The following is a 56,512-nucleotide window of genomic DNA, read 5'->3' on the forward strand; positions in this document are numbered from 1 at the left end:
CACGATGATGTCCACCCATTCGGTGGCCCATTCGGGAATCAGAAGTTTGAGTCGGTTCATGGCGGGAGCGGAGCGTGCCACGGGCGCTGAAGGGGCCCGTGCGGGGAGATGCGCTGATTATCGGCGACGACGGAGCGGGGTTCAGGCCAGCGGCAGCTGTCTTTGCTGGGCGCGGCAGGCCTCGTCATGCCAATCGACCAGGGCCTGGATGTCCATGCCCATGCGGGCCTGGCCCAGTTGCGCGATGAACTGGCAGGCGCTGTACTGCGCCGCTTGCTTGTCGTAGGCATGCGTCCAGTCCGCCCGGGCTGCCATTTGGCTGGGCGCCACCGGCCAGCGCCGCACCTGCGGGCTGGGGCCGGACAGGCCCATGCGCCAGGGCTTGCCGGTCACGCGGGCGCGAAAGCACTGCTGCTGCAGGCAGAGGCGCTGGTAGATCGGATCGACCTGCAAGGCGGAGAACAGCGCCTGCACCGCGCTGTCAGCCGGGCGCATGGCCTGGTGGGTGACGATGATGCGCAGCCCCTTGGGCGTGCTGTAAACGCGTAGACCCCAGTCGGGGTGCTGCTGGCTGAAGGCGGTGACCCGCTCCAGCGCCAACTGCCGGGGATCGGCGCTGCCGGCCTGTTTTTGGCGCAGGTTCAGCCAGCGCCGCAGCCATAGCACCAGGACCACGATTCCGCCCGCCAGCACCGCCATCGCAGGCAGCACGCCGCCCTGCGCAAAGATGACCAGGCCTGCAGCCAGCGCAATGACCGCCGCGACCAGCAGCGCTGTCGCACTGGGGGGCTTTGGCTTTGGCGGGAAGTCCATGTCGGCGATGGCGACATCAGGCGTGTTGAGGCAGTGCGCGCCGTAGCTGTTGCGCGTCATCACCGTCTGGCCGCGCTGGCCCAGAATCTCTTCCCGGATGGGGGTCTGGCCGTTCAGCCCATATTCACCGAGCCGCTCCATGCGCTGAAAGCTGGCATCGAGGTTGCGCAGCTGCGGGGCGCTGAGCACCTGGTCGAGTGCAGCCTGGGCGCGCTGCTGGGCATGGGCTTGTGCGGCATCAGGGCTTTGGTCGGACCAGCCCCAGCGTTGAACGGTGGCGCCATGGCGCGGGCTGGTTTCATGGCGCAGGCGTGCTTGCGCCCAGTAACGGGGTATCTGCATGCAGGCCAGTATATCGGTGGCGGCCGGCCATGAAAAAGCGGCACAGGCTCTGGGCAGAACCTGTGCCGCTGGGCGCTGCTGCCAGGCCCTCGGCCTGCCGGGCGCTTTATTGCTCCCGGCGCAGCGCGGGGAACAGGATGATGTCGCGGATGCTGGCGCTGTCGGTCAGCAGCATCATGAAGCGGTCGATACCGATGCCGCAGCCGCCGGTGGGGGGCATGCCGTACTCGAGCGCGCGCACAAAGTCGTGGTCGTAGTACATGGCTTCGTCATCGCCGCCATCCTTGGCAGCCACCTGGGCGTTGAAGCGCGCGGCCTGGTCTTCGGCATCGTTCAGCTCGGAGAAGCCGTTGCCGAATTCGCGGCCGGTGATGTAGAGCTCAAAGCGCTCGGTCACTTCGGGGCGGTCATCGTTGGCGCGGGCCAGCGGGCTGATCTCGGTCGGGTGCTCCATGATGAAGGTGGGGTTCCAGAGCTTGTCTTCGACCACTTCCTCGAAGTACAGCACCTGCAGGCTGGCCAGGGTGCGGCCCGCCAGCTTGTCCTTCTCTTCCTTCATGCCCAGCTTCTTCAGGGCATTGGTGAGCCATTCGCGGTTGCCCACGTTCTCGCCAGCATCGGTGTACTTGACGATGGCTTCGGTGATGGTCAGGCGCTCGAAAGGCTTGGTCAGGTCCACCGGCTTGCCGCCATAGGTCAGCTCCAAGGTGCCCACGGCCTTCATCGCGGCGTCGCGGATCAGCGCTTCGGTGTAGTCCATCAGGTCGCGGTAGTTCCAGTAGGCCGCGTAGAACTCCATCATCGTGAACTCAGGGTTGTGGCGTACCGACACCCCTTCGTTGCGGAAGTTGCGGTTGATCTCGAACACGCGCTCGAAGCCACCGACGATCAGGCGCTTGAGGTAGAGCTCAGGGGCGATGCGCAGGTACATCTCCTGGTCCAGCGCATTGTGGTGGGTGATGAAGGGCTTGGCATTGGCACCGCCGGGGATGGGGTGCAGCATGGGGGTCTCGACTTCGAGGAAGCCGTGCTCGACCATGAACTCACGGATGCCGGACACCGCCTTGGAGCGGGCCACAAAGCGCTTGCGTGCCTCTTCGTCGGTCATCAGATCGACATAGCGCTGGCGCACCTTCTGCTCCAGATCGGCCATGCCGTGGAACTTGTCGGGCATGGGGCGCAAGCTCTTGGTGAGCATGCGGATCTTGGTCACCTTGATCGACAGCTCGCCGGTCTTGGTCTTCATCAGCTGGCCTTCTGCACCGATGATGTCGCCCAGATCCCATTTCTTGAAATCGGCGTACAGCTCTTCGCCCACCGCATCGCGGGTGACGTAGAGCTGGATACGGCCGGTGGCATCCTGCACGGTGGCAAAGCTGGCCTTGCCCATCACGCGCTTGAGCATCATGCGGCCGCCAACGCTGACCGTCAGTGCGGCAGCGTCCAGGTCGGCGGCGTCCTTCTCGGCATGGGCCGCAATCAGGTCAGCTGCGCGGTCGGCGGGCTTGAAGTCGTTGGGGAAAGCCACACCTTTGCCTTGGCGCTGTGCTTCGCGCAGGGCTTTGAGTTTTTCGCGGCGCTCGGCAATCAGTTGGTTTTCGTCGTGCGCAACCGGCGCGGTCTCGGGAGTGGTGTGGTTTTCAGACATGAAGAGGCCAGCATTGCGCTGGTAAACGGCCAAAACCTGTCATTTTAAGATTTTTAGCGTGCCCTGTGCCGGCAAAAGCCGTAGTGTCCGACTGCTGCACCGCTTTTCGTCCCTGGCGCACTGGGGGATTTGCTGGCGCCGGCCTCGGTCGCGGCTCTAGAATATGAGCTTCAAGCCCTTTGTCATTGGCCTGCCAGCTTCATTTTTAATAGCAAATTCGCATTCTCGGGATGGCTCCCGACTGGAAACACCGATGCTTTTTCAAATCCTGTCCCTGCTGCTCAATATCGCAGGTGGTCTGCTGACCGGCGCCTGCCTGCTGCGCTGGTACATGCAGTACCAGCGCGTCTCCTTCAACAATCCGCTGGGGCAGTTGGTGCTGGCGCTGACCAGCTGGATGGTGCTGCCGCTGCGCAAAGTCACCAAGGGCCTGCCCGGCGGCGACTGGGCCAGCATCCTGGGCGCCTGGCTGGTGCAGGTGGTCCAGTTTGTGCTGCTCTGGCTGGTCTCAGGCGGCCTGGCATCGCTGCTGTCGGTGCTGGTGGTGGCCACCATTGGCGTGGCCAATATCGCCATCTCCACGATGGTGGTGGTGACTCTGGTGCATGCGGTGCTGTCCTGGCTGTCCTCGGGCAATGCGGTGATGAATGCCGTGTTCTACCAGCTCACCGCCCCGCTGCTGCGCCCTCTGCGCAAGATCATTCCGCTGATGGGTGGCGTGGATCTGTCGCCCATCGTGCTGCTGGTGGGCTTGCAGATCATCTCCATCATGCTGGCCCACCTGCAATCCCGGCTGCTGATGGCCGTGTGATGCAGCCCTTGTGGGGCGCAAGCCCGGACGTGAAAAAACCGCCATAGGCGGTTTTTTTGTGGGGGTAGCGATCCTCAACAGGCCGCTGGGTGCGGGGCCGATCAGGCCACGGCGTCAGCGGGCAGGCGCTGCAGCATGGCCAGGCTGCTGGCAATGCGGTCGCGCAGCTCGCGGCGGTCGACAATCATGTCCACGCCACCCTTTTGTTGCAGGAACTCGGCGCGCTGGAAACCCTCTGGCAGCTTCACACGCACGGTGTTCTCGATCACGCGCGGGCCGGCAAAGCCAATCAGCGCCTTGGGTTCGGCCATGACGATATCGCCCATGAAGGCAAAACCGGCAGACACGCCACCCATGGTCGGATCGGTCAGCACGCTGATGTAGGGCAGGCCCTTCTTGGCAAAGCGGGTCAGCGCGGCATTGGTCTTGGCCATCTGCATCAGGCTGAGCAGGCCTTCCTGCATGCGCGCGCCACCGGTGGCGGTGAAGCACACAAACGGCACCTTTTGCTCGATGGCGGTTTCGACGCCGCGCACAAAGCGCTCGCCGACGACCGAGCCCATCGAGCCGCCCATGAATTCAAACTCGAAGCAGGCGACCACCAGGTTGACGCTCTTGACCGAGCCGCCCATGACCACCAGGGCATCGGTCTCGCCGGTGTTCTCCAGCGCTTCCTTGAGGCGTTCGGGGTACTTGCGGCTGTCCTTGAACTTCAGCGCATCGACGGGCAGCACTTCCTGGCCAATCTCGTAGCGGCCTTCGGCGTCGAGGAACTGGTTCAGGCGCGCGCGCGCCGACATGCGGTGGTGGTGGCTGCACTTGGGGCAGACATTGAAGTTGTGCTCCAGGTCGGCCTTGTACAGCACGGCTTCGCATGCAGGGCACTTGATCCACAGACCTTCGGGCATCTGGCGACGCTCGGCCGGGTCGGTGTGCTGGATCTTGGCGGGTAACAGTTTCTCTAGCCAGGACATGGTTGTTTTCCTTTGCTCTCGCACTCATGGGGCTGTGCACTGCACAGCCCAGGAGGCGCATTATGCGTCAAGCGCCTTGCGGATGCCACGCAAAAAATCGGAGACCAGCGCCACGACTTTCTCGTGCGGCTGGTTTTCGATCAGCTGGATGATGCGGGTGCCGATCACCACGGCATCGGCCACCTTGCCGATGGCCTGGGCCGTCTGCGCATCGCGAATGCCAAAGCCTACGCCCACAGGGATGTGCACATGCTGGCGGATCAGCGGCAGCATCGCTTCGACGGCGCCGGTATCGAGCGTGCCCGCACCGGTGACGCCCTTGAGCGAGACGTAGTACACATAGCCACTGGCGACGCGTGCGACTTGCTGCATGCGCTCTTGCGTGGAGGTGGGCGCCAGCAGGAAGATCAGGTCCATGCCGTGCGCACGCAGATCGGCCGCAAAGGCTTCGCATTCTTCGGGCGGGTAGTCTACCACCAGCAGGCCATCGACTCCGGCGGCAGCGGCATCGCGCACAAAGGCGCCTTTACCGTGCACCTGGTCATAGCGCTCGACCGGGTTGGCGTAGCCCATCAGCACCACGGGGGTGGTGTTGTCCTTCACGCGGAACTCGGCCACCATGGCCAGCACCTGCTTCATGCCGATGCCCAGCGACAGCGCCTTCTCTCCGGCCTTCTGGATGACGATGCCGTCGGCCATCGGGTCCGAGAAGGGCACGCCCAGCTCAATCACATTGGCGCCCGCATCGACCATGCCGTGCATCAGCGCAGGCGTGATGTCGGCAAATGGAAAACCGGCGGTGACATAGGGGATCAAGGCCTTGCGGCCGGCCAGCTTCAGCTGGTCAAAAGTAGCGGCGATACGGCTCATTTGGTGTAGCTTCCCTTGACGGCCACGCCGCGGCTGGAGGGTTGGGCATAAAAGTCGACGCCCGAGAGATCGGCCACGGTGCCAATGTCCTTGTCGCCCCGGCCCGACAGGCTCACGAGGATGGACTGGTCCTGGCGCATGGTCTTGGCCAGCTTCATCGCATAGGCCACAGCATGGCTGGATTCCAGCGCCGGGATGATGCCCTCGGTATGGCAGAGGTAGTGGAAGGCCTCGAGCGCCTCCTGGTCGGTGATGCCGACATACTGGGCGCGGCCGATTTCCTGCAACCAGGCGTGTTCCGGGCCCACGCCGGGGTAGTCCAGACCGGCGCTGATCGAATGGGTTTCGGTGATCTGGCCGTTGTCGTCTTGCAGGATGTAGGTGCGGTTGCCATGCAGCACACCCGAGGAGCCGCGCTGCAGAGAGGCCGAGTGCTTGCCGCTGTCCAGGCCTTCGCCGGCCGCTTCCACGCCGATCAGGCGCGTGTTCTCATAGGGGATATAGGGGTAGAAGATACCCATGGCATTGCTGCCGCCGCCCACGCAGGCCACCACCGCATCGGGCTGCTCGGCGGCCATGTTCTGCTCCTTGAACAGCGCAGGCATCTGGTCCAGGCACTCGTTGCCGATCACGCTCTGGAAATCGCGCACCATCATCGGGTAGGGGTGGGGGCCGGCTACGGTGCCGATGATGTAGAAGGTGTTGTCCACATTGGCCACCCAGTCGCGCATGGCTTCGTTGAGTGCGTCCTTCAAGGTCTTGCTGCCCGACTCGACCGGCACCACGGTGGCGCCCAGCAGCTTCATGCGGTAGACGTTCGGGCTTTGGCGGCGCACGTCTTCGCTGCCCATGTAGACCACGCATTCGAGGCCATAGCGGGCGCAGATGGTGGCCGTCGCCACGCCATGCTGGCCGGCGCCGGTCTCGGCAATGATGCGCGGTTTGCCCATGCGCTTGGCGAGCATGGCCTGGCCGATCACATTGTTGATCTTGTGGGCGCCGGTGTGGTTGAGGTCCTCGCGCTTGAGGTAGATCTGCGCGCCACCCATCTCGCGCGACATGCGCGCAGCGTGGTAGACGGGCGAGGGGCGGCCGACATAGTGGGCCAGCTCGTACTGGAATTCGCGCAGGAACTCCGGATCGTTCTGGTACTTGTCATAGGCCTCGCGCAGCTCGACCAAGGCGTGGGTCAGGGTTTCGCTGGCAAAGCTGCCGCCATAGGGGCCGAAATGGCCCGCGGTATCGGGTTGCTGGTATTCAAACATGGAAGGGATTCTTGGCAAGTAGTGTGTCAGCGGCACGCACGGCCGCGACAAACTGTTGGATTTTTTCGGCGTCCTTGGTGCCTTTGATGGCCTTGCCATCGGCACCGGTCATCTCAACGCCGGAGCTCACATCCACCGCGAGCGAGAAGCAGCGCGGTCTGACTTGCACAATGCCATCGGTCACGTTTGCAGGCGTGAGTCCACCAGACAAAACGAGATGAGAGGCTACGTTTGTTGGAAGCAGTGACCAATTGAATGCTTTGCCGCCACCGCCGAACCCCTCGACATGGGCGTCGAGCAGGATGGCCTTGGCGTGTGAATATCGATGCGCATATTCTACGAGGTCGAACTGCACCGCAGCGTCGCCAAGGGGTATGCGTGCGGCGCGCAAAAAGCTGCGCTCGCCGCCGCCGGTCGATGCCAGGCATTGCTCGGGGGTCTCGTCACCATGGAACTGGGCAATGGCGCCGGGCACCTTGCCGCAGGCGGCCATGACCTTGGCAGGCGGTTCATTGACAAACAGCAGCACCGGCGTCACAAAGGCCGGCAGGCGGCGGGCCAGTTCGGCGGCGCGCTCGACGGTGACGGCACGGGGGCTGGCGGGATAGAGCACAAAGCCGATGGCATCGGCCCCGGCGGCCACGGCTGCATCCACATCCTGTTCGCGGGTCAGGCCACAGATCTTGATGCGGGCGCGGCCCGCGCTTGCTTGCATGGTGGTCAATGGAGCTCCTTGTTCAGGCAAACCAGTCAAAGGAAATGGCCTCGGTGGGCAGGCCCCAGTGTGCATCGTACTGGGGTCCCAGAAAGTACAGGCCGTCGGGCGAAAAGGTGGGGGCGGCGGTCTCGCGGCTGCGCGCTTCGAGCACCTCCAGCATCCATTCCGGCGGCTTGGTGCCCTGGCCAATCACGACCAGGCAGCCCATGATGTTGCGGATCATGTGGTGCAGAAAGGCGCTGCCCTGGAAGTCAAAGCGCCAGTAGCACGAAGGCACGCCATCGCGCGAGGCGCTGGGGCGCTGGGTGCTGCGGCCGATATTGATCGCATACAGGGTCTTGACCGGCGACTTGGCCTGGCAGCCGGCGGCACGAAACGAGGAGAAATCGTGCTCGCCCAGCAGGTACTGCACGGCGCGCTCCATGGCTTGCAGGTCGAGCGGCTGGAACACCCAGCCGACCCGGCCGGCCTCGACGCTGGGGCGCACCGGTGACTGCAGCAAGGCATAGCCATAGCGGCGCGACGTGGCGCAGGCGCGGCTGTGGAAGGCCTCAGGCACGGATCGCGCCCACTGGACGGCGATGTCCTTGGGCAAAAAGGTATTGGTGCCACGCACCCAGGAAGCCTCGGCACGCTCGACGGGGGCGTCGAAATGCACCACCTGCATGAGGCCGTGCACACCGGCATCGGTGCGGCCAGCGCAGAGGGTGGAGATGGGGGTGGCGGCAAAGCGGCTCAGCGCCGCTTCAAGATGGTCTTGGACAGTGTTCCCACTCGGCTGGCTTTGCCAGCCCTGGTAGGCCTGTCCGTTATAGGTGATGCCCAGGGCGATTCGCATGGCGCCATCATAAAGCGGCTAGCCGACCCGGCCATGAAAAAGCCCCGCAGAGCGGGGCTTGTGTGCGAAGTGCATGCTGATCAGCGGCTTTGGTCCAGCAGGCGCTGGGCCTGGGCCTTGACCGTGGCGCTGGACGACTCGGCCATGACCTCTTCGGCCAGCGAGCGGGCGCCTTCCTTGTCGCCGATGGCCAGGAATTCCTGGGCCAAGGTCAGCTTGGTGGCCAGCGGATCGCTGTCATCGATTTCCAGACCGGCGATGTCATCGGCCAGGGTGACCGGATGCGTGTGGTCTGGCTCGCCGCTGCTGGGCAGGTCCAGCGACAGCGAGGTCATGTCGAAGTCCATCGTCGGCATGCTCTTGTCGCCGATAGGCATCTGGGCCGTGCTTTGGCTGTCGAAGTCGCTCAGCTGGAAGTCCAGCGAACCGGGTTGGGTCTCCAGGCTCTGGGCAGCGCTGTGGCTGGCGCTGGGCGACAGCTCCGACGGAATGCTCAGCGCTTCGGCCAGTTGGCGGTCAAAGTCTTCCATCGACAACGCAGGCTTGCCGGCGGCAGGGGTCAGCGCTTCGAAGGCCAGGCCCGCATCAACAGCCGGCGCGGGCGGCGCAGCCACGGGTGCGGCGGGCGCTGCCGATGCCTGGAACTGCGAGGCCGCATCCGGGGTTTCGGTCAGCTGGCTGCTCATCGCGAAATCCAGACCCGTGGAGGGGCTGAAAGCGCTGGCAGGGCTGGAGTCAGCGATGGTCGTCGGTGGCAGCGTGTTCTCGAACGGAATCGGTTCGGCGCGCGCAGCCGCGGCGGCAGCGGCCAGCGCGGCAGGCGTGGCGATCTCGGTGGCAGAAGGCACCGCCGCGGTGTTGTTCTGGTAGATCGGGTTGGCGGCGTCCAGCTCCTGGCCCAGCGCAGCAATGCGCAGCCAGTCAGGGCCCGTGCCACCAGTCAGCTGGCGGGCATCCTTGGCGATGCTCTCCAGCGCCAGGCGGTCCTTGCGCTTGGCGTAGATCTCGGCCAGCTTGGCATGCAGTGCGCTGCGGGTCGGGCTGGTGCGCAGTGCTTCCTTGAGGATTTCCTCGGCCTGCAGGTCACGGCCATAGGCCAGGTAGACGTCGGCTTCGGCCACGGGGTCCACATCGCCGGCATCGAGCTGGCTGGGGGTGTAGGCCAGCGAGGAGTTGCCGGTGGTCATCGCGCTCACCGAGGTGTCGATGTGCTGACCACCGCTGGCGCCAAAGAACGAATCCTGGGCCAGGCTGCTCTCGAGCACCGAGTCGGTCGCGGCGTCCACGCCTTCCTTGCGCTTTTTGTTGCGGTACCAGAGGCCGCCCAGCAGTGCCAGGATGGCCAGGCCGCCAGCCACTGGCATCAGCGGATTGGCAAGCAACTCATCGACGAAGCTGGGCTCTTCAACAGGCGCAGGTGCTGGAGCGGGTTTTGGCTTGGGAGCGGGGGCAGGTGCCGGGGTTGGAGCGGGTGCTGCTGCAGGCGCAGCGGCGTCGGCGCTACCTGCAGCAGGTGCGGTCGCTGGGGCTGGCGCCGTTGCCGCTGGCGTGGCGGGCGTTGCTGGCGCAGACGCAGTAGCAGCAGGTGCCGGAGCCGCTGGGGTTGCGGCAGGGGCAGGGGCCGCAGGCGTGTTGCCGGTGGCTGGCACGGTTGCGGTACCAGCGGGCTTGCCGTCAGCGGAAGCTGCGGGAGCCGCAGCGGATGCACCAGCGGCGGCCGAGCCTGCAGCGGCTTGCTTGAGCTTGTTCAGCTCTTCGATGTTCTTGTTCAGTTCGGAGCTGCGTTCCTGGGTCGCATTGGCCTGCTGGGCGCTGGCGACGCTGGCTTCTGCGGTCTTCGTGCCCTTGGCGGCTTCCTTGCTCAGCTTGAGCTGGTCAGGGGCCACGCTCTGCGGCTTTTTGTCATCGACCGAGGCTTCCACCTTGCCGCTGGCAGCACGGGTGTCGGTGGCGACCTGGGCAGGTGCTGCCTTGGCGGCGAGCTGGCTGCGATAGCTGTTGAAGTCGCGGCTTTGTGCGGCGACCATCTGGCGCGCCTGGCGTGGTGATACTGCGCGGGCCTGCTCTGCCGACGGCATGGTCAGGGTAACGCCGGCCTTCATGCGGTTGACGTTGCCACCGACAAAGGCGTGCGGGTTGCTCTGCACCACCGCGACGAGCATCTGGTCCAGCGAGATATCGGCAGGCTTGTTTTGCGCCGCGATGCGGCCCAAGGTGTCACCGCGCTGGGTGCGCACGGTGTCGCCACCGGAGTTGTTGCTGGCGGTGGCCGGAATATTGGCGCGTGCTGCGGGCGCAGGGCGTGGTGCAGCAGCACTGCGGCTGGCGGGGGCGGGTGCCGGCGTGGCCGATGCCAGCGGCTCTTCGATCACGCGCACAGGCGGTGCGGGTGGGCGTGCTGCGGGGGCAGCGGCGCTGAGCTGCGGCGCCACGGTGACGGCCGGTTCTGGCTTGCGCAGGTTGGGCGGGTCGAACAGCATGGTGTAGCTGCGCACGACCTGGCCGGAGTTCCAGTTGGCGTCGATCACATAGTCGACAAAGGGATCGTTGACCGGGCGCTGCGTGGTCAGCACGATCACAGCCGTGCCATTGGCGCGGCGCTGCAGCTGGGCGCGCACGCCGCTGACGGTGCCGGAGTAGTCCATGCCCTGGGTGCGGAACACGGCAGAGGAGGCCGTCTTGACCTGCAAGGTGTCGGCCTCGGCGTCGGTGATCTGCGGAACTTCGATCTCCGCGCGCAGGGGCTCGCCCAGCGCGGATTTCACATTGATCTTGCCCAGCGCGAGCGCCGATGCTTCCCCTGTGTACAGGCCAAAGGCTGCCATGGCGGCGGCAAGCGCAGTGATTTTCCAGCGATGCATAGTGCTATTTGATTGAATAGTAGAAGCGTGCGGGGTTGTTTTTGTACCCATGAGAAAGCCCTCCCCCTAAGACGCGAAATCGGTAATTATCAGTAAAAAGAACCTTAACAGTAATGTGTTGGAGTGACAAGTTAAGGAATGGGCATCTCTTTTGATAGGGTGCTTGGGCTCACTCCGGTCGGTCTGATTGTTGTTCCGGAGCAACTTTTCAGAGGGCGGGTGCCGGGTAGGCCCCGGCCTGGAACGTTAGCAAAAGCATCATGAAAAACACCTTCCGGCTGCGGGCGGCAGGGGCGGAAGGTGTGGTGGTTTGGCCGCTTATGCAACGGCCGGCATCAGGCAGCCAGCAGGATGCGCAGCATGCGGCGCAGCGGTTCGGCAGCGCCCCAGAGCAGCTGGTCACCGATAACGAAGGCCGACACATACTCGGGGCCCATGTTCAGCTTGCGCACGCGGCCCACGGCCACTTCCAGGCCGCCGGTCACGGCAGCGGGGGTCAGTTCCTTGACGGTCAGGGCGCGCTCGTTGGGCACCCACTTGACCCAGTCGTTGCCGCCCTTGATCAGCGCTTCGATCTCGGCCAGCGGCAGGTCCTTGTTCAGCTTCAGGGTCAGCGCCAGGCTGTGGCAACGCATCGCGCCAATGCGCACGCACAGGCCATCAACCGGGATGGTGGCATCGGTGCCCAGGATCTTGTTGACCTCGGCCTGGCCCTTCCACTCTTCCTTGGACTGGCCGTTGTCCAGTTGGGCATCGATCCAGGGGATCAGGCCGCCAGCCAGGGGAGCACCGAAGAACTCGGTGGGCACATCGCTGCGGATGGTCTGGGCAACCTTGCGGTCGATTTCCAGAATGGCCGAAGCGGGCGTGGCCAGCTCGTCGGCCACAGCGGCGTGCACCACGCCCATGCCCTTGAGCAGTTCGCGCATGTGGTTGGCACCGCCACCGGAGGCGGCCTGGTAGGTCATCGACGAGACCCAGTCCACCAGACCGGCGTTGAACAGGCCCGACAGGCCCATCAGCAAGATGGAGTTGGTGCAGTTGCCGCCAATCCAGTTCTTGCCGCCAGCGGCCAGCTCGCGCTGGATCAGTGCGTCATTGACGGGGTCCAGCACGATGACGGCATCGTCTTGCATGCGCAGCGAAGAGGCGGCATCGATCCAGTGGCCGTTCCAGCCGGCAGCGCGGATCTTGGGGAAGACTTCCTTGGTGTAGTCGCCGCCTTGGCAGGTGATGATGATGTCGCACTTGGACAGCTCGGCGATGTCATTCGCATCCTTGAGCTGGGTGTGCACGGCGGCCATCGCAGGGGCCTTGCCACCGGCGTTGGAGGTCGAGAAAAACACCGGCTCGATCAGCGCGAAGTCACCCTCGGCCTGCATGCGGTCCATCAACACCGAGCCGACCATGCCGCGCCAGCCCACCAAACCTACCAATTGCTTGCTCATAAAACGCCCTTGTCTACCTAAACGAAAGGAAATGCCACGGGGGCTGAGGGCCTGGCTCGTCGGCCAGTTGGAGGCGCACGACGAACCAGGCTGGATCAGCCGGTAATCTTCGTGGTGGTTGTGAATGTGTATGCGCGCGCAGCCATACCCGCCTCAATGGGGGTGGTGGTGTTCGGCCAAGAAATAGGGCAGTGCGCAGACATAGGGAGCTATTCTAGCGCCAAATTTTAAAACCTGTGCAAGAAATTTTATAAGTTTCGAGTGCTGGCGCATCGAAGCGCATGCATATATGACGTTAAAAAATATTTTTCGACCATTTATGGTTTTTTAATTCGTCGGAATGACTAAAGTCGAAAGCGCGCCGTGCTTCTGTCGTCGTTTTGGTGTTGAAACGGGGTGGCTGCTTGCGCGATACCAACGCTTCGTTGTTCTGCAGGCGCAAAAAAGCGACCCGCAGGTCGCTCTTGGATAGGCATTGAGAAGACGGCTGCTTACAGCGCGGCCACCACGGCGTCGCCCATCTGCTGGGTGCCGACCTTGGTCGTGCCTTCGCTGTAGATATCAGGCGTGCGCAGGCCCTGGGCCAGCACCTTTTGCACAGCGGCTTCGATCTTCTGGGCAGCGGCTTCCTGGCCCAGGCTGAAGCGCAGCATCATGGCAGCCGACAGGATGGTGGCCAGCGGGTTGGCGACGCCCTTGCCGGCGATGTCCGGTGCCGAGCCGTGGCTGGGTTCGTACAGGCCTTGCTTCTTGTCGTTGAGGCTGGCCGAAGGCAGCATGCCGATCGAGCCGGTCAGCATCGAGGCTTCGTCGCTCAGGATGTCGCCGAACATATTGCCGGTGACGACCACGTCGAAACGCTTGGGTTCCTTGACCAGCTGCATCGCCGCGTTGTCCACATACATGTGGTCCAGCTGCACATCGGGGTACTGCTTGCCCACTTCGGTCATCACGTCCTTCCAGAGTTGGAAGGTTTCCAGCACATTGGCCTTGTCCACGCTGGTCACGCGCTTGCTGCGCTTTTGCGCGGCTTGGAAGGCCACATGGCCGATGCGCTCGATCTCGGGGCGGGTGTAGCGCATCGTGTCGAAGGCTTCTTCGGCGCCGGGGAAGTGGCCGTCCGGTGCGCTGCGGCGACCGCGTGGCTGGCCGAAGTAGATGTCGCCGGTCAGCTCGCGGATGATCAGGATGTCGAGGCCGGACACCAGCTCAGGCTTGAGGCTGGAGGCGTGGGTCAGTTCCTTGTAGCAGATCGCGGGGCGGAAGTTGGCAAACAGGCCCAGTGCCTTGCGCAGGCCCAGAATTGCCTGCTCGGGGCGCAGTGCGCGTTCCAGCGTGTCGTACTTCCAGTCGCCCACAGCGCCAAACAGGATGGCGTCCGATGCCTTGGCCAGCTCCAGCGTGGCAGGTGGCAGCGGGTGGCCGGAGGCCTCATAGGCGGCGCCACCGACGGGTGCGCTTTGCAGGTGCAGGTCCAGCTTCAGGGCGTCGAGCACCTTCACGGCTTCTGCAACGATTTCTGGACCAATGCCGTCTCCGGGCAATACAGCGATTTTCATGGTTTTTTCTCAGTCAGGATGGCAGGGCCGCGCCCGATGGGGCGCAGCAGGGATGGCGGTGAACCGGTTCTCGTGGCGCTCAGGCCTTGGCTTGCACCAGGCTGTGTGCCAGCCAGGGCTTGGTGGCCAGGCGGTTGGCTTCATAGGCCTGGATCTTGTCCTTGTGGCGCAGGGTCAGGCCAATGTCGTCAAAGCCGTTGAGCAGGCAGTACTTGCGGAAGGCGATCACATCGAAGGGGATGCTTTCGCCGCCGGGACGCAGGATGACCTGCTGGTCCAGGTCGATGGTCAGGCTGTAGCCGGGGTTGACCGCGACTTCGTTGAACAGCATGTCGATCGTGGCCTCGGGCAGCACGATGGGCAGCAGGCCGTTCTTGAAGCAGTTGTTGAAGAAGATGTCGGCAAAGCTGGGGGCCAGGATGGCGCGGAAGCCGAACTGGTCCAGCGCCCAGGGCGCGTGCTCGCGGCTGGAGCCGCAGCCAAAGTTCTTGCGGGCGATCAGAATGCTGGCACCCTGGAAGCGCTGCTGGTTCAGTACGAAGTCCGGGTTGGGCTTGCGGGCGGACTCGGGCACGCCCGGCTGGCCGGGCTGGTCCAGGTAGCGCCATTCGTCAAAGGCGTTGACGCCAAAGCCGGTCTTCTTGATCGACTTCAGGAACTGCTTGGGGATGATGGCGTCGGTGTCGACGTTCTCGCGGTCCATGGGCGCCACGAGGCCGGTGTGGATGGTGAATTTCTGCATTTCAAGCCTTTGGGCTGCCCGCCGTCATTGGATGAGTGCGGGCAGCGGTATATGTGATGGTTTAGCGTGCTGCGCGAGAGATGGCGTTGCCCGCTCCCTGCACATCCTGGCCAATGCCGTGGACGGTGTTGCAGCCCGACAGCAGCGCGGCGAGCGCGATGGTAATGAAGGCAAAACGGGTTTTCATCGCATAGCTCCTGGGGTCATGCAAAACGGCGGATATCCACAAAGTGGCCGTGCACGGCAGCGGCGGCCGCCATCGCGGGGCTCACCAGGTGGGTTCGGCCACCGGCGCCCTGGCGGCCTTCAAAGTTGCGGTTGCTGGTCGATGCGCAGCGCTCGCCGGGCTCCAGGCGGTCGGCGTTCATCGCCAGGCACATCGAGCAACCGGGCTCGCGCCACTCAAAACCGGCGGCGGTGAAGATCTGGTCCAGGCCTTCGGCCTCGGCCTGGGCCTTGACCAGACCCGAGCCGGGCACCACCATGGCCAGCTTCACATTCTTGGCCACTTTCTGGCCCAGCTTCTTGACCACGGCAGCGGCTTCGCGCATGTCTTCGATGCGGCTGTTGGTGCAGCTGCCGATGAAGACCTTGTCGACGAAGATGTCGTTGATCGGCTTGCCTGGCTCCAGGTTCATATAGGTCAGCGCACGCTCGATGGCGCCGCGCTTGTTCGGGTCCTTTTCCTTGTCCGGATCGGGCACGGTCGCATCGACACCCAGCACCATCTCGGGGCTGGTGCCCCAGGTGACCTGGGGCACGATGTCTTCGGCGCGCAGGGTGACCACGGTGTCGAACTTGGCATCGACGTCGGAGTGCAAGGTCTTCCAGTAGTTGACGGCCTGGTCCCATTCCACGCCGGTGGGGGCCAGTGGGCGGCCCTTGACGTAGTCGATGGTCTTGCTGTCCACGGCCACGAGACCGGCGCGCGCGCCAGCTTCAATCGCCATGTTGCAGACTGTCATGCGGCCTTCGATGGACAGATCACGGATGGCGGAGCCGGCGAACTCGATGGTGTAGCCGGTGCCGCCTGCGGTGCCGATGCGGCCGATGATGGCCAGCACGATGTCCTTGGCGGTCACGCCGGGGGCGACCTTGCCGTCCACCTTGATCAGCATGTTCTTGGCCTTCTTGGCCAACAGGGTCTGGGTGGCCATCACGTGCTCGACCTCGGAGGTGCCGATGCCGTGGGCCAGCGCGCCAAAGGCACCATGGGTGCTGGTGTGGCTGTCGCCGCAGACCACGGTCATGCCTGGCAGGGTCGCGCCTTGCTCGGGGCCCATCACGTGGACGATGCCCTGGCCCTTGTCCATGAAGGGGAAGAAGGCGGCGGCGCCGAATTCGCCGATGTTGTCGTTCAAGGTGACGATCTGCTCTTTGCTGATCGGGTCCTCGATGCCGTCATAGCCGCGCTCCCAGCCGGTGGTGGGCGTGTTGTGGTCGGCGGTGGCGACCACGGAGCTGACGCGCCAGAGCTTGCGGCCTGCCATGCGCAGACCTTCGAAGGCCTGGGGGCTGGTGACTTCGTGCACCAGATGGCGGTCGATATACAGCACGGCAGTGCCATCCTCTTCGGTGTGGATGGTGTGCTCGTCAAAAATCTTGTCGTAGAGGGTGCGTCCGGTCATCGTGGTTCTCTTTGGGTCAAGGGTCTCATCAAGGGGCTAAATACGGAATATCAAAGATGGGCAAAGGTCTGCAGGTGCGCGGCCAGGTCGGCGTCTTGCTGGTCTGCGGCCTGGGCCTCATCGGCGGGCCGGGGGCTCAGGTGCTCGACCAGCAGGCGGGCGGTCACCGGCAGCGCCTCAAAATCGCGGGCCATCAGGCGCAGCTCGCGGTGCGCCCAGGCGTCGGCCAGGCGGATGCCGCGCAGGTTGCCCACGCCGTGCATCAGCGCAAAGGCGCGGTCCGGCAGCAGGCCAATGCCCAGGCCGTTGTCGATCATGCGGCACATGGCATCGAGGCTGGTGACCTGGATGCGCTGGCGCAGCGGCCGGCGCAGCTGGGCTGATGCGGTGCGCATGGCCTGGCTGATGCTGCTGCCCGATTGCAGGCCGACGATGTCCCATTCCAGTGCTTCTTCAAAGCTGATCGTGTTGCGCTGGGCCAGCGCATGGTCCAGCGGCACAACCAGCATCAGGTGGTCGCTGCGGTAGGGTCGCGACTGCAGATCAAGCTCGGCGGTGTTGGCGACGGCATCGGGGTTGCAGATGCCCAGGTCGGCCGTGCCTTCGTGCACGGCCTGGATCACCTGCGCACTGAGGTGCTCCTGCAGGTCGATCTTGATCTGGCTGTGCGCGCGGGCAAAGCTGCCCAGGTCCTCGGGCAGAAACTGCACGATCGCCGAAATATTGGCATGGATGCGCACATGGCCGCGCACGCCATCGGCGTACTCGCTGAGCTCGCCCTGCATGCGCTCCAGCCCGAACAGCACATTGCGGGCATGGTGCAGCAGGCTCTCGCCTGCCGGCGTCAGGGTGACGCCCCGGCTGTGGCGGTAGAGCAGCTGGGTGTCGACGGCCGTTTCCAGGTCGGACAGGCGCTTGCTGACGGCCGAGGCCGCGATGAACTCCCGCTCTGCCGCGCGGCCAATGCTGCCCAGCTCGCACACCGCCACAAACAGCTGGAGCGAGGTCAGGTCGATGCGGCGCGCAAAACTGCGCTCTGAGCTTTTCATGGCGGGGAGGTATCGTATTTTTAGAAATCAGCAGCTATTTTATCTATAAATAGCGTATCTGGTATCGCAGATGACGATGGCTGATGTGTCATTTGCATGAAAACGTAGCGGGGCGCTCGGGCAAGGAGGGTTCGCCCGTCAGCGCTGAATATGTTCGTTTTTGTAAAGCATTGACCCCATTCGTTGGGCTCAGAGCGATTGAGCAGACATCGCAAGCAGCGATGCTCTAGAAACGGAATCACCCATGTCTTCTTGCTCCCCTTCCTTTGGTTTGTTCGGCGCGCGTCCTGTTGGCCTGGCAGCCATTGCCATCGCGGTGGCCGCTTTGCTGGCCGGCTGCTCGCCAGATGCAGGGCAGAGCGCGCCGCCCGCGGAAGCGCAGCTAGCCACCCCGGCCGCACCCGCGCCGGTAGCGCCGATGGCGGCGCGCTCCATGGCCAAGATGGCGACCAAGGAGATGGCGCCGGCCGCCGATATGGCCATGGGGCAGGGCGGTGCGGCCGCACCCAGCGAGCGCTTTTTGGCGATCAGCCACCGCATCCAGGTGGAGACGCCGGCGGCCGATCTGGCAGCGCTGTGGGAAGAGGTCAAGGCGCGCTGCGAGCGGCTGGACTGCTATGTCGAAGGCTCGCAGCTGCGGCGCGAGACCCCGCAGTCGGCCGCCGAGGCCATGCTGGCGATGCGGGTCAGCCCCCAGGATTTTGCTGAACTGACCTCGTCGCTCGGCGCTGGCGCCCGGGTGCTCAACCACCAGACCACGACCGAGGACAAGACCTATGAGGTGGTGGATGTGGAGGCGCAGATCAAGAACCGTACCGAATACCGTGACAGCCTGCGTGCGCTGATGCTGGAGAAGAATGTCAAACGCAGTCTGCAGGACCTGATGGCCATCCGCGACACGCTCTCCCAGGTGCAGGCCGAGATCGATGCGGCCAACACCCACCGCGCGCTGCTGCAGCGCGATACCGCCAAGCAGTTTGTGCAGATGCGGTTCCAGCCCAAGCGCGCCATCGTCAGCGGCACCTACAGCCCCTGGCAGCAAACCTGGCAGCGCAGCTGGGATGGCCTGACACGCAGCGTGCAGTCGCTGATTCTGACCGCCGCGCAATCGCTGCCCTGGTTGCTGGCGCTGGCCCTGGTGGTGCTGCTGCCGTTGCGATTTGCGATCAAGCGCTGGATGCGCCGCAGCGCGGCTCGGGGGCAAGTAACCCACAAGGCAGACGCCCAAAGCTGAGAAGCGCAGCGGCCATGAAAAAAGCACCAGCGAGGCTGGTGCTTGGCAGAGGAGGCGCCGCATCGGATGGATGCGGCGTTTCTTTCTATCAGGTGAACAGGTTCTTCAGGCGGTCGGCCCAGGACTGGTTGTTGGGTGTGTGCTTGGCACCGCCCTTTTTCAGCGATTCATCGAGCTCCTTGAGCAGCTTGCGCTGGTGCTCGGTGAGCTTGACGGGTGTCTCGACAACGATGTGCACATACAAGTCGCCCGGGTAGCTGGCGCGCACGCCCTTGATGCCCTTGCCGCGCAGGCGGAACTGCTTGCCGGTCTGGGTGCCTTCGGGGATGTCGATCGCGGCCTTGCCACTCAGGGTGGGCACTTCGATTTCGCCGCCCAGTGCTGCCGTGACCATGCTGACGGGCACTTCGCAGTGCAGGTCATCGCCATCGCGCTCGAACACCTCGTGCTTGCGAACGCGGATCTCGATATACAGGTCGCCGGGCGGGCCGCCATTCTGGCCGGGTTCGCCGTCGCCGGTGGAGCGGATGCGCATGCCGTCGTCGATACCGGCGGGGATGCTCACTTCCAAGGTCTTTTGCGACTTGGTGCGGCCCTGGCCGTGGCAGCTGGTGCAGGGCTCGGGGATGATCTTGCCGGTGCCGCGGCAGTGCGGGCAGGTTTGCTGCACCGCGAAAAAGCCCTGGCGCATCTGCACCTGGCCGCTGCCGTGGCAGGTGCTGCAGGTCTTGACCTGGGTGCCGGGCTTGGCGCCGCTGCCGTGGCAGGTGTCGCACTCGTCCCAGGACGGAATCTTGATCTGGGCGTTCTTGCCCGCTGCCGCCTCTTCGAGGCTGATGTCCATCGCGTAGGACAGGTCGTTGCCCCGGTAGACCTGGGGGCCACCGCCGCCGCGACGGCCACCGCCAAACATCTCGCCAAAGATGTCGCCAAACGATTCGGCAAAACCACCAAAGCCCTCGCCGCCCATGCCCGAGCGCATGTTGGGATCGACCCCGGCGTGGCCGTACTGGTCGTAGGCGCCCCGCTTTTGGCTGTCGGAGAGCATTTCGTAGGCTTCTTTGCACTCCTTGAACTTCTCTTCCGCTTCCTTGGCCTTGTCGCCCTGGTTGCGGTCGGGGTGGTACTTCATGGCCATCTTGCGGTAGGCCGTCTTGATTTCGACTTCCGTGGCGGATTTGCTCACGCCGAGGACTTCGTAGTAATCGCGTTTGGACATGGTGTTCTTGAATTCTGTGGGTAATTAACCAGCGGCGTTCTGGTACGCCCGGGCATGGGTGCCCACAAAGCTGCGGCCGGGATTGTCGCCGTCAATCCATTGCTGCGGTGGAAATAGCTCAAACAAACCCACCTTGAACAGCGTGGGAATCGCCATCTTCAGCTCTTCTTCAACGGCACCGCGCTCACCGGCATTGTAGAGAGCGATGTTGTAGAGCATGGTGGCCACGGTGCCGGTCTGCACCCGGCTGCCGTCCTTGAGCGTGACGGCGGGCAGGTCTGCCGCGCCGTCGGTGCTCTTCTGGTTGACACGGCTGAGCTCTGCAACATGCAGTGCGTCGGTCGCAGGTGCTGTGGTAGATGTCATCGTGTACCTTTGGATGCTGGGTTGGAATGGGAGAGAGGGCCTGGGCTGAACCGATCTGCGTGGGCTGCGCTACAGAAGAAAAAGCGATTCTGTAGAAAAGCCATGCCGGAGTGCGGCAATGCGAACTCCGGCATGGGTGCTTGGTAGCAGTCGGCTCCAGGCCCGTCGGAAGGGGATTAGTCCTTCTTCACTTCCTTGACTTCGGCATCGACGACATTGTCATCGGCTGCCGCAGCGCCGGCCGCGCCAGCTGCTGCACCGGCGGCTCCTGCCTGTGCGGCCTGGGCGTCGGCATACACCTTCTCGCCCAGCTTCTGGCTGGCGGTCATCAAGGCCGTGGTCTTGGCTTCGATGGCGTCCTTGTCTTCGGTCTTCAGTGCTTCTTCCAGCTCTTGAACCGCCGTGTCGATGGCCGACTTCTCAGCGGCATCGAGCTTGTCGCCATGCTCGCCCAGGCTCTTCTTGACGCTGTGTACAGCGGCTTCGCCTTGGTTGCGGGCCTGCACCAGCTCCAGCTTCTTCTTGTCGTCGGCGGCGTTCAGCTCGGCGTCCTTGACCATCTTCTGGATCTCGTCCTCGGACAGACCGGAACTGGCCTTGATGGTGATCTTGTTTTCCTTGCCGGTGCCCTTGTCCTTGGCAGAGACGTTCAAGATACCGTTGGCGTCGATGTCGAAAGCCACCTCGATCTGCGGCGTGCCACGGGGTGCGGCTGGAATGCCTTCCAGGTTGAACTCACCCAGCAGCTTGTTGGCGCTGGCGATTTCACGCTCACCCTGGAACACCTTGATGGTCACGGCAGGCTGGTTGTCCTCGGCGGTCGAGTAGGTCTGCGCGAACTTGGTCGGGATCGTGGTGTTCTTCGTGATCATCTTGGTCATCACGCCGCCCAGGGTTTCAATACCCAGGGACAGAGGCGTCACGTCCAGCAGCAGCACGTCGGAGCGGTCACCGCCCAGCACCTGGCCTTGCACGGCAGCGCCCACGGCCACGGCTTCATCAGGGTTCACATCCTTGCGGGGATCCTTGCCGAAGAATTCCTTGACCTTCTCTTGCACCTTGGGCATACGGCTCATGCCGCCGACCAGGATCACGTCGTCGATGTCGGACACAGCGATGCCAGCGTCCTTGATCGCGGTGCGGCAAGGGGCGATGGTGCGCTCGATCAGCTCGTCCACCAGGCTTTCGAGCTTGGCGCGGGTGAGCTTGATGTTCAGGTGCTTGGGACCCGAAGCGTCAGCGGTGATGTAGGGCAGGTTGATGTCGGTGGCAGCCGAGCTGGACAGCTCGATCTTGGCCTTTTCAGCCGCTTCCTTCAGGCGTTGCAGAGCCAGCACGTCCTTGGACAGGTCCACGCCTTGCTCTTTCTTGAACTCGGTGATGATGTATTCGATCACGCGTTGGTCGAAGTCTTCACCGCCCAGGAAGGTGTCGCCATTGGTCGACAGCACTTCGAACTGCTTTTCACCGTCCACATCGGCAATTTCGATGATGGACACGTCAAAGGTACCGCCGCCCAGGTCATACACGGCGATCTTGCGGTCACCCTTGCCGCCCTTGTCCAGGCCGAAGGCCAGGGCTGCAGCGGTAGGCTCGTTGATGATGCGCTTGACTTCCAGGCCGGCGATACGGCCAGCGTCCTTGGTGGCCTGGCGCTGTGCGTCGTTGAAGTACGCAGGCACGGTGATCACGGCCTCGGTGACGGGCTCGCCCAGGAAGTCCTCGGCGGTCTTCTTCATCTTGCGCAGCACTTCTGCGGAGATCTGTGGTGGGGCCAGCTTCTGGTCACGCACTTGCACCCACGCGTCGCCGTTGTCGGCCTTGACGATCTGGAAAGGCATCAGGTCGATGTCCTTTTGCACTTCCTTCTCGTCGAACTTGCGGCCGATCAGGCGCTTGGCAGCGTAGATCGTGTTCTTGGGGTTGGTGACAGCCTGGCGCTTGGCAGAAGCGCCCACCAGGATTTCGCCGTCTTCCTGGTATGCAACGATCGATGGCGTGGTGCGTGCACCTTCGCTGTTTTCGATCACGCGGGTGGTGTTGCCTTCCATCACGGCCACGCAGCTGTTGGTCGTGCCCAAATCAATACCGATAATCTTTCCCATTTCTCTACTCCTGTATTCTTGAGGCGGCGTTGCGCCCTAATTGACTGTTATTTGTGGCTTTTTTGCCGTTGTTCAAGTGCGCAACGCAAAAAAGCCGGGAGGTGCGTTTACTTGGGTGCAGCAACGGTCACCAGTGCAGGGCGCAGTACGCGCTCGGCAATGGCATAACCCTTTTGCAGCACGGCCACCACGGTGTTGGGGTCCTGCGCCGCAGGCACGGCGGAGATCGCCTGGTGGTGGTGGGGATCGAACTTGTCGCCGGCAGCCGGGTTGATCGCGATCACCTTGTTGCGCTCCAGCGCGGAGACGAGCTGGCGCAGGGTGGCGTCCGAGCCTTCGCGCAGTTGCTCGGGGCTGGCGTTCTGGATCGCCAGAGCGGCATCGAGGCTGTCGATCACCGGCAGCAGGCTTTCGGCAAAGCTTTCGACACCGAACTTGCGGGCCTTGGCCACTTCATCATCGGCGCGGCGGCGGGCGTTTTCAACTTCTGCCTTGGCGCGCAGGTACTGGTCGGCCAGCTCGGCGTTCTTGGCCTTCAACTCCGCCAGCTCTGCTTCCAGTTGCGACTGGTTGGCAGCGGCAGCGGCTTCCAGCTCTTCGGCGGACATGGGGTTTTGGCCTTCGGGGTGGAGGTTGTCTGACATTGTGCTGTTCGTATTTCGTTAACAAAAAGGACTCTTGTGGCCGCACCTGGGGGCATTTCCTTGCTTTTCAAGGGGCTTATTTGGCTTTTCGGCCCGCTGGCGATACGCGCCGAGGAGGCTGCAGCGGCCCGTGTTTATAAACCATGTTTGACGGCTTTTGAATTGGTTTGTATAATCTCGGGTTTCCCTTGCCACACCGTGGTGCATTCTTTGCAAAAAGAGGCATTGGCGGGTGGCGCAATCCACAAGGAGTTTGCATGCGTCACTATGAGATCGTGCTGCTGATCCACCCCGATCAGAGCGAACAAGTTCCAGCTATGCTGGAGCGTTACAAAGGCATGATTACCGCCGGCGGCGGTAAGATCCACCGCGTTGAAGACTGGGGCCGCCGTCAACTGGCCTACATGATCAACAAGCTGGCCAAGGCCCACTATCTGTGCCTGAATATCGAAGCCGACCAGGCTGTGATGGCTGAACTTGAACACGCATTCAAGTTCAACGACGCTGTGCTGCGCCAACTGACTGTGCAGAAGAAGAAGGCTGACACTGCTCCTTCCGCCATGATGAAGACCGTGGAACGCGAAGAAGCGCGCAAGGCCAACCAGGCTGAGCACGCCGCTGCAGAGCGTTAATCACACAGGAGGTGGAGAACCGCGTACTTGTCACCGCCGTCATCGCTGAAATCAAGATTTTGCGATACACGCCGGCTGGGCTACCTGCTGTAGATGTTGTGCTGGAGCACCGCTCCACCCAGAACGAAGCAGCGCAACCCCGACAAGTCAATGCCGTGCTCAAGGCGATTGCCTTTGGTGCACTGGCGGAGCGAATCGCTCGGCAGGCTGTAGGAAGCACCTGGACATTCCAGGGTTTTCTGGCCACACCGCGCAACAGCAAATCGCTGGTTCTGCACATCCAGGATATTCAACAAGATACTTATTGAGAGGTCCGAAAATGGCCACGTTCAAGAAATTCAACAAAGACAAGCGCCCAAAGCGCAACACCCAGTCGCTGCTGTTCAAGCGCAAGCGTTTCTGCCGCTTCACCGTGGCTGGCGTCGAAGAAATCGACTACAAGGATGTCGACACCCTGCGTGACTTCGTTGCTGAAAACGGCAAGATCATCCCAGCACGTCTGACCGGCACCCGTGCCATCTACCAACGTCAGTTGAACACTGCCATCAAGCGCGCTCGCTTCCTGGCCATGGTTCCTTACTCTGACCAACACAAGATCTAAGGAGCACGAACATGCAAATCATTCTGCTCGACAAGGTCGTGAACCTGGGCAACCTGGGTGAAATCGTGAAGGTCAAGGACGGTTACGCACGTAACTTCCTGATCCCTTCGGGCCGCGCACGCCGCGCTACCGAAGCTGCCAAGGCTGAATTCGAAGCCAAGCGCGCTGAGCTGGAAAAGGCTGCTGCTGAAAAGCTGGCTGCTGCTCAAGCCCAAGGCGAGAAGCTGTCCGGCCAGACCGTGAAGCTGACGCAAAAGGCAGGTGTGGATGGCCGTCTGTTCGGCTCCGTCACCAACCACGACATCGCTGATGAACTGGGCAAGATGGGCTTCCAAGTGGCCAAGTCGCAAGTGCGTCTGCCTAACGGTCCTATCAAGACCGTGAGCGAGACCGCTGTGGAAGTGGCTCTGCACACCGACGTGGTGGTGGAAGTGAACGTGTCCGTCTACGGCGAACACGTGTAATTTCTCACGCTTTGCGTTGGAAGCCGCCTTCGGGCGGCTTTTTCGTTTCTGGCCCTCAGCGTTCCCGGGATGCGGGTTTTGTTGGTCGCCGTCAGCCTGGCGCTGCATCTGCGCTATTCTTGTGGATTGCTGGTTGCCAAGCCGGCGTTTGCTAATTTGGATACCCCATGTCTGAGACTTTCCCCCCACTCGATGACGCCGCCTTCATCACCCCCGATAAGCAGGTGGCACAGCTGCGCATACCGCCGCATTCGATCGAATCGGAGTCCAGTGTGCTCGGTGGCCTGTTGCTGGACAACAATGCCTGGGACCGGGTGGGCGATGTGCTGGCCGAAGACAACTTCTACCGCCATGAGCACAAGCTGATCTTTGCGGCCATGGCCAGCATGATCAATGCCGGCAAGCCCGCCGATGTGATCACGGTCTATGAGCACCTGCAAAGCATCGGCAAGGCCGAAGAGGTGGGCGGTCTGGCCTACCTGAACCAGCTGGCCCAGTATGTGCCCAGCGCCACCAATATCCGCCGCTACGGCGAGATCGTGCGCGAGCGCTCGATTCTGCGCAAGCTGGTCACCGCCAGTGACGAGATCGCCACCAATGCCTTCAACCAGCAGGGCAAGACGGTGGACCGCATTCTGGACGAGGCCGAGCAGAAGATCTTTGCGATTGGCGAAGAAGGCTCGCGCATGAAGCAGGGCTTCCAGTCGCTGGACAACCTGGTCGTGGACTTGCTCGACCGGGTGCAGGAGATGGCGGACAACCCGGTCGATGTGACCGGCGTGCCCACCGGCTTTGCCGACCTGGACCGCATGACCAGCGGCCTGCAGGCCGGTGACCTGGTGGTGTTGGCCGCCCGTCCTTCGATGGGCAAGACCTCGTTCGCGGTGAACATTGCCGAGCATGTGGCGCTCAACGAAGGCCTGCCGGTAGCCATCTTCTCGATGGAAATGGGCGCCGCCCAATTGGCGGTGCGTATCGTCGGTTCGATTGGCCGGGTGAACCAGGGCAATCTGCGCACCGGCAAGCTGACCGATGAGGAATGGCCGCGCCTGTCCGAGGCGATCGAGCGGCTGCGCACGGTCTCGCTGCACATCGACGAGACCCCGGGCCTGACGCCATCGGAGCTGCGCGCCAACTCGCGCCGCCTGGCCCGCCAGTGCGGCAAGCTGGGCCTGATCGTGGTCGACTACCTGCAGCTGATGAGTGGTTCCGGCTCGGCCGCCAGCTCGGACAACCGGGCGACCGAACTGGGCGAAATCTCGCGGGGTTTGAAGATGCTGGCCAAGGAGCTGCAATGCCCCGTGATTGCGCTGTCGCAGCTCAACCGCTCGGTGGAGCAGCGTACCGACAAGCGCCCGATGATGTCCGACTTGCGGGAATCGGGCGCCATTGAGCAGGATGCGGACATCATCATGTTCATCTACCGCGACGACTACTACAACAAAGAGAGCAACGAGCCCAATGTGGCCGAGGTCATCATTGGCAAGCAGCGTAACGGCCCAACTGGCACCGTCAAGCTGTTCTTCCAGAAGAACCAGACCCGCTTTGAGAACCTGGCGGTGGGCGGCGACGACTACTGATGCCCGCCAGGGCCGAGTGGGCTGGCGCAGTGCTCAGTCCTGCTGGCCCTGGCTTTGCTGGATCACCCACTGCTCAAAGGCCTGCAGCGCCGGCGAGGGCTCGCGGTAGGTGGGGTAGCTGAACCAGTAGCTCTGCGTGCCCGGCAAGGTCTGGCTATGGGCGGGGATCACCTGGCCCGCATCCAGCGCCGGTTGCACCAGCACCTCGGGCACCAGACCCACGCCCAGACCGGCGGCGGCTGCCATGATGACCATGGAGAACAGCTCATAGCGCGGCCCGCGCGAGGCCTGCACCGAGTAATCCCAGCCCAGGCCGTTGTACCAATCGCGCCAGGCGGCGGGGCGGCTCTCCAGGCCGATGTGTACCAGCTGCTCCCAGTCCTCCTGCGTGGCCAGCGCATGCTGCGCCGCAAAGGCGGGGCTGCAGACGGGGATGCAGGCGCCATCGCGGGCAATGCGCTGGCCCTGGGTCTTGGACCAAAGGCCGTCGCCCGAGTAGATGGCGCCGTCAAAGCCGCTTTCCTCAAACGCAAAAGGCTCGGAGCGCACCGACAGGTGGACATGGATATCCGGATGCTGCTGCGCAAAGGTCGGCAGCCGGGGCACCAGCCACTGCGTGGCAAAGCTGGAGACCACAGCCAGGTGGATGGCATAGCCCTGGGCGCGGCTGTTGGCGATCTCTTGCGTGTCGCGCTCCAAACCGTTGAGGTGCACGCGCACGCGCTGCGCATATCGTTTACCCGCATCCGTCAGCATCACGCGGCGTTTGTGGCGCACAAAAAGCGGCACCCCCAGCCGGTCCTCCAGCGCTGCGACATGGCGGCTGACGGCACTGGCGGTCAACGCTAACTCATTGGCAGCGCGGGAGAAATTGCCGTGCCGGGCCGAGGCTTCAAAAGCCATCAACAGGCCGATATTGGGAATCGCGTTGCGCATGGTTGGAGACTTTGTTCAAAAAACGCACTATGTCTCACCATTTTCTCATTTTGTTGTTCCTGATAGTTCACATAGTATTTTTAAGTTCGGCGCTTCCCCCGCAGACGGCCGCATGCCCCGATGTGCAGCCCTGTCACAGGCGGGGTGTACCAAGTGCCGTGTCTGCGTCTGTGCCTGCTGCGCCTTAAGCTGCAGGGCAGCGCCCCCATCATGGTCCGGGCCCGCCGAGAGGACCGGACAGTTTCTGTTGTGATAGTGAATAGGAAAGACGAGCGATGACGCAATCCACCCAACGTTTGAACGATATCCTGAAGGCGCTTGCGCTCGATCTGAAGCCGCTGGCAGGCCAGGACATCACCAGCCGCTCGCCCGCCGACGGCGGCACCCTGGCCGTGTTGAAGGCCCACAGCGCGCAGCAGGCGCAAGACGCCATTGCCGCCGCCCACCAGGCCTATCTGCAGTGGCGCACCGTGCCCGCACCGGTGCGTGGCGAACTGGTGCGCCGCTTTGGCCAAACCCTGCGCCAGCACAAGGCCGCGCTGGGCGCGCTGGTGTCGATCGAAGCGGGCAAGATCACCTCCGAAGGCCTGGGCGAAGTCCAGGAAATGATCGATATCTGCGACTTTGCCGTTGGCCTGTCGCGCCAGCTCCATGGCCTGACGATTGCCAGCGAGCGCCCCGGCCACCGCATGATGGAAACCTGGCACCCGATGGGTGTGGTGGGCATCATCTCGGCCTTCAACTTCCCGGTGGCCGTCTGGTGCTGGAACAGCGCGCTGGCACTGGTCTGCGGCGACTCGGTGGTCTGGAAGCCTTCCGAGAAGACCCCGCTGACCGCCGTGGCCTGCCAGCACCTGCTGGAGCAGACCATTGCCGCCTTCAACCAGGAGCAGCCTGGTGCCGTGCCGGCCGGCCTGGCCCAGCTGCTGATTGGCGCCCGCGAAGTGGGCGAAGTGCTGGTGGACAGCCCACTGGTGCCCGTGGTCAGCGCCACCGGTTCAACCCGCATGGGCCGCCAGGTCGGCGTCAAGGTGGCCGAGCGCTTTGGCCGTTCCATCCTGGAGCTGGGTGGCAACAACGCGATGATCGTCACGCCATCGGCTGACCTGGAGCTGGCCGCCCGCGCCATCACCTTTGCCGCCGTGGGTACGGCTGGCCAGCGTTGCACCACCTTGCGCCGCCTGATCGTGCACAAATCGGTGGCCGACCAGCTGGTGGCTCGCCTGGAAAAGATCTACGGCAGCGTCACCGTGGGTGACCCGCTGACCGACGGCACCCTCGTGGGTCCGCTGATCGACAAGGCCTCGTTCGACGGCATGCAGGCCGCGCTGGCCCAGGCCAAGGAAGAGGGCGGCACCGTCATCGGCGGCCAGCGTGAGCGCGAAGACCTGGGCCAGGACGCCTACTATGTGCGCCCCGCGCTGGTGAAGATGCCTGCGCAGACCAAGGTGATGGAACACGAAACCTTTGCGCCCATCCTCTACATCGTCACCTACGAAGGCAGCGCTGAGGACGCGATTGCGGTGCAGAACGCCGTGCCGCAAGGCCTGTCGTCTGCCATCTTCACCAGCGACCTGCGCGATGCAGAGCGCTTCATGTCGCCGGCCGGCAGCGACTGCGGCATTGCCAACGTGAATATCGGCACCTCGGGTGCGGAAATCGGTGGCGCCTTCGGCGGCGAGAAGGAAACCGGCGGTGGCCGCGAATCCGGCTCGGACGCCTGGAAGGGCTATATGCGCCGTGCCACCAACACCATCAACTACAGTGGCGCGCTGCCACTGGCGCAAGGCGTACGCTTTGACGTGTGATGAGCGGGCAGCCGCAGGCTGGCGCCGTGGGCATGCTGCCCACTGCCCGGGCTTGCAGGGCTCCCAACCGGGGCGGCCGCTGCGCCGCCGGGTATGTGCTGCCAGCGCAGGCCACTGATATGCCTGTGCCCTGTGCGGCCTCCCACCCAGACAGGGGCTTGGTGCTCCTGTCTCCCACTACGCCAGCATCCGCCAAGGGCTGGCCTGCCACCGTTGCAGGCCGGCCCTTGTTGCATCCGATGCTGCCGTTTTTTGTGGCGCTGCGCAGCCATTTGCTGCGCTGGCGCAATGTGTAGCCAGGCCAGATGCGGTCCAATCCCCCGCTTTTGGCGCATCGATGACAAGACAAAGGAGACAAGACATGGCAGACAAGCAACAAGCACGCACCGGTGGCCAGCTGGTGGTGGACCAGCTGCTGATCCACGGCGTGCAGCAGATTTTCACGGTGCCGGGCGAGAGCTTTCTGGCCGTCCTCGATGCGCTCTATGACGCGCCTATCGAAACGACGATCTGCCGCCAGGAGGGCGGCGCCGCGATGATGGCCGAAGCCCAGGGCAAGCTCACCGGCCAGCCCGGGATCTGCATGGTCACCCGAGGGCCTGGTGCGACCAATGCCTCGGCCGGCTTGCATATCGCGATGCAGGACTCGACCCCGATGATCCTCTTCGTCGGCCAGATCGAGCGCTCGGCGCGTGGCCGCGAAGCCTTCCAGGAGCTGGACTACCGCGCCGTGTTTGGCAGCATGGTCAAGTGGGCGACCGAGATCGATGATGCAGCGCGCATTCCCGAGACCATTGCCCGCGCCTTTGCGGTGGCCACCAGCGGCCGCCCCGGCCCGGTGGTAATTGCGCTGCCCGAAGACATGCTGCGCGATGCCGTCAGCGTGCCCGATGCCCGCCGCTACCAGCCCGCGCCCGCGCACGCCGCCGATGCCGATGTGGCTGCCGTGGTGGCCCAGCTGGCCGCTGCGCAAAATCCCATCATCATTGCCGGCGGCTCGCGTTGGAGTGCGCAGGCCCATGCGGATATCGCCGCCTTTGCCGCCGCCCATGCGGTGCCGGTGGCCTGCTCCTTCCGCCGCCAGATGGTCTTCCCCGCCCACCACGCCAACTATGCCGGCGATGTGGGTCTGGGCGTCAATCCCAAGCTGATCGAGCGCGTCAAGAAGGCCGATCTGGTGCTGCTGCTCGGCGGGCGCATGTCCGAGGTGCCATCGCAGGGCTACAGCCTGCTGGGTATTCCGGCCAGCAGCGGCCAGCGGCTCATCCATGTGCACCCGGATCCGGACGAGCTGGGCCGGGTCTACCAGGCCGACCAGGCGATTGTGGCGGCGCCCGACTCCTTCTGTGCGGCCCTGGCCCGCCAGCCTGCCGCCGCGCCACGCGCCGAGCGCCAGGCGCTGGTGCAGCAGGCCCATGCCGACTACCTGGCCTGGAGCAACCCCGCCCCGATCCAGGTGCCTGGCGCACTGCAGATGGGCCAGCTGATGGCCCATGTGCGCGAGGTGTTGCCGGCCGATACGGTCTGGTGCAATGGCGCTGGCAACTTTGCCACCTGGGTGCACCGCTTCTGGCCGTTCACGCACTATGGCAGCCAGCTAGCTCCCACCAGCGGCAGCATGGGCTATGGTCTGCCGGCCGCCGTGGGCGCCAAGCGCCTGGACAAGCAGCGCAGCGTCGTCTGCATTGCCGGCGATGGCGACTTTCTGATGCATGGCCAGGAGTTTGCGACCGCCGTGCAGTACCAGCTGCCCGTCATCGTGCTGCTGATCGACAACGGCATGTACGGCACCATCCGCATGCACCAGGAGCGCGACTACCCCAACCGGGTCAGCGCCACCGAGCTGCGCAACCCCGACTTTGTGGCCTACGCCAAAGCCTTTGGCGGCAATGCGGCCCTGGTCGAGAAGACCGAAGACTTTGGGCCTGCGCTGGCTGCCATGCGCAGCTGGGCGGAACAGCACCAGCTGCCGGTGATCCTGCACTGCAAGCTCGATCCGCAGGCGATCACGCCGGCGCGCAGCCTGGACCAGATCCGAGGCACCGGCGTTTAATCAGCGGCTGAAGGCACAAAAAAAGGCACCGAGCAAAAACTCGGTGCCTTTTTGTTAGGCTTTTGGCCCGGGCGTTGGGGGAGACTGTGCAGCCCCCGTCGCAACCTAACGCTGCTTACAGCACATCGCTGGCAAAGTCGGCCAGGCGCGAGCGCTCACCGCGTGCCAAGGTGATGTGGCCGCTGTGTGGCCAGCCCTTGAAGCGGTCCACCACATAGGTGAGACCCGAGGAGCCTTCGGTCAGGTAGGGCGTGTCGATCTGGGCCAGGTTGCCCATGCAGATGATCTTGGTGCCGGGGCCGGCACGGGTGATCAGGGTCTTCATCTGCTTGGGCGTCAGGTTCTGCGCCTCGTCGATGATCACGTACTTGTTCAGGAAGGTGCGACCGCGCATGAAGTTCATGCTCTTGATCTTGATGCGGCTGCGGATCAGGTCATTGGTGGCAGAGCGCCCCCATTCGCCGGGATTGCCGCCGTCGCCCTTGGCCAGGAACTCCAGGTTGTCGTCCAGCGCGCCCATCCAGGGGCCCATCTTCTCTTCTTCGGTGCCTGGCAGAAAGCCGATGTCCTCGCCCACGCTGACGGTGGCGCGGGTCATGATGATCTCGGTGTAGCGGCGCTCGTCCAGCACCTGGTTCAGACCGGCGGCCAAGGCCATCAAGGTCTTGCCGGTGCCAGCGGTACCTGCCAGCGTGACAAAGTCCACATCCGGGTCCATCAGCAGGTTCATCGCGAAGTTCTGCTCACGGTTGCGCGTGGTCACGCCCCACACATTGTTCTTCTGGTGGCCGTAGTCCTTCAAGGTCTCCAGCACGGCGGTCTTGTCGCGGATCTCGATCACGCGGGCAAACAGGCTGTTTTCGCCAGGGGCTTCGTAGTAGACGAACTGGTTGATGTGCAGCTGCTGGGTGATGGCGCCGCTGATGCGGTAGCAGGTGGAGGCGCCCGATTGCCAGCTCTCGACCTTCTTGCCGACCTTGGCCCAGAAATCCAGCGGCAGCTGCAGCATGCCGGTGTAGAGCAGGTCGCCGTCTTCCAAGGTCTTGTCGTTCTGGTAGTCCTCTGCCTCCAGGCCCAGCGCACGCGCCTTGACGCGCATGTTGATGTCCTTGGAGACCAGCACCACAGGGCGGTCCGGGTGGCGCTGGCGCAGGGCCTCGACCACACCCAGAATCTGGTTGTCGGCCTTGCCCTGGGGCAGGCTCTCGGGCAGCTGGTAGTGCAGCGGCTCGGTCTGGAAGAACAGGCAGCCGCTGGCGCCCTTCTGGCCGGTGGCATCCAGGCGAATGCCCTGGGCCAGATGGGCCTCCTGGCTGGCGACCAGCGCATCAAGCGTGCGGCTGGCCTGGCGGCCGTTGCGGGCCACTTCGGTCATGCCCTTCTTGTGGCCGTCGAGCTCTTCGAGCACGATCATCGGCAGGTAGATGTCGTGCTCTTCAAAGCGGAACAGGCTGCTGGGGTCGTGCAGCAGCACATTGGTGTCCAGCACAAAGAGCTTGGCCTTGTCGCTGCGCGGCTTGGCGGCCTTGGCAGGCTTGCTGGCCAGCACCGGGCTGGCTTCGGCCACGGCAGGGCTTCGCGCTGGTTGCGCAGGCTTAGCGGCTGCTGGCGCCTTGGCGCTTGCGGCCACAGGCGCAGGGGCTTGCACCGGGGTAGGGGCGGCCGCCACTTTCTTGCTGCGGCTGCTGGCCTTGGGCGCAGCAGCGGCTGTTGCACGGCGCGGCGCAGGGCTTGCAGCCACGGCGACAGGCGCGGTGTCCAGGTCTAAAACATCATCGTCTTGTTCATCGCGCGCAGTGGTGGCGGATGCACGGGATTTGGCGTTGGTCTTGGCGGAAAAGTCACCAGCGGAAAGCTGGCTGCCACGGCGGGTAGGTGCGGGAGGCAAGGGCATGGAGCTCGGGGCCTTTATCTAAACACTCGCCAAATGGGCGAACTCACTCCAGACGCCTGCCATCCCTGATGCAAAAAAGGCCATCTCGCAAGCAAGACAGCCTTTTTCATGGGGAATGACAGAACAATCCGGACTCACATACATATGGAGCCCATTATGCACATTCTGGGCGCCCCGAAACCAGCAATCTCAGTCATGGATCGCCGTGTCGGCCCAGAAAGACGGAAACAGCAACGGCGCGCATCCGCAGATGGCGCGCCGCCGCACAGTTGCTGCCTGGCGCAGCTGTGTTTAGGCAGCCTTCTTTTGCGCAGCCTTCATCGACTTGACGGCCTTGAGCACTTCTTCGACGTGGCCCAGCACCTTCAGGCCGCGCCATTCTTGCACCAAGATGCCATCAGGGCCGACCAGGAAGGTCGAGCGCTCGATGCCCTTGACCTTCTTGCCGTACATGATCTTGTTCTTGACGACGCCGAACATGTGGCACAGCTTTTCTTCGGTATCAGCGATCAGCTCGAAGGGAAGTTCGAGCTTTTCCTTGAAGTCGTCGTGCGACTTCATGTTGTCGCGCGACACGCCGAAGACGGCTGCACCGGCCTTGACGAAATCCGCGTACTTGTCGCGGAATTGCATGGCTTCGGTGGTACAACCGGGGGTGTTATCCTTGGGGTAGAAGTACAGCACCAGAATTTGCCCCTGATGCGACGAATTGGAGACCTTCAGGCCTCCCGTCGCTTGTGCATCAAATTCTGGCAAGGGTTTGTTGACAACAACAGCCATAGCTCTCTATTTTCTCCGGAGTAATCGCAAAAAGGCCGCAGGAATCAAAGTATTCATCTAGTTGTTATTCAGGCCCGCGGCCGCAAGAGAGTATTTTAACCCGAATCGAAATATTTATCGAGCCCCGCTGATAAACACAGGCTATCGATTGTGGTTATAGCGCAGGAGCTTCTACCAGGGCGGCCAGTAACACCTTGCGTCCTTCACCCGCCAATACGTTGTAGGTACGGCATGCAGCGGGTGTATCCATGGTCTCGAAGCCGATACGTTTTGCAATCAGCGGAGCCAGCCAGGTCGGCGAAGGAAAACGTAACCGATTGCCACTGCCGAAAATGATCGTTTCCACATCGGCCTCGGCCAGTTGGGCGAAAAGGGCGGGTCCCAGGTCTTCGAAGCGGGCGCAATCCCAGGGCTGCAGGCTGCCGTTGGAGCTGACCACCAGGCTGTGCGAGTAGGTCTGCTTGTCCACCGCCAGCCAGCCCGGGCCATAGCCTGTGATGGTCAAGGTGTCGGATTTATCGGGCTGGAACTTCATGGCGCGGACTTTCGGCAAACGGGGCAAAGACAGGGCAGGGCCCGGTGCCACAGGCACAGGGAGCCACTACAGAGCGATCAACGCAAGGATCTGTGGTCAAATTATAGTTTTCACCTAGTTGGGTTGTGGGTTCGAGGTATTGGCGTGGTCGCCAGCCGGCTGCAATCCCGTGTTTTCAGAGGTAGTGGTTTCTGTCATGAAGACGATTCAAAAATCCGCCAAGCTGGCCAATGTGTGTTACGACATTCGAGGGCCGATCATGGACGCGGCGAAGCGGATGGAGGACGAAGGACAGAAGATCACCAAGCTCAACATCGGCAACCTGGCGGTGTTTGGCTTCGATGCCCCTGAAGAGGTGCAGCAGGACATGATCCGCAACCTGCCCAACTCGGCAGGCTACTCCGACAGCAAGGGCATCTTTGCCGCGCGCAAGGCGGTGATGCACGAAACCCAGCGCCTGGGCATTAAGGGTGTGGGTCTGGACGATATCTACCTGGGCAATGGAGCCTCCGAGCTGATCAGCCTGGCCACCAATGCGCTGCTCGACACCGGCGACGAAATGCTGCTGCCGGCCCCCGATTACCCGCTGTGGACGGCAGCCACCAGCCTGTCGGGCGGCACGCCGGTGCACTATATGTGCGACGAAGAAAACGGCTGGATGCCCAACCTGGCCGATATCCGCGCCAAGATCACGCCCCGCACCAAGGGCATCGTCGTCATCAACCCCAACAACCCCACCGGCGCGCTGTATTCCGACGCACTGTTGCGCGACATCGTGCAGATCGCGCGTGAGCATGGCCTGGTCATCTTTGCCGATGAGGTCTATGACAAGGTGCTGTACGAAGATGCCAAGCACACGCCAATGGCCTTGTTGTCGCAGGATGTGCTGACCATCACCTTCAATTCGCTCTCCAAGGCCTACCGCAGCTGCGGCTACCGCGCCGGCTGGATGGTGATTTCCGGCGACAAGACCGGCGCTGCCGACTATATCGAGGGCCTGAACATGCTCTCGAACATGCGCCTCTGCGCCAATGTGCCCGGCCAATGGGCCGTGCAGACCGCGCTGGGCGGTCACCAGAGCATTGACGAGCTGGTGCAAGAAGGCGGCCGCCTGCGCAAGCAGCGCGACCTGGCCTGGGAGCTGATCAACGCCATCCCCGGCGTCAGCTGCGTCAAGCCGCAAGGCGCGCTCTACATGTTCCCCAAGCTCGACCCTGCGATCTACCCGATCGAGGACGACCAGGAATTCTTCCTGCAGGTGCTCAAGGAGACCCGCGTGATGCTGGTCCAGGGCACCGGCTTCAACTGGCCACGGCCTGACCACTTCCGCATTGTGTTCCTGCCCCATGAGGCGGACCTGCGCGAAGCGATCAACCGCCTGGCCGCCTTCCTGGCCAAGTACCGCCTTCGCCACGGAACCGAGCAGCTTGCGCAGGCCCATAAGGCCGATATCAAGCTGGTCAAGACCAAGGCAGAAAAATCCGCTGCCTGAGTCGCCGCTTTTCCTATCTGACAACGACAGGCGTCCAGCAGGGCGCCTTGTTGGTTATTCAACGTATCCAAGAGACTTTATGAAACCGATCCAAGTAGGCTTGTTGGGCATCGGCACCGTCGGTAGCGGTGTCTTCAACGTGTTGCAACGTAACCATGACGAAATTCGCCGCCGCGCTGGCCGCGATATTGCCGTGACCATGGTGGCCGATCTGGACGAGACCCGTGCGCGCGCCGTGGTGGGTGACCAGGCGGCCGTGGTCAAGGATGCCCGCGAAGTGATCGCCAATCCCGACATCGATGTGGTGATCGAGCTGATCGGCGGCTACGGCGTGGCCAAGACCCTGGTGCTGGAGGCGATTGCCGCCGGCAAGCATGTGGTGACGGCCAACAAGGCCCTGCTGGCCGTGCACGGCTCGGAGATCTTCAAGGCTGCCGCCGACAAGGGCGTGATGGTGGCCTACGAAGCGGCCGTGGCCGGTGGCATCCCGATCATCAAGGCGCTGCGCGAAGGCCTGACCGCCAACCAGATCCAGTGGATTGCCGGCATCATCAATGGCACCACCAACTTCATCCTGTCCGAGATGCGTGACAAGGGCCTGGACTTTGACGTGGTGCTGAAAGAAGCCCAACGCCTGGGCTACGCCGAAGCTGACCCGACCTTCGACATCGAAGGTGTGGACGCCGCCCACAAGGCCACCTTGATGAGCGCCATCGCCTTTGGCGTGCCGGTGCAGTTCGACAAGGCCTATGTGGAAGGCATCACCAAGCTGTCGTCCATCGATATCCGCTACGCCGAGCAGCTGGGCTACCGCATCAAGCTGCTGGGCATCACCAAGCGCACCGACAAGGGCATTGAGCTGCGGGTGCACCCCTCGCTGGTGCCCGCCAAGCGCCTGATCGCCAATGTGGAAGGCGCGATGAATGCCGTGGTGGTGCATGGCGATGCCGTGGGCACGACCTTGTACTACGGCAAGGGCGCAGGCTCGGAGCCCACCGCCTCGGCCGTGATCGCCGACCTGGTCGACATCGCCCGCCTGGAAGGCGCCGATGTGGCCCACCGCGTGCCGCCGCTGGCCTTCCAGAGCAGCACCTTGCGTGAAGCGGGCCAGGAACTGCCCGTGCTGCCGATGGCCGACATCACCACCAGCTACTACCTGCGCATGCGCGTGGCCGATGAAGCAGGTGTGCTGGCCAAGGTCACCGGCCTGCTCGCCGGCGCCGGTATCAGCATCGATGCGGTGCTGCAGCGCGAAGCCGACGAAATCGGCGGCGAGGGCTCGACCCAGACCGACCTGATCATCCTGACGCACGAAACGCGCGAAGGCGATATGGACAAGGCACTGGCCGAGATCCAGGGCCTGCCCACCGTGCTGGCACCGATCACCCGCATCCGCAAGGAAGAGCTGAACTAAACAGCTGCTGCGACCACCGCGTCGCAACACCGGGCGCCTGCCGCCCACGAACCGCCTGTGGCCCATCCGGCCCTGGCGGTTTTTTTTTCTTTGGGGTCCAACAGCCGCTATAGCGCCCGCATCATTCTGTTACTTGTCGGTATTTGTTCACTTCATTATTTTTATAAATAATGGCCGCTCACAAACGCAGCGCCCCCGGGCTGGTTCCGGGCGCGCTGCTGATCGATAACAAAGACGGGGAGTTGCACTATGTCGGAAACCGACAAGAAATGGATGACGCTGGCCAAGCGCTGGGGGGTGTTGTTTGGGATTCCGCTGCTGATGCTGGCCATCGGCATCTGGCAGTGGTCGCGGGCTGATACGCCAGTGACTGATGTGAGCGCGCAGATCGCAGAGTATCAGCAGGTGGTGCACCAGCTCGAAGCGATCGAGGCCGAAAAGCCCGGGCGCCGTGCAACGGTTCGGGACAGCGAGGGCAAGGAATACCCGGTCTGGAAGGTCAAAAACGAGTACCTGATGGCCATCAAGGACCTGCAAACCCAGGGTATGAATGTCACTACCCGTAACTTGCAGCCAGTGCTGGCGGGCTGCACCATCGCCTTCAGCGTGCTGGCGCTGCTCTGGTCGGCGCTGGGTGTGGTGTACCAGCGCGGCATGGGGGCCAAGGCCATGCAGTCGCGGGAGCAGCTGCTCGCCACCTTCCAGAAGGGTCGCAAGCTCTTGCCGACCTACATGGTGGTCATGGTGCTGCTGCTGTTTGGTGCGGCCATCCCTCTGCTGGTCTACGAGATGATGCCCATCCTGCGCCACCGCAACTACAGCAAGGGCGACATGAAGCTGATGTTCATCCTTGGCGGCCTGGCGCTGTTCTTGTTGTACTCGGGCTGCAAGGTGCTGATCGATGTCTGGAAGGCATCGCGCAAGCCGCTGGAGAACGAGCCCATCGAGGTGATGGGCCAGACCGTCAGCCGCCAGCAGGCGCCTGAACTCTGGGCCTTTGTCGACCGCGTGGCCGGCAAGACCGGCGCCGGCATGCCCGATGCGCTGGTGGTGGGCCTGAACGAAGGCTTTTTTGTGACCGAGCACCCGGTGCAGCTGTCCAACGGCGCCTTGCTGCCCCAGGGCCGCGTGCTCTACCTGCCCTTGCCCTACATGGCCTTTCTCAATGCCGGCGAAGTCGCCGCCGTGATCGGCCACGAACTGGGCCACTTCATCGGCGAAGACACGCTCTACAGCCAGCGCTTCTCGCCCATCTACAGCGCCACCATCCACCATCTGGTGGCCATCAGTGGCGGCGAGCGGCATGAGGAGTCCTGGATGGACATCCTGCGCCGCCCAGCCACCTTGTTTGGCGAGATGTTTCTGGACAGCTTCCACGAAGCAGTGCGCTACTGGAGCCGCAAGCGCGAACTGGCCGCCGATGCGGTGGGCGCGCAGGTGGTGAGCCCGCAGGCCGTCGCCTCGTCCTTGCTGCGCATCAGCGCGCTGGCGCCGCATGTGGATGAGGCCCTGCAGGCCAACTGGGACCGGGGCGAGACGGTCGAAGGCGGTGTGCTGGGCCATGTGCGCCAGCTGGTGGCCGCCAAGGGCATGACCGACCCGAGCGAGCACCTGGACAAGCGCCAGGCCCACCCCACCGACACCCACCCCGAGCTGGCCGAGCGCCTGGCTGCGCTGGGTGTGCCCGTCAGCCCCGAGTTGCTGGCCCGCGCCATGGATGCCCAGGGCAGCCAGCTGCTGCAGGAGTTTGGCCTGGAGCAGGGCGCTCCTGCCGCCAGCAGCCGCACCCTGGCCGGGTCGGTCGCACCGGCCCCGGTTGCCGATTTGAATGCGGCCTTGCAAAACGAGCTCAGCAGCGCAGCAGCGGCCAACCGCAGCGCGAAGCTGGTGGAGTTGCGCGAGATCGCGGCGCTGGCCACACCAGAGACGGTGATCCATGAGCGCTCGGTCTTCATGATGGCCTTGTTCGGCTTTCTGGCCCTGGCCTGCTTTGGCGGGGCGGTGGCCTTGTTCATGGCGGGCCTGCATGTGGCGGTCGGTGCAGGTGTGCTGGCCGGTGGTCTGGTCTGCCTGTGGGTGGCGCGGCTGTTCTGGCGCGATGGCCAGAGCCCGGCCATGGTGCTGCAGCCTGCGGGTGTGCGCCTCTTCAACGCGCAGGAACTGTTGCCCTGGTCGGCAATCGATGATTTCGAGTTCAACCAGGCCAACCACATGCTCACCGTCATCATGGCCCTGGAGCCCGGTGTGCAGCCGCCCGCCATGGGTGTGGGCAAGCGCCGCGCCCAGTTCCAGAAGAAAAAGCAGCGCGTGGTGGTGATGCTCAAGGGCGTCAAGAAGATGAAGAACCAGGCCTTTGCCGAGCTGGTGGTGAACCAGTGGCGCGCCTACTATGCCCGCCAGGAACTGGCGCGCATGGGTGAGCAGGCCTGACCGCCGTTTCTCAACTCCGCCAAGCCTCGGACCTGGTCCGGGGCTTTTTTATGCCTGCGGCGGCCATCGGTGTCGAAGCCTGGCCGCTGCTGCCAGCTGCTGTGCCCCACATTCCTGCGCAAGCTGTGCCAGTACTGGCGACTGCAGGATAATAGGTAGTTGCTCCTTGCCCGTGAGCGGGCTGTGTCCACTTATTTCGCACCCTCCATGCTGTATCTCTCCACGCGCGGCCATGCCGAACAAAAACGTTTTTGCGACATTTTGCTCGAGGGCCTGGCGCCCGATGGCGGTCTGTACATGCCGGTGCAGTACCCGCAGATTGACGATGCCAAGCTGACAGAACTGCGCGAGACGCTGCAGAACCAGGGCTATGCCGCGCTGGCGTTCGAGATCCTGTCGCTGTACATCGACGACATCCCCGCAGAGGACCTGCGCGCGCTGTGCAACAAGACCTATACCGAAGCGGTGTTCGGCACGGCGGCGATTGTGCCGGTGCGCCAGCTCGAAGGCCAGCTGATGATCGAGGCGCTCTCCAATGGCCCGACCTTGGCCTTCAAGGACATGGCCATGCAGCTGCTGGGCAACCTGTTCGAGTACGAACTGGCGCGCCGTGGCGAAGAGCTCAATATTCTGGGTGCCACCAGTGGCGACACCGGCAGCGCGGCGGAATACGCGATGCGTGGCAAAAAGGGCGTGCGCGTATTCATGACCAGCCCGCATGGCCGCATGAGCCCCTTCCAGCAGGCACAGATGTTCAGCCTGCAGGACGAGAACATCCACAACATCGCCATCGAAGGCGTGTTTGACGACTGCCAGGACATCGTCAAGGCGGTCAGCAATGACCACGCCTTCAAGGCGCAGTACAAGATCGGTACCGTCAACTCCATCAACTGGGCGCGCTTGCTGGCCCAGGTGGTCTACTACTTTGCCGGCTACCTGCAGGCCACCAGCCAGAACAGCGAGAAGGTGAGCTTCACGGTGCCAAGCGGCAACTTTGGCAATGTCTGCGCCGGCCATGTGGCACGCCAGATGGGCCTGCCGATTGCCAAGCTGGTGGTGGCCACCAACGAGAACGACGTGCTGGACGAATTCTTCCGCACCGGTGTCTACCAGGTGCGTGGCGCTGCCCACACCTTCGAGACCTCCAGCCCGTCGATGGACATCTCCAAGGCCAGCAACTTCGAGCGCTTTGTGTTCGACCTGGTGGGCCGCGATGGCGCGCGCCTGCAGCAGCTGTTCTCGCAAGGCGTGGCCAAAGAGGGCCGCTTTGACCTGCAGGCCGATCCGGCCTTCAAGGATGCGGCAGGCCGCTATGGCTTTGTCAGCGGCAAGAGCAGCCATGCCGACCGCCTGGCCACCATCCAGGACACCTACCAGCGCCTGGGCCAGATGATTGACACCCACACCGCCGATGGCGTGAAGGTGGCGCGCGAGCACCTGGGTGCCGAGCCGATGATCGTGCTGGAAACCGCCTTGCCGATCAAGTTTGCCGCCACTATCGAAGAGGCCCTGGGCCGCCTGCCAGAGCGCCCGGCCAAGTTTGACGGCATCGAAGACCTGCCCAAGCGCGTGGTCGTGATGCCTGCTGATGTGGACCAGGTCAAGACCTATATCAAGGACCACTGCCGCTGAACCGGCTAAGCTGCCGCCATCGCCTCGTGCCTGGATGCCGAGGCCGGCAGTGGATTCATCAAGGAGGCGGGTATGCAGGTGGTGTGTTTTGCAGGCTATTCCGGCAGTGGCAAGACGACCTTGATCGAGCAGGTCATCCCGGTGCTGATCGCGCAGGGCCAGCAGGTGTCGGTCATCAAGCATGCCCACCACCGCTTTGACATCGACACCCCCGGCAAGGACACCTGGCGCCACCGCCAGGCCGGCGCCTACGAGGTGCTGGCCGCCTCCGACCAGCGCGTGGTGCTGATGCGCGAGCTGCCCCAGACGCAGGAGCCCGATGTGCATGCGCTGATCGCCCAGCTCGACAGCCAGGTGGACTGGGTGCTGGTGGAAGGCTTCAAGGACTGCGACCTGCCCAAGCTGGAGGTGCTGGCCAATGCGCCAGAGGCCAACGGCAAGGCGCCGCTCTATCCGCAGGATGCGGCCGTGCAGGCGGTGGTGCTGTCGCCCGCCCGCCAGCTGCTGCCCGCCACGGCCTTGCCGCAGCTGCCCCGCGATACCCCTGCCGACGTGGCCCAGTGGCTGCTGGCGCACAGCGCCCGCTTTGCCTATACCCCGCCCTGTGTATTTGCGATCGATACCGCCGGCTGAGCGGGCCGTAGCTATGTTCGGCCCGCCTGGAGGCGGCCGACAACCCAAGGAATGATTGAATGAACAGCCAGCCCCGTCCCCCCCTGAAATCACTCGATGCCGCCCTGGCCGAGCTGCTTGCCTATGCCCAGCCGCTGGAAGGCCAGGAGCTGCTGGACAGCTTTGATGCCGACGGCCGCGTGCTGGCGCAGGCCCTGGTCGCTGGCTTGCAGGTGCCGCCTTTCGACAACAGCGCGATGGATGGCTATGCGCTGCGCGCCGCCGACCTGAGCGGGCCCGAGCTGGCCCTGCCGGTCAGCCAGCGCATTGCAGCGGGCAGCATCGGCGAGCCCCTGGCTGTCGGCACCGCCGCCCGCATCTTTACCGGGGCGGCCGTGCCCGCGGGCGCCGATGCCGTGGTGATGCAGGAAGAATGCAGCCTGCTGGACGATGGCCGGGTGCAGGTCAATGCGGCGGTCAAGGCAGGGCAGAACATCCGCAAAAGTGGCGAAGACATGCAGCTGGGCAGCACGGTGCTGACCGCCGGCACGCGCCTGGGCCCTGCCGAGCTGGGCCTGGCTGCCAGCATGGGCTGCGCGCGTTTGCCAGTGGCGCGCCGCCCGCGCGTGGCCTTGTTCTCCACTGGTGATGAGCTGGTCATGCCCGGCGATGTGGCGCCGCAGGACTTGCCCGCCGGCAGCATCTACAACAGCAACCGCTTCTTTTTGCGCGCCATGCTCCAGCGCCTGGGTTGCGAGGTGCGTGATCTGGGCATCGTGCCCGACAGCTACGAGGCCACCGTGGCCGCGCTGCAGGCGGCGGCGCAGCACAGCGACCTGGTGCTGACCAGCGGCGGTGTGTCGGTGGGTGAGGAAGACCACATCAAGCCAGCCGTGCAGGCCTTGGGCAGCCTTGATCTCTGGGCCATTGCCATCAAGCCGGGCAAGCCCTTTGCCTATGGCCGGGTGGGCCAGGCCCATTTCATCGGTCTGCCGGGCAACCCCGTCTCCAGCTTTGTGACCTTTGCGCTCCTGGTGCGGCCTTTTCTGCTGCGCTTGCAAGGCGTGCAGGCGCTGGCCCCGCAGGCCATCGATATGCGCGCCGATTTTGACTGGCCGCGTGCCGACAAGCGCCGCGAGTTTTTGCGGGTGCGCCTGAATGCCCAAGGCGGTCTGGAGCGTTTTGCCAACCAGGGCTCCGGCGTGCTGACCTCGGCCGTCTGGGCCGATGGCCTGGTCGACAACCCGCCCGGCCAGACCATTGCGCAGGGCGATACCGTGCGCTTTGTGCCCTTTGCCCAGCTGCTGGGCTGAGCGAGGGGAGAATGTGATGACTTTGAAAACCGTACAACTGCGCTATTTCGCTGCCATCCGCGAGGCCATTGGCCATGGCAGCGAGGCCTTTGCCACCGATGCCAGCACCGTCGCCGAGCTGCGCGATGCCTTGCTGGCCCGGGGTGAGCCTTATGCCAGCTGCCTGGCCCGGGGGCGTGTGCTGCGCATTGCCGTCAACCAGGCGCTCAGCGATGAGAGCGCGGCGCTGGAAGCGGGTGCCGAGGTGGCGTTTTTTCCGCCGGTGACGGGCGGTTAAGCGCGCTTAGGCGGCGCCATCTTCTGCGGGGCTGGGCAGCAGCAGCTCGGGCGCCTTCCATTCCAGCAGCTCAGCCAGGCGCAGCACCACCCAGCGTGCTTCCTCGGCGCTGATGCCGGCATCTGGTGTTTGCAAACCGCTGTAGATGGTCTGCAGGATGGCGCTCTCGGACGGGGCGCTTTGGTGGTAGAGGATCTGCGCCTGCTCTACCAGCATCTGCGCCAGGTCTTCGCAGAGCTCATAGCGCTGGGCGATCTCATCGAGCGGCTGGCGCAGGCGCTGGTTGCGGCCCTGGAACAGGGCGATGAAGGAATCAGGGACAAAGATCTGGCTGCCGTCTTGCATGGGAGTGGCTCAGGTGGTGTGCGTGTTCAGGGCGTAAAGCGCTTTTCGAAGCGGGCCACATCTTCTTGCAGCTCAAAGGTCACCACCTGGCCCATTTTGCGGTCGCTCTCGCGGCAGGCGGCATAGACGCTGGTCCGGCCTTCAAGGTCCATCGCCGGGATGTCGATGATCGCGTAAGGGTAGGGAACGAAGACATGGTGCTCGAACACAATGCGGTGCAGATTGCGCGGATTGGGGTAGAGCAGGAAGCCGTGGGCATTCAGGGTCTGACTGGGCATGGAAAGCATCCAAAGAGAAAACAGGTCATGCAAGCGCGTGGGCAGGCGCCGGAATGCGGGCATTCCAGCAGCCCAAAACTTGCAGAGGGCCACCAGTGTGCCGCAATCGCGAAGCTGGGGTGGCCCGCCATGGTTTGCAGCCGGGCCCGGCGGGCATGCTAGGCTTCGGTTCTTGATGCTTTTTTTGCCGAGACGCCGCCATGTTGCACACCCATATCGCCGTACAGACCGCTGACTTTGATGTGAGCGAGGAGCTGCGCCTGCTGCGCGCCGCCGACGGCCGCATTGGCGCAGTCTGCAGCTTTGTCGGCACCGTGCGCGACCGCAATGCGGGCAGCCAAGTGGCCACGATGGAGCTGGAGCACTACCCCGGCATGACGGAGAAATCGATTGCCCAGATCGTCGAGGCCACCAGCCAGCGCTTTGACATCTTTGGCGCCCGCGTCATCCACCGCGTGGGGCTGCTGTCGCCTGGCGACCAGATTGTGCTGGTCGCCGTCTCTTCGGCGCACAGGGGGGAGAGCTTCCAGGCCTGCGAGTTCTTGATGGACTACCTCAAGACCGAGGCGCCGTTCTGGAAGAAGGAAGACACGCCTGAGGGCGCACGCTGGGTCGATGCCCGCGTCAGCGACGAAGCCGCGATGGCGCGCTGGGGCCTGCCCAAGCGCTGACAGCGCCCCCCGTCTGTTTGCAGCAAGTTTGACGGGGCGCAAGCTGCGGCCAGCGCATGGCTGATGCAATGGCCGCGGGGAGCAGCCCGTTTTTGCACGGGACCACAGGCCGTAGGAGAGGGCGCACAGCGTTTGGCGATGTGCTCCGACAAGGCCTATATGTGCAGCGAGGTTCTTGAAAATTCGAGGTCCAGCGCAAAATATTCCCCAGTAACAATTGTTGAGTGGGAACATTCATGCGAATCGACAAACTGACAACCAAATTTCAAGAAGCGCTGGCCGACGCCCAATCGTTGGCCTTGGGCAATGACAATGCCTATATCGACCCCGTCCATGTGCTGGCCGCCATGCTGCGCCAGCCCGATGGCCCCAAATCGCTGCTGGCGCGCGCAGGCGCCAATGCCACGGCGATGAGCACGGCGGCAGAAAACGCGATCAAGCGCCTGCCGCAGGTGCAAGGCCAGGATCAGGTGACGGTAGGTCCCGATCTTCAGCGCATGCTGCAGGCCACCGAGAAGGAAGCCATCAAGCGCGGCGACCAGTTCTATGCCAGCGAGCTGTTCTTGCTGGCGCTCACCGATGACAAGGGTGAGGCGGGCCGCATCGTCAAGGAAGGCGGCCTGAGCCGCAAGGCGCTGGAAACAGCGATTGACGCGGTGCGCGGTGGCCAAGCGATGGACAGCGCCGACGGCGAAAGCCAGCGCGAAGCCTTGAAGAAATACACCTTGGACCTGACCGAGCGCGCCAAGCTGGGCAAGCTCGACCCGGTCATCGGCCGTGATGACGAGATCCGCCGCACCATCCAGGTGCTGCAGCGCCGCAGCAAGAACAACCCCGTGCTGATCGGTGAGCCCGGCGTGGGCAAGACGGCCATCGTTGAAGGCTTGGCCCAGCGCATTGTGGCTGGCGAAGTGCCAGACACCTTGCGCGACAAGAAGGTGCTGGTGCTGGACATGGCTGGTCTGCTGGCGGGTGCCAAGTACCGTGGTGATTTTGAAGAGCGCCTCAAATCCGTGCTCAAGGAAGTCGCGCAGGAAGAGGGCCGGGTGATTCTCTTCATCGACGAGATCCACACCATGGTTGGCGCCGGCAAGGCCGATGGCGCCATGGATGCGGGCAATATGCTCAAGCCTGCGCTGTCGCGCGGCGAGCTGCACTGCATTGGCGCGACCACCCTAGACGAGTACCGCAAGTACATCGAAAAGGATGCGGCGCTGGAGCGGCGCTTCCAGAAGGTACTGGTCAACGAGCCCTCGGTGGAAGACACCATCGCCATCCTGCGTGGCCTGCAAGAAAAGTACGAAGCCCACCATGGCGTGGATATCACCGACCCGGCCATCGTGGCTGCGGCCGAGCTGTCTGCACGCTATATCACCGACCGTTTCCTGCCTGACAAGGCGATCGACCTGATCGACGAGGCTGCGGCCAAGATCAAGATCGAGATCGACTCCAAGCCCGAGGTCATGGACAAGCTCGAGCGCCGCATGATCCAGCTCAAGATCGAGCGTGAGGCGATGAAGAAGGAAAAGGACGAGGCCTCGCAAAAGCGCCTGTCCCTGATCGAAGAAGACCTGTCCAAGATCGAGCGTGAGTACGCCGACATGGAAGAGATCTGGAAGGCCGAGAAGGCCGATGCGATGGGCTCGGAGCAGCTGCGCAAGGACCTGGACCAGGTGCGCTTCCAGATCCAGGAAGCCACGCGCAGCGGTGACTTCAACAAGGTGGCCGAGTTGCAGTACGGCAAGCTGCCGGCACTGGAAAAACAGCTGGCCGAAGTACAGGCCGACGAGAAAACCGAAGGCGCCAAGGACAAGGGCCACAAGCTGCTGCGCACGCATGTGGGGGCGGAAGAGATTGCCGAGGTGGTCAGCCGCGCGACGGGGATTCCGGTGTCCAAGATGATGCAGGGCGAGCGTGACAAGCTGCTGCGCATGGAAGACAAGCTCCACGAGCGCGTGGTGGGCCAGGACGAGGCGATCTCCGCCGTGTCCAACGCCATCCGCCGTTCGCGCTCGGGCCTGTCCGATCCGAACCGGCCAACCGGCTCCTTCCTGTTCCTGGGCCCGACTGGCGTGGGCAAGACCGAGCTGTGCAAGGCGCTGGCGGGCTTCCTGTTTGACAGCGAAGACCACCTGATCCGCATCGACATGAGCGAGTTCATGGAGAAGCACTCGGTCTCGCGCCTCATCGGTGCGCCTCCGGGCTATGTGGGCTATGACGAAGGCGGTTACCTGACCGAGGCCGTGCGCCGCAAGCCCTACAGCGTGATCTTGCTCGATGAGGTGGAAAAGGCCCACCCCGATGTGTTCAATATCCTGCTGCAGGTGCTGGACGACGGCCGCCTGACCGATGGCCAGGGCCGCACGGTGGACTTCAAGAACACCGTGATCGTGATGACCAGCAATATCGGCTCGCAGCTGATCCAGGCGATGGTGGGCGAATCGTATGAGGATGTAAAAGACGCTGTCTGGGGGGAACTGAAAAACCATTTCCGTCCCGAATTCCTCAACCGCATCGATGAAACCGTGGTGTTCCATGGCCTCGACGCCCAGCACATCGAGTCGATTGCACGCATCCAGCTGAAGCAACTCGAAAACCGCTTGGCGAAGATGGATCTGCATCTGCAGGTCTCCGATGCGGCGATGGCCGAGTTGGCCAAGGTGGGCTTTGATCCGGTGTTTGGTGCCCGGCCGCTCAAGCGGGCGATCCAGCAGCGCATCGAGAATCCGCTGTCGCGCTTGCTGCTTGAAGGCGTTTACCCGCCAAAAAGCAATATTCCGGTGACCGTGGATCCGGTGCAGGCACCGGGCGAGTTCCATTTTGGCAAGGCAGAAGTGCAGTAATGCACTGAGCGAGGGGCCGTGCATAACCATGCATGGCCCTTCATCTTTACGCTGCGATATGCTTGTTGACAGTGACAGGGGCTTGAAAAAGCCCGGCAACGGCATAACATGGGTAACAAGCGCTGTCATACAGCGATGAAAGGAAGTGCGTTGAACGAGTTGTTGGCAACTGTGGTGAGCTGGACTTTGCGAATTGCGATGGTGCTGGCTGGTCTGGTGTTTTTTGTCAGTCTGATGGTCGTGGCCGCAATCGCTGCCATGCTCTGGGCTGTGCGCCTGCTCTGGGCCAAAGTCACCGGCAAACCCGTGGTGCCTTTCGCGTTCAAGATGAACCCCGCATCGGGCTGGACCACGGTCTATCGCAGCACGGCGCGCTGGTCGGCCAACAAGGGCGCACGCGCTTCCGAGTCGGCAGCCAGCGCATCGGGCATGCGCGCTTCCGTGATAGATGTGACGGATGTGGAGCCTCGTGAAATCCGTTCACAACACTGACTGACCTGATGCAGGCTGCGGCCTGCTGGTGTGCAAAGCCCGGTTGTGCCTGATGCAGACCGGGTTTTTTTATGGGGCCAAGCTATGGATGTGAGCGAGTTGCACAGCCGTTTTGAGGCCATGCGCGCGGCCAGCCGTGCGCAGGCCGATACGCCGTTGCTGCTGCGGCGCGAGCGCTTGCTGCGCCTGCAAAAGCTGCTGCAGGACAACGAGGCGCGACTGTGCGCCAGCGTGCAGGCCGATTTTGGCCAGCGCTCGGCCCGGGTGACGACCTTGACCGAACTGCTGCCGCTGCACAGCCAGCTGCGCCAGGCGCTGGGTGCCCTGCGGCGCTGGGCAGCGCCCCGGCCCGAGGCCACGCCCTGGCATTTCTGGCCTGCGCGCGCCTGGGTGCAGGCCATGCCGCTGGGCGTGGTGGGGGTGATTGCCCCCTGGAACTACCCCTTGCTGCTGTCCTTGGGTCCGCTGGTCAGCGCGCTGGCCGCCGGCAACCGCGTAATCATCAAGCCCAGCGAATACACCCCGGAGACCATGCAGCTGCTCGCCGAGCTGCTGCCAAGCTATTTCGCCGATGACGAAGTGGCCTTGCTGGCGGGGGATGCCGGCGCCTCGGCCGAGCTGGCCGCCTTGCCGCTGGACCACCTGCTGTTCACCGGCTCGGCCGCCACCGGCCGCAAGGTGGCGCTGGCCGCTGCCAACCAGCTGGTGCCCACGACCTTGGAGTTGGGCGGCAAATCGCCTTGTCTGCTGGAGCAAAGCTGCGATATCCAGGACGCGGCGCGCAAGATCGCCCATGCCAAGCTGCTCAATGCCGGCCAGACCTGCATCGCGCCGGATTACGTCCTGCTGCCGCGCGGCAGCGCTGCTGCCTTTGTCGAGGCCTATGCCCAGGCGGTGCAGCACATGTACCCGCAGCAGCAAGGCAATCCTGACTACACCTCGGTCATCCATGCGGCCCATGCCAGCCGGGTGCTGGGCATGCTGGCCCAGGCGGAGCAGGCCGGTGCCCAGGTGATTCGCCTGGAAGGTGGCGGTGCAGAGGTGTCCCAAAGCCGTATCGGCGATGGCATCAGCCGGCAGCTGGCGCCGGCCTTGGTGCTGGGCGTCAGCGCGCAGATACAGCTGATGCAGGAGGAGATTTTTGGCCCGGTGCTGCCGGTGTTGCAGTACGACGACCGCGAGGAGGCGATTGCGGCCATCAACCAGGGCGAGGTTCCGCTGGCGCTGTACTGGTTTGGCCAGGACCGCCGCCAGGGCCGGGATGTGGCGCAGCGCGTGCGCGCAGCCGGTATGTGCATGAATGACTGCCTGCTGCAGTTTGCCCATGGCAGCCTGCCCTTTGGCGGCTGGGGCAAGAGCGGCTGGGGTGCGCTGCATGGCTACCATGGATTCATGCGCTTTTCTCATGCCAAGCCTGTGCTGCGTCAAGGTAGCTGGTCGGCCGCCAAATGGCTGTATCCGCCCTATGGTCGGCGCTTTGATGGGCTGATGCGCTGGCTGAGTTGCAGCTTTATGCGCTAAGCCATTGATTTTGCTTTGGAGATGGTCTTCGGGTAAACGCCTAGCGCAAATGCAGTCATTTGCAAACCCCTGCACAAATTGACCTACAAGCCTATTGTGGGGCTACCCAAATGATGTCAGGAGTGAGACAATGGCCGGCTTTCGCGCACCATATCTCTGCAGCGCGCTGTTCACGCGCTGACTCTTCCATATGCCCTTAAAAAAGCCATCAGCAGTGCCTTGTTGCCCGCTGATGCTGCGTGAGCCATGGTGTGTTGCAGGTGGGTGGATGTTGAGCCTCAGGGTGCTCCATCCCCACTTGACACCCGGCCGGGCGTGATGGTCGCAGTGTACGACGAGATATACGTGCTTTTTGGTTAATTCATTGATTTTTGTTTTCGGTTATCCATGTCTGAAACTATCCAGGTTCGTCCCGCAACTCTCCGTGATGCCAAAGCCATTGCCCAAATCCATGCCGCCGCTTCGGTGGAGAGCTATCGCGGTGTTTTGCCCGATGACCAACTGAAGTCCATCTCTTCCGTCGAAAAGCGCCAGGCTTACTGGCGCGAAGCCATCGAATTCTGTGAGCCACAAGTGCAAGTGGCCGTCGAAAACGACAAGATCGTCGGTTTCATCGGTTTTGACCGCTCGCGCGATGCCAAGACCCGCCCCACCACCGGTGAAATCTGGGCCATCTATGCTGCCCCCACCCACTGGGACCAGGGCGTGGGCGTGGCGCTGTGGGATGCCGCACGTGACGGCCTGTCCGAAGAAGGCTGCACCTCGGTGACCGCCTGGGTGCCGCTGCGCAATGAGCGCGCACTGCGTTTCCACGAGTCTGCTGGTTTCAAGCGTGAGATGTCGACCGCCAAGACGGCCACCGTCGGTGCCATCAAGATCGAAGAAGTGCGCATGCAGCGCTCCTTGATGAACCGCTGATCCTTGCTGGCCGGGCATGTGCCGGCCCTGCGTTGGCAGGGCGGTGATGCCCTGCTCTCAAGAGGCCGTCTTGGACGGCCTCTTTGTTTTTCCCCCGTTGGCAGCTGGCGCCTCGCTGGCCTGCCCCAGAAAGCCTTTTGTATGACCACTGCCCAGCCAGAGAGTTTGCCCACCATCCACTGGGAGGAAGACGGTGAAGCGCGCAGCGCACGCTGGCGCAGCGAGCGCGGTGCCGCCGCTGCCAGCCGCGTGGTGCTGGCCGATGACACCTTGCCCGCCGATGTGGCCTACCGCATGGCCTGCGAGGGCACGGCGCTCTTGTGGCGCGGTGATTTCCAAAATGCGCGCATGCTGCTGCAGTCGCTGACGCGCCGCCTGGACAAGACCGGTGAGCGCAAGACCAAGAAAAAGCCCGCCGCCCCTGCAGTGGCCGGCATGCCCACGCCACAGCTGGCCTTGCCCTTCCACCAGCAGCGCCAGCTGCAGGCGCAACGCGCCCGTGTGCTGTCGATGGTGCTGATCGAGCTGGACCCGCAGTACGCCATCCACCTGCGCCGTGCGCCACAGGTGCAGGCCGCTTGCGTCGATGCCTGGGGCGCGCCCGAGGGCGATCTGGCCCAGGTGGTGTCCTTGCGTGAGCTGCAGGCCCTGGTGGGCGCCCATGAGTGGCGCAAAAAGGGTGTGGAAATCCCCGCGCTGGCCAAGCTGGCCCCCAAGGCCTATGACCGCATCCACCCGCACTACGGCGTTTTCTCGCCGGTGCGGGGCGAGTATGTCGACCTGATTGCCCAGGCGCCGCTGCCCACCGCTCTGGCCAAGCAGTCGCTGGCCTATGACATCGGCACCGGTACCGGCGTGATCGCCGCCGTGCTGGCGCGCCGTGGCATCCAGAAGGTGCTGGCCACCGATACCGATCCGCGTGCACTGGCCTGCGCCAAGGAAAACCTGGAGCGCCTGGGCGTGGACCAGAAGGTGGAGCTGGCCCAGATCGATCTGTTCCCCGAAGGCAAGGCCGCGCTGGTGGTCTGCAACCCGCCCTGGGTGCCTGCCAAGCCCAGCGCGCCGGTCGAGCGTGCGGTGTACGACGAAGGCAGCCGCATGCTGCGCGGCTTTCTGGCAGGCGTGTCGGCACACCTGGTGCCCGGTGGCGAGGCCTGGTTGATCCTGTCCGATTTTGCCGAGCACCTGGGCCTGCGCAGCCGCGAAGAGCTGCTCACCTGGATCTCCCAAGCCGGCTTGCAGGTCGTTGGCAAGAACCATATCCGCCCACGCCACCCCAAGGCCCAGGATGCCGCCAACCCGCTGCACCAGGCCCGCGCGGCCGAGATGACCACGCTCTGGCGCCTGCAGGTGGCTTGGTGATCTGGCGCATGACGCCGGTGCCCCCCTCTTTGGGCGCTTGCTGAACGGGGCCAACCATGCGCTTGTTGCTTGCGCCCATGGAGGGCCTGCTCGATTTTGTGCTGCGCGATGTGCTCACCAGCATTGGTGGAGCCGACCGCTGCGTGTCGGAGTTCATCCGCATCACCGGCAGCTTGCTGCCCGACAAGGTCTACCTGCGCACCATGCCCGAGTTGCGCAACGGCAGCTGCACGGCAGCGGGCACGCCGGTGCGCGCCCAGCTGCTGGGCAGTGATGCCGCCAGCATGGCGGCCAATGCCGTGCAGCTGGCGGCGCTGTCACCCGAGGGGATTGATCTGAACTTTGGCTGCCCGGCCAAGGTGGTCAACCGCCATGGCGGCGGTGCCGCCTTGCTGCAGGACCCGGCTGCCATCCATGCGGTGGTCAGTGCGGTGCGCGGCGCTGTGCCTGCCGCCATGCCGGTGTCGGCCAAGATGCGCCTGGGCTTTAACGATCGGGCGCTGATGCTGGACTGCGCCTTGGCGATGCAGGAAGCCGGTGCCTGCGAGCTGGTCGTGCATGGCCGCACCAAGCTCGATGGCTACCGCCCGCCTGCCTACTGGGACCAGATTGCGCGGATCCGCGAGGCTGTGCGCATCCCCGTTGTGGCCAATGGCGAGATCTGGACCGTGGAGGACGCCTTGCGCTGCCAAGCCGAATCCGGTTGCCAGGATCTGATGCTGGGCCGTGGCATTGTGGCCGACCCGGGCCTGGCCTGGAGCATCCGCAAAGCGGTTGCCGAGCGCGATGGCCTGCCGCTGCCCGCGGGCATGCGCGATGTGCAATGGCCCGACCTGCTGCCTGCCTTGCTGCGCTTTTGGCACCTGGTCTGCGAGGACCTGGAGCCGCGCCAGCGCGCCGGCCGCCTGAAGCAATGGCTGAACCTGATGCGCCGGGCCTTCCCCGAAGCCGAGGAGGCCTACCAGCATGTGCGGGTGATGACCGACCAGGCAGCGATCACCGTGTGGCTGGATGGCTTGCAGCAGCAAACGCTGCTGGAAGCGGCTGTTTAAAGCAGCGCTTAAAGCAAAGAGTCCGGCGTAAACGGACTGATGATCTTCAGCATCAGCCGCAGCGGCAGGCTGGAGTCGGGCTCGGTGGTCTGGTCTTTCAGCCTTGTGTTCTGCGGTGCCTCCCAGAGCAGCTTGCCGTCTTTCAGCACCACATGCCAGGCGGCACTTTCCAGTCCCTTCTCGATCATGCCAGCCGCCTGGCCCGAGAGCTTACGGCTGCGCACCAGCACCGCTATTTCCGTGTTCTGCAATTTGGAGCGTTGGTCCAGGTTCATCGAACCCACGACCAGCAATTGGCCGTCAAGCACCAGCACCTTGCTGTGCAGCATCACGCGGCGACCTTCACGAAAACTGTTCTGCCCGCTGCCCAGGCCAAAGGCGGCGCGCAAATCGCTCTCGTCGCTGACCAACTCATAAAGCTCGACACCATCGCGCAGCAAGGTCTCACGGTGGCGGGCATAGCCGATATGGGCAATCGGTGCATCGTTGGACGACAGCGAGTTGGTCAGAATGCGCACGCGCACGCCCCGCTGCACGGCATCCTTGAAGGCCTGGCGCATCGATTCGCCGGGCACAAAGTAGGGCGAAACGATCAGCAAATCCTTTTTGGCATAGCCCAGCAGCTGCACCAGGCCGTCCACCACCGAATCGGCGCTGGGGCTGTGGCCGGGGTTGCGGGTCTCAGCCAACGCGCGCAGCTGCGCCAGGCGCTTGTTGTCCAGCACGCCAGGCGCGGCGCTCAGCGGGTTGGTCTGGCCGTCGGAATCCACCGCCGGTATCTTGCTGGGCGCATCGGCCATCACCACCGAATGGGCCCAGACCAGCGGCACCGTCTTCAGGTCCACCGGTTGCATGTCCCAGGCGCGTTCGCGCTGCTCGGGCGAGATGGCGCCACCCGGGCGCGGTTCGCCATCGGGCGGTGAGGGCAGCGCCCCGCCGCTGGTGTTGCGTGCTGTCGGCTCAGGTGTCGAGTCCATCGCATCGTCATCACCGCCTTTGCTGGGGCGGGCCTGGTAGGCCTGCTGCATGTCTTCCAGCGCCTGCTTGCTGATCAGCGACTGCACCGGGTAGGCTCGCTCGTTGTTCCAGTAGCTGTCAAAGCTGCTCGACAGATCCCGCACGGCTGGGCCCATGACGAGCACATCGGTGTCCAGGAAGTTGGAGCTCTCGTCATTGTCGAAATAGGCATCGCCCAGGTTGCGGCCGCCCATGATGCCCATGGCGTTGTCGGCCAGGAACAGCTTGTTGTGCATGCGCTGCTGGGCGCGTTGGAAGTCGGTGGCCGCGTTCCACATGCGGCTGACGGGCGAGTCGCGGTCACCCGGCAGCGGGTTGAACATGCGCATCTCGATGTTGGGCTCAAAAGCCAGGCGCATCACCTGCGCATTGCGGCCGGTGCCATGGAAGTCATCGAGCAGCACACGCACACGCACGCCCCGGCGCGCCGCATTCACCACGCTTTCGAGCAAGCGCGCGGTGCTGGCATCGGCATGGATGGCGTAGTACTGCACATCCAAGGTGTGCTGCGCGCCCTGCACCAGGGCCAGCCGCGCGCCATAGGCCGCTTGCGCGCCGGCCAGAATCTCGAAGCCGGATACCCCGGGCCCCGCCTTGCTCTCGGCCTTTTGGCGCTGCTGGCTGATCTGTACCAGCGGGCTGCTGGCGGCAGGCGGCTGGGCGGTGGACACGGGACGGTCGACCTGGGTTGGCAGTTTGCTCGCGCAAGCGCTGAGCAAAAGCGAGGTGCATACCAGAACCAATCCGCACCGCAGCTTGCGCCAGGGTGATCTCTCAGCGAAACGCGATGGAAACAAAGCAGAGGTCAGCGAAGCAATCGGCATGGCGGCAGGTTCAATCAGTGGGCTGGCGTTATTGTGCGGGAGCTCTGGCTATCGTGGTGCGCGCGGGCGCGCTTTGGCGGTGCTGTCGTACAGGGCGATATGGCGGAGGCGTCGTGGCGCCGCAACGCCGTGCTCCGCTGGGATATCGCTTCAATAGGGTTTTTGCCCAGGCGCCTCCTGCAAGCGCATCTGTAGCATTGCGAAAAGCATTTGAATTCTGTTTTTCAATAGCTATTAGGAGACCCGTTTATGCCTCGATCACTGCGCTTGTACAGCTTGGCCCTGCTACTGCTGGCTATCGCGATACCACCCGAAGACGCCTGGGCCGCGCGCAAGAAAAAAACCGAGGCCACGCAGGCGCCCAAGAAGCCGGCCAAGGTCAAGGTCAAACGCCAGCGCAGCAGCAGCGCCGAAACCCCGGCCGAGCGCGACCGCCGCCTGCTGCGCGAATGCAAGGGCCTGCCCAATGCCGGCGCCTGCCTCGGCTACGCCAACTAAACTTTTCCGTCAGAACGCGCCGTGGCCCTGGACACGGGCCAGCACGCGAAGGTCGGCGCCAAAGGGCTCGATGGAGCGGATGTCCAAGGCCGGTGCCTGGTCCAGCTGCTGCAGCGCCATGCCAGCAAACGCCGGCAGCCCTTGGCCGACCAGCTTGGGCGCCAGGTAGAACAGGCACTCATCGACCAAGCCCGCTTGCAGCAGCGCACCATTCAAGATGCCACCTGCTTCCACATGCAGTTCATTGACTTCCCGCTTACCCAGATCTTGCATCAAGGCAGCCAGGTCGATGCGGGCCTTGGGATCTGTTGAAGCTGGATCTGGCAGGCGCACGATGGTCGCGCCAGCGGCTTCCAGTGCCAACTGGCGGGTGCTGTCTTCGCTGCGGGTGTAGATCAGCACTTCGCGTTCAGCAGCAAAGATGCGGGCTTGAGGAGGGGTGCGCAGCTGGCTGTCGAGCACCACCAGACGAGGCTGGCGCGGGGTGTCCACATAGCGCACATCCAGGGCCGGGTCATCGGCCAGCACGGTGCCCACGCCGGTCAGGATGGCGCAGGCCCGGGCGCGCCAGAAGTGGCCATCGGCGCGGGCGGCTTCGCCGGTGATCCACTGGCTGCGGCCATCGGGCAAGGCGGTGGCGCCGTCGAGCGACATGGCGGCCTTGAGCCGCACCCAGGGTTGCTTGCGCACCATGCGGCTGAAAAAGCCGATGTTCAATTCGCGTGCGGCATCGCCGCCGTCCTCCGGCGCACAGACCACCACCTCCACGCCGGCGGCGCGCAGCCGGCCAAAGCCATTGCCGGCAACCAGCGGGTTCGGGTCGGTGATGGCACCCACCACCTTGGCCACACCAGCGGCTGCCAGCGCATCGCAGCAGGGGCCTGTGCGGCCATGGTGCGCGCAGGGCTCCAGGGTGACATAGGCGGTGGCACCCACGGTGCTGTGGCCGCGAGCTACTGCATCGCGCAAGGCCATGATTTCGGCATGCGGACCACCTGCCCGCTGCGTGTGGCCCTGGCCGATGACCTGGCCATCGGCAGCCAGCAGCACGCAACCGACGCGGGGATTGGGGGAGGTAATGAACAGGGCGCTGGCAGCCAGGTC

General features: G+C 63.7%; 50 protein-coding genes and 1 pseudogene (2 of these 51 cut by a window edge). 24 read left to right on the forward strand and 27 right to left on the reverse strand.

What is annotated here, in order from left to right:
• The 3 genes from EDF71_RS04365 to lysS form a co-directional block, all read right to left on the reverse strand.
• Positions 1–60 carry the beginning of a mechanosensitive ion channel family protein gene (locus tag EDF71_RS04365; RefSeq protein WP_133855403.1) on the reverse strand. It extends 564 nt beyond the left edge of the window, so the window shows 60 of its 624 coding nt (coding positions 1–60); its start codon is at positions 58–60; its stop codon lies off the left edge, out of view.
• Between the two features lie 81 nt (positions 61–141).
• The gene (locus EDF71_RS04370; protein WP_133855404.1) at positions 142–1,155 is read right to left on the reverse strand and encodes a hypothetical protein; all 1,014 of its coding nucleotides are present in this window, start codon (positions 1,153–1,155) and stop codon (positions 142–144) included.
• A gap of 106 nt (positions 1,156–1,261) precedes the next feature.
• Positions 1,262–2,803, reverse strand: a complete 1,542-nt coding sequence (gene lysS / locus EDF71_RS04375) for a lysine--tRNA ligase (RefSeq protein WP_133855405.1) — start codon at positions 2,801–2,803, stop codon at positions 1,262–1,264.
• Positions 2,804–3,056: 253 nt separating this feature from the next.
• On the opposite strand from lysS, the gene EDF71_RS04380 reads away from it, so the two are divergent.
• Positions 3,057–3,614, forward strand: a complete 558-nt coding sequence (locus EDF71_RS04380; RefSeq protein WP_133855406.1) for a YggT family protein — start codon at positions 3,057–3,059, stop codon at positions 3,612–3,614.
• A 101-nt stretch (positions 3,615–3,715) separates the two neighbouring features.
• Here the strand turns inward: EDF71_RS04380 and accD are convergent, their stop codons facing one another.
• From accD to EDF71_RS04440, 12 genes are all read right to left on the reverse strand, one after another.
• Complete coding sequence (gene accD, locus EDF71_RS04385) at positions 3,716–4,588, reverse strand: acetyl-CoA carboxylase, carboxyltransferase subunit beta (RefSeq protein WP_133855407.1); 873 nt, start codon at positions 4,586–4,588, stop codon at positions 3,716–3,718.
• A gap of 60 nt (positions 4,589–4,648) precedes the next feature.
• Complete coding sequence (gene trpA, locus EDF71_RS04390; RefSeq protein WP_133855408.1) at positions 4,649–5,458, reverse strand: tryptophan synthase subunit alpha; 810 nt, start codon at positions 5,456–5,458, stop codon at positions 4,649–4,651.
• A complete protein-coding gene (gene trpB, locus EDF71_RS04395; protein ID WP_133855409.1) occupies positions 5,455–6,723 on the reverse strand; it encodes a tryptophan synthase subunit beta in 1,269 nt (422 codons plus the stop codon). The genes trpA and trpB overlap by 4 nt, the downstream gene beginning before the upstream one ends.
• On the reverse strand, positions 6,716–7,438 hold the full coding sequence (locus EDF71_RS04400) for a phosphoribosylanthranilate isomerase (protein WP_133855506.1): 723 nt from the start codon (positions 7,436–7,438) through the stop codon (positions 6,716–6,718). Before EDF71_RS04400 ends, trpB begins: the two co-directional genes overlap by 8 nt.
• Before the next feature lie 22 nt (positions 7,439–7,460).
• Positions 7,461–8,279 (reverse strand): tRNA pseudouridine(38-40) synthase TruA, encoded by an 819-nt coding sequence (truA, locus tag EDF71_RS04405; protein ID WP_133855410.1) that lies wholly within the window; start codon positions 8,277–8,279, stop codon positions 7,461–7,463.
• 80 nt (positions 8,280–8,359) lie between these two features.
• Complete coding sequence (locus tag EDF71_RS04410; RefSeq protein WP_133855411.1) at positions 8,360–11,140, reverse strand: FimV/HubP family polar landmark protein; 2,781 nt, start codon at positions 11,138–11,140, stop codon at positions 8,360–8,362.
• Between the two features lie 335 nt (positions 11,141–11,475).
• Complete coding sequence (asd, locus tag EDF71_RS04415; RefSeq protein WP_133855412.1) at positions 11,476–12,588, reverse strand: aspartate-semialdehyde dehydrogenase; 1,113 nt, start codon at positions 12,586–12,588, stop codon at positions 11,476–11,478.
• Between the two features lie 491 nt (positions 12,589–13,079).
• A complete protein-coding gene (gene leuB, locus EDF71_RS04420) occupies positions 13,080–14,147 on the reverse strand; it encodes a 3-isopropylmalate dehydrogenase (protein ID WP_133855413.1) in 1,068 nt (355 codons plus the stop codon).
• Between the two features lie 79 nt (positions 14,148–14,226).
• Complete coding sequence (gene leuD / locus EDF71_RS04425) at positions 14,227–14,889, reverse strand: 3-isopropylmalate dehydratase small subunit (protein ID WP_133855414.1); 663 nt, start codon at positions 14,887–14,889, stop codon at positions 14,227–14,229.
• 61 nt (positions 14,890–14,950) lie between these two features.
• The gene (locus EDF71_RS04430) at positions 14,951–15,076 is read right to left on the reverse strand and encodes an entericidin A/B family lipoprotein (protein ID WP_133855415.1); all 126 of its coding nucleotides are present in this window, start codon (positions 15,074–15,076) and stop codon (positions 14,951–14,953) included.
• A 16-nt stretch (positions 15,077–15,092) separates the two neighbouring features.
• On the reverse strand, positions 15,093–16,517 hold the full coding sequence (leuC, locus tag EDF71_RS04435) for a 3-isopropylmalate dehydratase large subunit (RefSeq protein ID WP_133855416.1): 1,425 nt from the start codon (positions 16,515–16,517) through the stop codon (positions 15,093–15,095).
• 50 nt (positions 16,518–16,567) lie between these two features.
• A complete protein-coding gene (locus EDF71_RS04440; RefSeq protein WP_133855417.1) occupies positions 16,568–17,566 on the reverse strand; it encodes a LysR family transcriptional regulator in 999 nt (332 codons plus the stop codon).
• Positions 17,567–17,810: 244 nt separating this feature from the next.
• Between EDF71_RS04440 and EDF71_RS04445 the strand changes: the two genes are divergently transcribed.
• Positions 17,811–18,800 carry a DUF4349 domain-containing protein gene (locus EDF71_RS04445; protein ID WP_133855418.1) on the forward strand — a complete coding sequence of 330 codons (990 nt, stop codon included), beginning with the start codon at positions 17,811–17,813 and terminating at the stop codon, positions 18,798–18,800.
• 88 nt (positions 18,801–18,888) lie between these two features.
• Here the strand turns inward: EDF71_RS04445 and dnaJ are convergent, their stop codons facing one another.
• The 4 genes and pseudogenes from dnaJ to grpE all read right to left on the reverse strand — a co-directional run bounded on the left by dnaJ (position 18,889) and on the right by grpE (position 23,134).
• Positions 18,889–20,019 (reverse strand): molecular chaperone DnaJ, encoded by a 1,131-nt coding sequence (gene dnaJ, locus EDF71_RS04450; RefSeq protein WP_133855419.1) that lies wholly within the window; start codon positions 20,017–20,019, stop codon positions 18,889–18,891.
• Positions 20,020–20,043: 24 nt separating this feature from the next.
• A complete protein-coding gene (locus tag EDF71_RS04455) occupies positions 20,044–20,385 on the reverse strand; it encodes a hypothetical protein (protein ID WP_133855420.1) in 342 nt (113 codons plus the stop codon).
• Between the two features lie 176 nt (positions 20,386–20,561).
• Positions 20,562–22,496, reverse strand: a pseudogene (gene dnaK, locus EDF71_RS04460) (molecular chaperone DnaK); the annotation flags it as partial.
• 101 nt (positions 22,497–22,597) lie between these two features.
• Positions 22,598–23,134, reverse strand: a complete 537-nt coding sequence (gene grpE / locus EDF71_RS04465) for a nucleotide exchange factor GrpE (protein WP_133855422.1) — start codon at positions 23,132–23,134, stop codon at positions 22,598–22,600.
• Between the two features lie 257 nt (positions 23,135–23,391).
• On the opposite strand from grpE, the gene rpsF reads away from it, so the two are divergent.
• From rpsF to dnaB, 5 genes are all read left to right on the forward strand, one after another.
• Complete coding sequence (gene rpsF / locus EDF71_RS04470; protein ID WP_021028344.1) at positions 23,392–23,766, forward strand: 30S ribosomal protein S6; 375 nt, start codon at positions 23,392–23,394, stop codon at positions 23,764–23,766.
• A gap of 11 nt (positions 23,767–23,777) precedes the next feature.
• The gene (gene priB, locus EDF71_RS04475) at positions 23,778–24,074 is read left to right on the forward strand and encodes a primosomal replication protein N (protein WP_133855423.1); all 297 of its coding nucleotides are present in this window, start codon (positions 23,778–23,780) and stop codon (positions 24,072–24,074) included.
• Between the two features lie 11 nt (positions 24,075–24,085).
• On the forward strand, positions 24,086–24,367 hold the full coding sequence (gene rpsR, locus EDF71_RS04480) for a 30S ribosomal protein S18 (protein ID WP_021028346.1): 282 nt from the start codon (positions 24,086–24,088) through the stop codon (positions 24,365–24,367).
• An 11-nt stretch (positions 24,368–24,378) separates the two neighbouring features.
• Complete coding sequence (rplI, locus tag EDF71_RS04485) at positions 24,379–24,831, forward strand: 50S ribosomal protein L9 (protein ID WP_021028347.1); 453 nt, start codon at positions 24,379–24,381, stop codon at positions 24,829–24,831.
• A gap of 167 nt (positions 24,832–24,998) precedes the next feature.
• Positions 24,999–26,411: a replicative DNA helicase gene (gene dnaB, locus EDF71_RS04490; RefSeq protein ID WP_133855424.1), complete on the forward strand. Its 1,413-nt coding sequence runs from the start codon at positions 24,999–25,001 to the stop codon at positions 26,409–26,411.
• A 33-nt stretch (positions 26,412–26,444) separates the two neighbouring features.
• On the opposite strand, the gene EDF71_RS04495 is transcribed toward dnaB, so the two are convergent.
• Positions 26,445–27,347 carry a LysR substrate-binding domain-containing protein gene (locus EDF71_RS04495; protein ID WP_133855425.1) on the reverse strand — a complete coding sequence of 301 codons (903 nt, stop codon included), beginning with the start codon at positions 27,345–27,347 and terminating at the stop codon, positions 26,445–26,447.
• Positions 27,348–27,622: 275 nt separating this feature from the next.
• On the opposite strand from EDF71_RS04495, the gene EDF71_RS04500 reads away from it, so the two are divergent.
• Both EDF71_RS04500 and EDF71_RS04505 read left to right on the forward strand, forming a co-directional pair.
• Positions 27,623–29,155, forward strand: a complete 1,533-nt coding sequence (locus EDF71_RS04500; protein ID WP_133855426.1) for an aldehyde dehydrogenase family protein — start codon at positions 27,623–27,625, stop codon at positions 29,153–29,155.
• Between the two features lie 361 nt (positions 29,156–29,516).
• A complete protein-coding gene (locus tag EDF71_RS04505; protein ID WP_133855427.1) occupies positions 29,517–31,208 on the forward strand; it encodes a thiamine pyrophosphate-binding protein in 1,692 nt (563 codons plus the stop codon).
• Positions 31,209–31,323: 115 nt separating this feature from the next.
• Here the strand turns inward: EDF71_RS04505 and EDF71_RS04510 are convergent, their stop codons facing one another.
• From EDF71_RS04510 to EDF71_RS04520, 3 genes are all read right to left on the reverse strand, one after another.
• Complete coding sequence (locus EDF71_RS04510) at positions 31,324–33,102, reverse strand: PhoH family protein (protein WP_133855428.1); 1,779 nt, start codon at positions 33,100–33,102, stop codon at positions 31,324–31,326.
• A 291-nt stretch (positions 33,103–33,393) separates the two neighbouring features.
• A complete protein-coding gene (locus tag EDF71_RS04515) occupies positions 33,394–33,882 on the reverse strand; it encodes a peroxiredoxin (RefSeq protein ID WP_133855429.1) in 489 nt (162 codons plus the stop codon).
• Positions 33,883–34,036: 154 nt separating this feature from the next.
• Positions 34,037–34,417, reverse strand: a complete 381-nt coding sequence (locus EDF71_RS04520) for an Mth938-like domain-containing protein (RefSeq protein WP_133855430.1) — start codon at positions 34,415–34,417, stop codon at positions 34,037–34,039.
• Between the two features lie 196 nt (positions 34,418–34,613).
• Here EDF71_RS04520 and EDF71_RS04525 point away from each other — a divergent pair, with 196 nt between their 5' ends.
• The 7 genes from EDF71_RS04525 (at position 34,614) to moaD (ending at position 43,587) form a co-directional block, all read left to right on the forward strand.
• Positions 34,614–35,909, forward strand: coding sequence for a pyridoxal phosphate-dependent aminotransferase (locus EDF71_RS04525; RefSeq protein ID WP_133855431.1), 1,296 nt, complete (start codon positions 34,614–34,616; stop codon positions 35,907–35,909).
• 79 nt (positions 35,910–35,988) lie between these two features.
• Positions 35,989–37,323, forward strand: a complete 1,335-nt coding sequence (locus EDF71_RS04530) for a homoserine dehydrogenase (protein ID WP_133855432.1) — start codon at positions 35,989–35,991, stop codon at positions 37,321–37,323.
• A 249-nt stretch (positions 37,324–37,572) separates the two neighbouring features.
• Positions 37,573–39,753: a M48 family metallopeptidase gene (locus EDF71_RS04535; RefSeq protein WP_133855433.1), complete on the forward strand. Its 2,181-nt coding sequence runs from the start codon at positions 37,573–37,575 to the stop codon at positions 39,751–39,753.
• Positions 39,754–39,960: 207 nt separating this feature from the next.
• Positions 39,961–41,385, forward strand: a complete 1,425-nt coding sequence (gene thrC / locus EDF71_RS04540; RefSeq protein ID WP_133855434.1) for a threonine synthase — start codon at positions 39,961–39,963, stop codon at positions 41,383–41,385.
• A 72-nt stretch (positions 41,386–41,457) separates the two neighbouring features.
• Positions 41,458–42,018, forward strand: a complete 561-nt coding sequence (gene mobB / locus EDF71_RS04545) for a molybdopterin-guanine dinucleotide biosynthesis protein B (protein WP_133855435.1) — start codon at positions 41,458–41,460, stop codon at positions 42,016–42,018.
• Positions 42,019–42,077: 59 nt separating this feature from the next.
• The gene (glp, locus tag EDF71_RS04550) at positions 42,078–43,310 is read left to right on the forward strand and encodes a gephyrin-like molybdotransferase Glp (RefSeq protein ID WP_133855436.1); all 1,233 of its coding nucleotides are present in this window, start codon (positions 42,078–42,080) and stop codon (positions 43,308–43,310) included.
• Between the two features lie 16 nt (positions 43,311–43,326).
• Positions 43,327–43,587: a molybdopterin converting factor subunit 1 gene (moaD, locus tag EDF71_RS04555; protein WP_133855437.1), complete on the forward strand. Its 261-nt coding sequence runs from the start codon at positions 43,327–43,329 to the stop codon at positions 43,585–43,587.
• Positions 43,588–43,593: 6 nt separating this feature from the next.
• Here moaD and EDF71_RS04560 read toward each other — a convergent pair whose 3' ends face one another.
• Both EDF71_RS04560 and EDF71_RS04565 read right to left on the reverse strand, forming a co-directional pair.
• The gene (locus EDF71_RS04560; RefSeq protein ID WP_133855438.1) at positions 43,594–43,932 is read right to left on the reverse strand and encodes a hypothetical protein; all 339 of its coding nucleotides are present in this window, start codon (positions 43,930–43,932) and stop codon (positions 43,594–43,596) included.
• A gap of 26 nt (positions 43,933–43,958) precedes the next feature.
• A complete protein-coding gene (locus EDF71_RS04565) occupies positions 43,959–44,210 on the reverse strand; it encodes a hypothetical protein (protein ID WP_133855439.1) in 252 nt (83 codons plus the stop codon).
• 200 nt (positions 44,211–44,410) lie between these two features.
• On the opposite strand from EDF71_RS04565, the gene moaE reads away from it, so the two are divergent.
• From moaE to EDF71_RS04600, 7 genes are all read left to right on the forward strand, one after another.
• Entirely contained in the window at positions 44,411–44,881 is a 471-nt protein-coding gene (moaE, locus tag EDF71_RS04570) for a molybdopterin synthase catalytic subunit MoaE (RefSeq protein WP_133855440.1), read from the forward strand.
• Between the two features lie 236 nt (positions 44,882–45,117).
• Positions 45,118–47,724: an ATP-dependent chaperone ClpB gene (clpB, locus tag EDF71_RS04575; protein ID WP_133855441.1), complete on the forward strand. Its 2,607-nt coding sequence runs from the start codon at positions 45,118–45,120 to the stop codon at positions 47,722–47,724.
• 150 nt (positions 47,725–47,874) lie between these two features.
• The gene (locus tag EDF71_RS04580) at positions 47,875–48,216 is read left to right on the forward strand and encodes a hypothetical protein (protein ID WP_133855442.1); all 342 of its coding nucleotides are present in this window, start codon (positions 47,875–47,877) and stop codon (positions 48,214–48,216) included.
• 45 nt (positions 48,217–48,261) lie between these two features.
• Entirely contained in the window at positions 48,262–49,737 is a 1,476-nt protein-coding gene (locus EDF71_RS04585; RefSeq protein WP_279586274.1) for an aldehyde dehydrogenase family protein, read from the forward strand.
• Positions 49,738–50,124: 387 nt separating this feature from the next.
• Entirely contained in the window at positions 50,125–50,655 is a 531-nt protein-coding gene (locus tag EDF71_RS04590) for a GNAT family N-acetyltransferase (protein ID WP_133855444.1), read from the forward strand.
• A gap of 141 nt (positions 50,656–50,796) precedes the next feature.
• Complete coding sequence (locus EDF71_RS04595; protein WP_133855445.1) at positions 50,797–52,017, forward strand: class I SAM-dependent methyltransferase; 1,221 nt, start codon at positions 50,797–50,799, stop codon at positions 52,015–52,017.
• A gap of 56 nt (positions 52,018–52,073) precedes the next feature.
• Complete coding sequence (locus tag EDF71_RS04600; RefSeq protein WP_133855446.1) at positions 52,074–53,069, forward strand: tRNA-dihydrouridine synthase; 996 nt, start codon at positions 52,074–52,076, stop codon at positions 53,067–53,069.
• Between the two features lie 8 nt (positions 53,070–53,077).
• On the opposite strand, the gene EDF71_RS04605 is transcribed toward EDF71_RS04600, so the two are convergent.
• Complete coding sequence (locus tag EDF71_RS04605; protein ID WP_347876659.1) at positions 53,078–54,757, reverse strand: phospholipase D family protein; 1,680 nt, start codon at positions 54,755–54,757, stop codon at positions 53,078–53,080.
• Between the two features lie 402 nt (positions 54,758–55,159).
• Between EDF71_RS04605 and EDF71_RS04610 the strand changes: the two genes are divergently transcribed.
• Positions 55,160–55,408 (forward strand): hypothetical protein, encoded by a 249-nt coding sequence (locus tag EDF71_RS04610; protein WP_133855448.1) that lies wholly within the window; start codon positions 55,160–55,162, stop codon positions 55,406–55,408.
• 9 nt (positions 55,409–55,417) lie between these two features.
• On the opposite strand, the gene ribD is transcribed toward EDF71_RS04610, so the two are convergent.
• Positions 55,418–56,512, reverse strand: the 3' portion of a protein-coding gene (ribD, locus tag EDF71_RS04615; RefSeq protein ID WP_133855449.1) for a bifunctional diaminohydroxyphosphoribosylaminopyrimidine deaminase/5-amino-6-(5-phosphoribosylamino)uracil reductase RibD. Its footprint extends 30 nt past the window's final position; the window shows 1,095 of its 1,125 coding nt (coding positions 31–1,125); the start codon falls outside the window, past its right edge; the stop codon is at positions 55,418–55,420.

This window comes from Comamonas sp. JUb58, assembly GCF_004364775.1.
Lineage (GTDB): Bacteria > Pseudomonadota > Gammaproteobacteria > Burkholderiales > Burkholderiaceae_C > Comamonas.

What these genes read in the sequence shown, in the direction of transcription:
- EDF71_RS04525 (WP_133855431.1), top strand. Translation starts at nt 34,614, where the DNA reads ATGAAGACGATTCAAAAATCCGCCAAGCTGGCCAATGTGTGTTACGAC.
- EDF71_RS04515 (WP_133855429.1), bottom strand. Translation starts at nt 33,882, where the DNA reads ATGGCTGTTGTTGTCAACAAACCCTTGCCAGAATTTGATGCACAAGCG.
- leuB (WP_133855413.1), bottom strand. Translation starts at nt 14,147, where the DNA reads ATGAAAATCGCTGTATTGCCCGGAGACGGCATTGGTCCAGAAATCGTT.
- moaE (WP_133855440.1), top strand. Translation starts at nt 44,411, where the DNA reads ATGTTGCACACCCATATCGCCGTACAGACCGCTGACTTTGATGTGAGC.
- EDF71_RS04445 (WP_133855418.1), top strand. Translation starts at nt 17,811, where the DNA reads ATGTCTTCTTGCTCCCCTTCCTTTGGTTTGTTCGGCGCGCGTCCTGTT.
- clpB (WP_133855441.1), top strand. Translation starts at nt 45,118, where the DNA reads ATGCGAATCGACAAACTGACAACCAAATTTCAAGAAGCGCTGGCCGAC.
- leuD (WP_133855414.1), bottom strand. Translation starts at nt 14,889, where the DNA reads ATGCAGAAATTCACCATCCACACCGGCCTCGTGGCGCCCATGGACCGC.
- trpA (WP_133855408.1), bottom strand. Translation starts at nt 5,458, where the DNA reads ATGAGCCGTATCGCCGCTACTTTTGACCAGCTGAAGCTGGCCGGCCGC.
- EDF71_RS04440 (WP_133855417.1), bottom strand. Translation starts at nt 17,566, where the DNA reads ATGAAAAGCTCAGAGCGCAGTTTTGCGCGCCGCATCGACCTGACCTCG.
- EDF71_RS04535 (WP_133855433.1), top strand. Translation starts at nt 37,573, where the DNA reads ATGTCGGAAACCGACAAGAAATGGATGACGCTGGCCAAGCGCTGGGGG.
- thrC (WP_133855434.1), top strand. Translation starts at nt 39,961, where the DNA reads ATGCTGTATCTCTCCACGCGCGGCCATGCCGAACAAAAACGTTTTTGC.
- rpsR (WP_021028346.1), top strand. Translation starts at nt 24,086, where the DNA reads ATGGCCACGTTCAAGAAATTCAACAAAGACAAGCGCCCAAAGCGCAAC.
- dnaB (WP_133855424.1), top strand. Translation starts at nt 24,999, where the DNA reads ATGTCTGAGACTTTCCCCCCACTCGATGACGCCGCCTTCATCACCCCC.
- EDF71_RS04410 (WP_133855411.1), bottom strand. Translation starts at nt 11,140, where the DNA reads ATGCATCGCTGGAAAATCACTGCGCTTGCCGCCGCCATGGCAGCCTTT.
- EDF71_RS04595 (WP_133855445.1), top strand. Translation starts at nt 50,797, where the DNA reads ATGACCACTGCCCAGCCAGAGAGTTTGCCCACCATCCACTGGGAGGAA.
- EDF71_RS04495 (WP_133855425.1), bottom strand. Translation starts at nt 27,347, where the DNA reads ATGCGCAACGCGATTCCCAATATCGGCCTGTTGATGGCTTTTGAAGCC.
- EDF71_RS04505 (WP_133855427.1), top strand. Translation starts at nt 29,517, where the DNA reads ATGGCAGACAAGCAACAAGCACGCACCGGTGGCCAGCTGGTGGTGGAC.
- EDF71_RS04370 (WP_133855404.1), bottom strand. Translation starts at nt 1,155, where the DNA reads ATGCAGATACCCCGTTACTGGGCGCAAGCACGCCTGCGCCATGAAACC.
- rplI (WP_021028347.1), top strand. Translation starts at nt 24,379, where the DNA reads ATGCAAATCATTCTGCTCGACAAGGTCGTGAACCTGGGCAACCTGGGT.
- glp (WP_133855436.1), top strand. Translation starts at nt 42,078, where the DNA reads ATGAACAGCCAGCCCCGTCCCCCCCTGAAATCACTCGATGCCGCCCTG.
- EDF71_RS04510 (WP_133855428.1), bottom strand. Translation starts at nt 33,102, where the DNA reads ATGCCCTTGCCTCCCGCACCTACCCGCCGTGGCAGCCAGCTTTCCGCT.
- EDF71_RS04590 (WP_133855444.1), top strand. Translation starts at nt 50,125, where the DNA reads ATGTCTGAAACTATCCAGGTTCGTCCCGCAACTCTCCGTGATGCCAAA.
- EDF71_RS04500 (WP_133855426.1), top strand. Translation starts at nt 27,623, where the DNA reads ATGACGCAATCCACCCAACGTTTGAACGATATCCTGAAGGCGCTTGCG.
- EDF71_RS04560 (WP_133855438.1), bottom strand. Translation starts at nt 43,932, where the DNA reads ATGCAAGACGGCAGCCAGATCTTTGTCCCTGATTCCTTCATCGCCCTG.
- truA (WP_133855410.1), bottom strand. Translation starts at nt 8,279, where the DNA reads ATGCGAATCGCCCTGGGCATCACCTATAACGGACAGGCCTACCAGGGC.
- dnaJ (WP_133855419.1), bottom strand. Translation starts at nt 20,019, where the DNA reads ATGTCCAAACGCGATTACTACGAAGTCCTCGGCGTGAGCAAATCCGCC.
- EDF71_RS04610 (WP_133855448.1), top strand. Translation starts at nt 55,160, where the DNA reads ATGCCTCGATCACTGCGCTTGTACAGCTTGGCCCTGCTACTGCTGGCT.
- EDF71_RS04530 (WP_133855432.1), top strand. Translation starts at nt 35,989, where the DNA reads ATGAAACCGATCCAAGTAGGCTTGTTGGGCATCGGCACCGTCGGTAGC.
- EDF71_RS04400 (WP_133855506.1), bottom strand. Translation starts at nt 7,438, where the DNA reads ATGCAAGCAAGCGCGGGCCGCGCCCGCATCAAGATCTGTGGCCTGACC.
- EDF71_RS04430 (WP_133855415.1), bottom strand. Translation starts at nt 15,076, where the DNA reads ATGAAAACCCGTTTTGCCTTCATTACCATCGCGCTCGCCGCGCTGCTG.
- rpsF (WP_021028344.1), top strand. Translation starts at nt 23,392, where the DNA reads ATGCGTCACTATGAGATCGTGCTGCTGATCCACCCCGATCAGAGCGAA.
- moaD (WP_133855437.1), top strand. Translation starts at nt 43,327, where the DNA reads ATGACTTTGAAAACCGTACAACTGCGCTATTTCGCTGCCATCCGCGAG.
- accD (WP_133855407.1), bottom strand. Translation starts at nt 4,588, where the DNA reads ATGTCCTGGCTAGAGAAACTGTTACCCGCCAAGATCCAGCACACCGAC.
- EDF71_RS04455 (WP_133855420.1), bottom strand. Translation starts at nt 20,385, where the DNA reads ATGACATCTACCACAGCACCTGCGACCGACGCACTGCATGTTGCAGAG.
- mobB (WP_133855435.1), top strand. Translation starts at nt 41,458, where the DNA reads ATGCAGGTGGTGTGTTTTGCAGGCTATTCCGGCAGTGGCAAGACGACC.
- lysS (WP_133855405.1), bottom strand. Translation starts at nt 2,803, where the DNA reads ATGTCTGAAAACCACACCACTCCCGAGACCGCGCCGGTTGCGCACGAC.
- trpB (WP_133855409.1), bottom strand. Translation starts at nt 6,723, where the DNA reads ATGTTTGAATACCAGCAACCCGATACCGCGGGCCATTTCGGCCCCTAT.
- leuC (WP_133855416.1), bottom strand. Translation starts at nt 16,517, where the DNA reads ATGACCGGACGCACCCTCTACGACAAGATTTTTGACGAGCACACCATC.
- EDF71_RS04600 (WP_133855446.1), top strand. Translation starts at nt 52,074, where the DNA reads ATGCGCTTGTTGCTTGCGCCCATGGAGGGCCTGCTCGATTTTGTGCTG.
- EDF71_RS04380 (WP_133855406.1), top strand. Translation starts at nt 3,057, where the DNA reads ATGCTTTTTCAAATCCTGTCCCTGCTGCTCAATATCGCAGGTGGTCTG.
- EDF71_RS04565 (WP_133855439.1), bottom strand. Translation starts at nt 44,210, where the DNA reads ATGCCCAGTCAGACCCTGAATGCCCACGGCTTCCTGCTCTACCCCAAT.
- asd (WP_133855412.1), bottom strand. Translation starts at nt 12,588, where the DNA reads ATGAGCAAGCAATTGGTAGGTTTGGTGGGCTGGCGCGGCATGGTCGGC.
- grpE (WP_133855422.1), bottom strand. Translation starts at nt 23,134, where the DNA reads ATGTCAGACAACCTCCACCCCGAAGGCCAAAACCCCATGTCCGCCGAA.
- EDF71_RS04520 (WP_133855430.1), bottom strand. Translation starts at nt 34,417, where the DNA reads ATGAAGTTCCAGCCCGATAAATCCGACACCTTGACCATCACAGGCTAT.